This window comes from Leifsonia sp. EB41 (genome assembly GCF_041262565.1).
In the GTDB taxonomy this organism is placed as follows: Bacteria; Actinomycetota; Actinomycetes; order Actinomycetales; family Microbacteriaceae; genus Leifsonia.
Genome location: NZ_JBGCCJ010000001.1, coordinates 2186975 through 2241762 on the forward strand (window position 1 = coordinate 2186975; position 54788 = coordinate 2241762).

Genomic DNA, 54788 nt, shown 5'->3' on the forward strand with positions numbered 1-54788 from the left:
GGCTTCGGTTCGTCCACCTCGTGCGAGACGCTCTGCGCGGCGTCGGCCTCGGCCTCCTCGACCTCGCCGACCGGCTCGGCCGGAGCGGCGGGCGCGGACTCGCTGCCGGTGACGGTGATGATCGGCGTTCCGACCTCCACGGTCTGGCCCTCGGACACGAGCAGCTCGGCGACGGTCCCCTCGAACGGCGACGGCAGCTCCACGAGCGACTTCGCCGTCTCGATCTCCACGATCACCTGGTTGACCGCGACAGGCTCACCGGGCGCGACCTTCCACGAGACGATCTCCGCCTCGGTCAGACCCTCGCCGACGTCGGGCAGCAGGAACTGGGACTCGCTCATGTACGGCTTCTTTCGTTCGGCGGAGCTCAGTACGCGAGCGCGCGGTCGACGGCTTCGAGGATCCGGTCGGCGTCGGGCAGGTAGACGCCCTCCAGCTTGGCCGGCGGGAAGGGGGTGTCGAAGCCGGCGACGCGGAGCACGGGCGACTCCAGCGAGTAGAAGGCCTTCTCGGCGACCACCGCGGCGACCTCCGAGGCGACGGACACGGTGCCGGGCGCCTCCTGCGCCACGATGAGCCGGCCGGTCTTCTGCACGGACTGCAGCACGGGTGCGTAGTCGATGGGCGCGAGCGAGCGCAGGTCGACGACCTCCAGGCTGCGACCCTCCTCGGCGGCGACCTCGGCGGCGCGCAGCGCGACCGGGACCATGCCCGCCCACGCCACGATCGTCGCGTCTGTGCCGGTGCGCACGACGCGGCTGGAGTGCAGCGGCACCGGGTTCTCCTCGGTGTCGACGTCGCCCTTCGGCCAGTAGCGGCTCATCGGCTCGAAGAAGATCACCGGGTCGTCGGAGGCGATGGCCTCCTGGATCATCCAGTACGCGTCGTTCGGCGTCGACGGCGCGACGATCCGCAGGCCGGCGGTGTGCGCGAAGTACGCTTCCGGCGACTCCTGGTGGTGCTCGACCGCGCCGATGTGGCCACCGTGCGGGATGCGGATGACGACGGGCATCGAGACCGCACCGCTGTGCCGGTTGGTCAGCTTGGCGAGCTGCGTCGTGATCTGGTCGAAGCCGGGGAACACGAAGCCGTTGAACTGGATCTCCACCACCGGGCGGTAGCCGCGCATCGCCAGGCCGATAGCCGAGCCGATGATGCCCGCCTCCGCGAGCGGGGTGTCGAGAACTCGCTTCGCGCCGAACTCGGCCTGCAGGCCCTCGGTGACGCGGAACACGCCGCCGAGCGGACCGATGTCCTCGCCCATGAGCAGGACCTTCGGGTCCTCGGCGAGCGCGCGCCGGAGGCCGGCGTTGAGCGCCTTCACCATCGGCATCGACTGGATGCGCGGGCCGGCCGGCTCGGCGGGGGCCTCTGCCTCGGCCGCCGCGGTCTCCTGCGGCTCACCGACCTCCGACTCCGTGTCGATCGCTTCAGCCTGCTCCGGCACCTTCTCGTTCTCGACCACGAACTCGCGCGTCCACTCCTGCTCGGCCACGTGCTCCTCGAGCACGAGCGAACCGGGCTCGCTCTCCACGATCTCCACCACGTCGATGGCCTGCGTGTCGTCGAACGGCTCGTCGCGCTGCGGCGTCTCGTCCTCCACCAGCTCGGCCTCCACGTATCCGGTCTCGCCTCTCAGGTCGCTCATGCGTCACCTCCGAACGACGCTTCGTACTCCTGCAGCCAGCGTCGCTGCTCGTCCATCACGGGATGCGGCTCACTGTAGACGTTGTCGAACATGCTCTCGATGGGCGGAACCTCGAGGGCGAGCGTGCGCCGGCGGACGTCGGCGGCCAGGTCGGCCGCCTCCTCCTGCGCCGTGTCGAAGAACGCCTGGCCGACGCCCTGGTTCTCCAGGAACGCCCTGAACCGCAGGATCGGGTCGCGCTCCGCCCAGTACGCCACCTCTTCGTCGGTGCGGTACTTGGTCGGGTCGTCACTCGACGTGTGCGCGCCCATCCGGTAGGTGAGCGCCTCGATCATGCTCGGGCCCTCGCCGTTGCGGGCGTCGTCGAGGTGCTTCGCGGTCACCGCGTAGGCGGCGAGCACGTCGTTGCCGTCGAGCTGCACGCCCGGGATGCCGAAGCCGCTCGAGCGCAGGTAGAGCGGGGTGCGCGACTGTGTCTTCACCGGCACCGAGATGGCCCAGTGGTTGTTCTGCAGGAAGAACACCTGGGGCGTCTGGTAGCTGGCCGCGAAGACGAACGCCTCGCTGACGTCGCCCTGGCTGGTCGCGCCGTCGCCGAAGTAGGCGATCACCGCCTCGTCCACGCCCGGGTCGCCGGTGCCGACCTTGCCGTCGAGCTTGACGCCCATCGCGTAGCCGGTGGCGTGCAACGTGTGCGAGCCGATCACGAGCGTGTAGAGGTGGAAGCCGTGGATCGCCGGGTCCGTCGGGTCCCAGCCGCCGTGGGTGGTGCCGCGCAGCAGGCCCATGATGCCGACCGGGTCGATGCCGCGGATCATGCCGACAACGTGCTCCCGGTACGACGGGAAGAGGTTGTCCTGCGGCTTGGCCGCGCGGGCGGAGCCCACCTGGGCGCCCTCCTGGCCGCGGCTCGGCACCCACAGGCCGAGCTGGCCCTGGCGCTGGAGGTTGGCACCTTCGTTGTCGACCGCCCGGACGCGGACCATGTCGCGGTAGAAGGTGCGGTAGTCCTCCTCCCCGAGTCGCTCGAGGTAGGGGAGGTACTCTCCGGCCGGGTCGCTCGGCTGGAACCGGCCGTCTGCGGTCAGCAGCTGGACGGTGTTCGCCGGGCGCGGGGTATCGTTCGTCGCAGCCACCGTTCTAACCTAACCGCTTGCCGGGGTGCCCATTTGGTAGGTTCCGCACAAGATCGGCGGTGACCTGCAGGAGTTTCTCCACAGATTCCTGCTCGCCGATGCTGATCCGGATGCCCTCCGGCGGGAACGCCCGCACGGTGAGCCCCGCGTCGAAGAACGCGTCGTTGGCAGCGGCGGTCTCCTCGCCGGTGACCAGCCAGACGAAGTTGCCGTTGGCCTCCGGGACGTTCCAGCCCTGGTCGATCAGGGCGTTGCGCAGCTTGTCGCGGCGCATCGCGATGCGCGCCACACGCTCCATGAGCTCGTCCTCCGCCTCGATCGAGGCGAGCGCCGCGACCCGGGACGCATCGGTCACGGACAGCGGGATGGCCGCCGACCGCGCCGCGTTCAGCACCGCCGCCGGGCCGACCGCATAGCCGATCCGCAGCGCGGCGAGACCGTAGGCCTTCGAGAACGTGCGCAGCACCACGAGGTTCGGGTAGCGGGGGAGCAGCGGGATGCCGTCCACGGAGGCGTCGTCGGTGACGAACTCGTAGTAGGCCTCGTCGAGCAGCACCAGGAGGTCGCGCGGCACGGAGGCCATGAACGCCTCGAACTCGGCGGCCGAGACGACCGGGCCTGTCGGGTTGTTGGGCGTGCAGACGATGACGACGCGCGTGCGGTCCGTGATCGCCGCGGCCATCGCCGGGAGGTCGTGCCCGCCGTCCGCCCGGTTCGGTACCTGGACGCTGGTCGCGCCCGCGACGGTGACCAGGCCCGGGTAGGCCTCGAACGACCGCCACGAGTAGACGACCTCGTCGCCCGTGCCCGCGGCGGCGGAGATGAGCTGCGCGAGCAGCGCGACCGACCCGCTGCCGAGGTGGACCTGGTCGACCTCCACGCCGTGCCGCTCGGCAAGCCGCTCCCGGAGGTCGGCGCCGCCCGCGTTCGGGTATCGGTTGAGCTCGGCCAGGGTGCCGGCCACGGCCTCCACGACGGAGGGGAGCGGGGGGTAGGGGTTCTCGTTGCTGGACAGCTTGAACCCGTCCGCCGGCGCGGGCCGCCCCTGCTTGTAGGCGGGGACCGCCACGATCTCGGGCCGCAGCCGAACGCCAAGCGCGTCTTCGTCAGTCACAGACCCAACTTAGTCGCGGGCGCATACCCGCGGGAGCATTCCTCTTTATTGGAGGCGACGACGCAGGATGGTGAGGCGGATGGAGGAGTTGAGGAAAGCGGCGCCGAGGAACAGCCCGCAGACCACACTGACCGCCGTCACGAGGTAGTGATCGACGCGCACCGGGAGGAAGAATGCCCAGAGTTCCCCGAGGACATAGAAGCCGCCGATGAACCACCCGATCCTCGGTCGGGCGGTCAAGCGCCACCACGGTCTCGGTGGCTGCACGGGCTCGCCGTCACCACGGAACGAGCGTGCAAGCGCGATGACCGCGACCGGCCAGACGATGTCGTTGACCACCGTGATCGCCGTCTGCGGGATCCCGAGCGCAGTGAGTTGAGAAACCGCCCTCACCGCCGCCTCCAGCACCACGATGAACGCGAACTTGTGCCACGGATTCATCACCCGCAGCGGCCACCACTGCAGCGGCGGGTACACCTTCTTCTCGCGTTGAGCCGGGAAAGGCTCCGGCACCGCAAGGCCATCTCTACTGGGCACGCTCGCGACTCTAGCGGCGAGCCCCTGTCCCCCGCGCCTCCCGTTTGGGAGGATGTGCCCATGCGATTCCTGCTCAAGGTGATCATCAACGCGGTGGCCCTGTGGCTGACGACTCTCATCGTCAGCGGCATCACCGTCGTCCCCTACGCCCCCGGCACCACGGCGACCGTCCTGACCTACCTGCTCGTCGCGCTCATCTTCGGCGTGGTCAACGCGATCGTCGGCACGGCGATCCGCATCGTGGCCTTCCCGATCTACATCCTCACGCTGGGGCTCATCTCGTTCATCGTGAACGGACTGCTGCTGCTCCTGGTGTCGTGGATCAGCGGCCTGATGGGGTTCGGCCTCCACGTCGCCGGCTTCTGGTGGGGCGTCCTCGGCGCCCTGGTGCTCGGGATCATCTCCTGGCTGATCGGCCTGATCTTCCGGCCATTCACTCGCGAGCGCTGAGCCCCTCGCGAGTGCGGGAGAATAGAGGCGATCCCACCACGCCGATTCCGCGAGGAGCCTCATGACCGCCCTGCCTCCCCAGCCGCTCAGCCCCCTGGACGGCCGCTACCGGTCCGCGGTGCTCGGCCTCGGCGACCACCTGTCGGAGGCGGGCCTCAACCGGGCGCGCGTGCAGGTCGAGGTGGAGTGGCTCATCTACCTGACGGGCCACCGGATGTTCGGCTCCTCCCCGCTCACCGACGAGCAGGTCGGCCAGCTGCGCGCCCTCGCCGACGAGTTCGGCCAGCCCGAGATCGACCGGCTCGCCGAGCTGGAGGCCACCACCAAGCACGACGTGAAGGCCGTCGAGTACCTGGTGCGCGAGCGCCTGCACGCCCTCGGCCTCGACCACATCGCCGAGCTCACGCACTTCGCCGCGACCAGCGAGGACATCAACAACCTCTCCTACGCGCTCACGGTCAGCGCCGCCGTCGCCCAGGTGTGGTTGCCCGCGTTCCGCGCCGTCATCGGCGAGCTGCGCGCGCAGGCGGTGCAGTACCGCGACGACGCCATGCTCGCCCGCACGCACGGCCAGCCCGCGACGCCGACGACGATGGGCAAGGAGCTCGCCGTCTTCGTGCACCGCCTCGACCGTATCCGCACGCAGGTGGAGGCCACCGAGTACCTGGGCAAGTTCAGCGGCGCGACCGGCACCTTCGCGGCGCACCTCGTCGCGGACCCCGACGCCGACTGGCCCCGCATCTCGCAGGAGTTCGTGGAGAGCCTCGGCCTCGACTGGAACCCGCTCACCACGCAGATCGAGTCGCACGACTGGCAGGCGGAGCTGTACTCCCGCATCTCGCACGCCAACCGCGTCCTGCACAACCTGTGCACGGACGTCTGGACGTACATCTCGCTCGGCTACTTCCGGCAGACCCCGGAGCCCGGCGCGACCGGCTCCTCGACCATGCCGCACAAGGTCAACCCGATCCGCTTCGAGAACGCGGAGGCCAACCTCGAGCTCTCCAGCGCCGTCCTCGACTCGCTCGCCTCGACGCTGGTGACCAGCCGCCTCCAGCGCGACCTCACCGACTCGACCACGCAGCGCAACATCGGCGTGGGCCTCGGCCACTCGCTTCTGGCGCTCGACAACATCCAGCGCGGCCTCGCCCAGATCTCGCTCGACCGCGCAGCGCTGGCGACCGACCTCGACCTCAACTGGGAGGTGCTGGCGGAGGCCATCCAGACCGTGATCCGAGCGGAGGTCACCGCCGGCCGCTCCACGATCTCCGACCCGTACGCGCTGCTCAAGGAGCTGACCCGCGGCAAGCGCGTCGACCACGAGGCGCTCACGGCATTCGTCGACGGGCTCGAGATCGGCCAGGCGGCGAAGAACCGCCTGCTGGCGCTCACGCCCGCCGGGTATGTGGGGCTGGCGTCGGAGCTGGTCGACCGGCTCTGACGCCGCAGGCGCCGGGCGCCGCGGAGCTCAGTGCCCGCGGGGCTCCCGGTCGTCGCCGTCGTTCGGGGTGCCCGGCTTCGCGGCGTCGCCGTGGCCAGCGGCCTTCTCCTCGGCCTCCACGTCCTGCTCGTGGATGTCCTCCACCTCGGCCGCGGTCGGCTTGAACGCGAGGGCGAACAGCGCCATCAGCACGAGCGACAGGATGAACGCGATCCCGAGCGCGACGGCGGCGAGGATGAACTCGCGCGTCGCGATCAGGACGATGAGTCCGACGAAGACGCCGAGTCCCGCGGAGATGCCGAGCAGCTCGGCGGGCAGGAAGCGGTCGCGGCGGGTCGGCTGGAGGCTGTTGGTCACGCTGGGGTCTTTCTTGTCGCGCTTGGTCACGTTCCGCTCTCCGTCCGGCGGGCAGCCGCGGCGGAGCGGGCCGCCGATCGCAGGGAGGCCGCGCCGATGCCCTGGAAGACGCCGACGATCACCGCCCAGGCCCCGAACAGGCCGATGGCGAGCACGGCGTCGGCCGGCACGAAGACGAGCACCAGGGCCAGGATCGCGGTGAGCGCTCCGGTGATGAGCCAGTCACGCGCGGCCGCGTCGTTCCGGCGCTCGCGCACGCCGCTGTAGAGCTCGAGGATGCCGGTGAGCGCCGCCCACACGGTCACGACGTAGAGGTAGAGGCCCATCCCGCTGGTGTTGAGGGCGATGGCGAACACTCCGGCGAGGATGCCGATGCAGCCCTGCACGGCGAAGAGGGTCCTGCTGAGGCCCTTCGGGGCGAACAGGAGGCTGAGGACGCTCGTCGCGAGTCCGTCGGCCACCGCGAAGACGCCGAAGACGATGAGTCCGAACTGCGGAGTGTGCGCGTCGCGGGTGAAGGTGATGACGGCGGCCGCGGCGAGCGCGACGATCGCGCGCACGGCGGGGACGACCCAATAACGGCTCGAGTTCGGATCGCCCTGATTCTGGGGAACGGCGGGTGCCACTCGGCGACCTCTCTCAGTCAGGATTCGGTCTCAGTCTAGTCGCGGGCTACCTGCGCGTTTGCCGCGCGACAGCCTCCCGTCGCCGCTACGATCGCGGGATGCGGATCGGTTTCGGGGTGCTCCGCGCGCTCGTCGCGCTGCTCGTGCTCGCAGCGATCGTCGCCCAGTTCGCGACCAGTGTCCGGCTGATCGCGGACAAGGGCGGGAACGTCGCCGGCTTCGTCGTGAACTTCTTCAGCTTCTTCACCATCGAGTCCAACGTCGCCTCGGTCGTCGTCCTCGGGATCGGCGCTGTCCTGCTGCTGACCGGTCGCGCCGACGATCCCTTCTGGTTCGCCGGGCTGCGCGCCGCCGTCGTCACCTACATGCTGACCACCGGGGTCGTCTACAACCTCCTGCTGCGGAACATCCCGCTCCCGCAGGGCACGACCGTCCCCTGGTCGAACGAGGTGCTGCATGTCGTGGCGCCGCTGTATCTGGTGCTGGACTGGCTGCTCGCGCCCGGCCGGATCCCGCTGCGCCGCCGCACGGTGTGGGGGATAGCGGCGTTCCCGATCGTCTGGGCCGGCTACACGCTGCTGCGCGGCCCGTTCGCGGCCGACCCCGTCACCGGGAAGCAGCCGTGGTATCCGTATCCCTTCCTGAACCCTCAGACATCGCCGAACGGTTACCTGTCTGTCGCGTTCTACGTCGTGCTGATCGCCTCCGTGATCCTGTGCGCGGGCTACGGCGTGGTCTGGGTGTCCCGGCGCTGGCGGGCCGGCCGAACCCTCCCGGGCGACTCCGCGACGGCCTGACCGCGTGACGCGGCGGGTCGGGAGCTAGGCGACGACGGGGAGGTCGTCACCGTCCGGTCGGGCCCAGGCGACGATCCCGGCGATGGCTCCGACGACGAGGACGAACGCTCCGGTCGGCAGGACGGTGGAGCTGATCGGGTGGTGCCAGCTCAGCGCGATGAGCACGCCGGCCGCGGCCCCGAAGACGGTCACGATCGAGAACGTCGCCGAGACGACGCGCGCAATACCGGTCTGGAAGAGCGAGCGGAAGCCGAGCGCCGCGGCCAGGATGATCCAGGTGACGGCGAGCGGCGCCACCACGACCGCGCCGAAGTCGTCGCTCAGCAGGACGCCGGGCACGACGTAGACGATGCTCGCCGCGAGCAGGAGCAGGGCGCCGACCGCGGCGAAGCCGGCCAGCCGCCCGCGCTCGGACCGCAACCGCACGATCGGTTCGATCAGGGAGGGCCAGGTGAACGCGAGCGCGAACGACACCACCGCGAGGGCGACGGCGCCTGCGCCCTGCAGCAACGGGATGAGGATGGTGTTCACTCTCCCATTCGACTCCGCCGGGCGGGGCCGCGCGTCCTCCCTGAGGATGATCCGCGCTCGGAGAACGCTATGCGTCCGCTTTCGAGTGGCCCAGCGCCGGCGAGCCGGTCACGCCTGCTCGGCCAGCTTGCCCTTGGCGTAGCCGACGAGGGCGTTGGCGTGCCCGTGCCCCATCCCGTACTCGGACTTCAGCCAGCCGACGGCCTCCATGTGCGTGGCCCCGCCATCCAGTCGCTCGACCACGAGGTCCAGCCACTCCTGGACCGGCCGCCCGTAGTTCTTCTCGATGCTCGGGAAGTACGACGGCGGCCCCATGACCTTCTCGCCGGGTGCGATCACGGGAGCGACGACGCGGTGCTGGGACATGCGGGGAGTCTAGCGCTGGGAGTGCGGTCTCGACCGGGTGCCTCCCGCCCCAATAGGTTCGAGGCATGTCCGAACACGAGACGTCCTCACCCTGGCGGCGCTTCTGGGAGAAAGGCGGCTGGTGGCGCTCGCTGCTCGTCGTCGTCGCCTACTTCGTCGTCTACCAGGGCGTCCCGCTGCTGTTCGCTCCGCTCTTCCCGGCCAGGCCCGGGCCCGCGGCCACGATCTGGCTCTTCACGGTCATCCCGATCGCCTTCGGCGGTCTCGTGCTGGTCGCCTTCGCCTGGTCGCTCGGCTGGTTGCGCGAGCTGTTCGGCCCTCAACCGATCCGCGGTCGTGGCTGGATGTGGATCGCGGTCGCCGTCGTCCTGCTCTTCAACATCCTGCGTTTCGCCGCCGTGGACTACGCCAAGGCCGGAGCGGGCGTGGTCGTCGCCTGGCTGGTCGCCGGACTGTGCATCGGTTTCGCCGAAGAGACGTTGACCCGTGGCTTCGTCGTGACCCTGATGCGCAAGCACGGCTACCGCGAGATCGCCGTGGCCTCCGTCTCGGCCGCCCTCTTCGCCGCCCTCCACGCGGGCAACCTCCTGACGGGCCAGTCGGTGTTCGCCACCGCGCTCCAGCTGGTCTACACCTTCGCGTTCGGCGTCCTCATGTACCTGGCGCTGCGCGTCACCGGCAACCTGGTCTGGCCGATCCTCCTGCACGCGTCGACCGACCCGTCGATCTTCCTCTCCACCCTCTATCCGACCCACGGCGCGGTAGCGGCCTTCGCCGGGCTCGGGAACCCGGCTGTCATCGTCACGGGGCTCATCCTGCTCATCTTCATCCGCGGCGGAGTCGCTCAGAGCACCACGCGTCGGATCAGCTCGGCGTCGAGGAGCGTGCGGCGAGCGTCCGCACGAAGCGGGTCACATCCTCCGGCTTCTCCTCCGCCATGAAATGGCCCGCCGCGATCGGTTCGTAGGTCAGGTCGGACGACCACGCGCCCCAGATGGCGATCGGGTCGAAGCCGAGTTGTGAGCCCCAGTCCTGGGAGATCACCCCGACCGGCATCGCGAGCTTTCGTCCGCCCTCCCGGTCGACGCGATCCTGCTCCACATCGATTCCCGCGCTGGCGCGGTAGTCCGCGACGATCGAGTCGACCGCCCGCATGGAGCTCTCGATGTAGTGGCGGCGGACGTCCGGACTGAAGGTCGACCCGTCGGCGTCCCAGGCGTCGAGGAACGAGGCGAAGAATTCCTCGGCCACGGCCGCGATCATCCGCTCGGGGAGTCCGGCGGGCTGCGCCATCAGGTACAGGTGCCAGGCGACCTTCGCGTCGACGCCGTGCAGCACCTCCCAGGTGTCCAGCGTGGGGAGCACGTCCAGGATCCCGAGGTACTCCACCGCGTCCGGGTGATCGAGCGCGGCGCGCACCCCGACGAGAGCGCCCCTGTCGTGGCCGATCAACCCGAACCGCTCGTGCCCGAGGCCCGCCGCGATGCGAGCGACGTCCTCACCCATCGTCCGCTTCGAGTAGGTGTCCGGTCCCGTCTCGGCGGGTTTGTCGCTCGCGCCGTACCCTCGCAGGTCCGGGACGATGACGGTGTGGGTGCTCGCCAGGCGCGTCGCGACCTCCCGCCACATGTAGTGAGTCTGCGGGAAGCCGTGCAGGAGCACGACGGCCGGTCCATTGCCGCCGATCGCGACGTTCAGACGCACGCCGCCGGCGGCGGCCAGACGCTCGTACGAGAAGCCGCGGATGGTGAACGGGTCGGTCGAGGTCATCATGCGTGTGGTCCTTCGTCTTCGGTGGTGCGCTGCGCGGGCTGGGCGCGGTTCGAGAAGATGCCCGGTTCGCGCAGCGCGGACAGGGAGGCGCTGGACTGAAGCGCGGGGATCAGGATCGCGTCGACCAGCTGCTCGAGGTAGTCGTCGATCGTTGTGAGTCCAGTGAGCCGGCGAAGGAGGAGCACCGATCCGGTGACCTCCTCGTACGCGAAGGGGTCGGCGCCGTCGGCGAGCTCACCGCGGGAGACGGCCGCCTGGATGACCTCGTGCGGAAGCCGGCCGCCCGTCGGCCCGATGGTCTCCTCGATCGCATCCCCGAGCGTCGGGTCCTCGAACCCCGATTGCAACAAAGCGAGCGCCGCGTGCCCATCGGTCGACTCGATCGTCGTGCGCAGCCGCCGGGTCAGCGCCAGCAGGTCGCCGCGCAGGCTCCCGGTGTCGATCGGACCGGCGTCGTCGCGCCGCGCGGGGCCGGCCTTCAATGCGGCCACGACCAGCTCGCGCTTGCTCTTCCACCGCCGGTACAGCGTGGGTTTGGAGGCCCGCGCCCGGCGGGCGACCTCCTCGAAGGTCACACCCTCGTACCCGCGTTCGAGCAGCACGTCGTACGCGATAGCGAGCAGCTCCGCCTCGCGGGCATGATCGCGGGGGCGTCCGGTCGGGCGCGGAAGGTCACTGATTGGATACGACACGTCCCGTATCGTAACAGAACCATGTGCTCTGACGTGTCGATTTTGGCCGCGCTCTCACGTCGTACTGCTGAGTCGACATCTAAGGTCGACCAGAATTCAGAAGGAGCCCATCATGTCTGCTTTCATTTTTGCTTTCCGCAACGACCCCGCCGTGAACGCCACCGAGGAGGAGGTCGCTGCTTGGGGCGCTTGGTTCCAGAAGCTCGACTCGGCGGTGACCGACATGGGTAGCCGCGTCGGGGCGACCACGCTGCTCGGAACGTCCGCCGGAGCCAACGCCCTGTCCGGCTACGCGCTTGTCGACGCAGCCGACCTGACTGCGGCGACCGCACTGGCCGAAGGATGCCCCGGCCTCTCCTACGGGGGCAGCGTCGAGGTGGGCGAAGTCATCGAGATGTAGACCAGCACCACCACGGCGGAACCACCACCTGTCGGCACCGCCGGCAGGTTGTCCCAATCAGTGACCCTCAAGCGGCTTTCGCCAACAGGCTGTCCGAGATCGCCGCCAAATAGATTGTCCGCGCGCCGCAACGTGCAAGCCGGCCCTCTAGAGGATCCCCTAGTGGACCGCGTGAAGGCTGACGGGGCTTAGTTGAGGTGGTCACGCCGAGTTGTCTGCGGCAGTGTGAAACGCGGTTCGCTCCGTGCCGGCTACGACGGGCGCTCGTCGGCTCGGCGCCCGTCGTCTTCCCGATATGGCGCAAGCGAACCCCGGAGCGTAAACCTGGTTAGTCACGGGAGGCGCACGATGAAGATCAGGGATCGCGAGCGGATGCTGGAAGCGGTGAAGCGGTCGCAGTTCGAAGCAAGAACCAACTACGTGGACGCGGTGCGAGTGCTCGCCCGTTCGAACGCGCGCACCGGGATGGAACTCGACGCGGTCCTGAACGAGGAGGACAAGCCAGCGAAGCTCGCCGGTAGGAAAGATGGCTTGCGGGCCGCCCTCTCCGTCATCCGTTCCAAAGAGTTCTTAGAGCAGCCAATGTCGAGGTTCCGCAACGAGCACGGTTGGACCTACTCCCTTTCAGTGGACGACCCCGGATGGGACTTCTGGGTGGGCAGCGACGCGGATGGCTTCTCATGCGGCCTAGTCGAGCCAGTCAGACACGCAACGAATTACCTCGTGGAGGCGATGATCCCCGAATGGAACGCGGAACGGACCCCCGTTCTGTGGGCGCTCGACTTCGGCGATCTCTCGTCGGACACCGTCTACTTCGCGATGAACGACCGCGGCTACGCGTACATCGCTCTCGGGGCGGCTGAACCGGTTGCGAAGAAAGGGTGGGAGCCGCGGCTCAGTGATTTCACCGTCGAACTGGATCGGACCCGGCGAGCGTTGACCGAGGCGATCGCGGCGGTGACTCCGATGCTGGATGCGCCTGCTCTTGCGGGCGTGTGCTGGCAGTACTTCACCGGGGCGCACGGCCTTCGAGGTGATGGGACCGACCCGCGGTGGGACGCAATCCGGGATCGGCTTGCGGGCAAAACCTAGACCGGCGTTACCCCATCCCGGCCCAGCTCGAACAATCTACGCGGCGGAAAGACAATCTATGTTGGCGGTCGACACGCCGATCACATCGGCGCCATGTCCGCGAACCGCGAGTACATGCCCTGGAACGCCACCGTGACGGTCTTCGTCGGCCCGTTGCGGTGCTTGGCGACGATCAGGTCGGCCTCGCCCGCGCGGGGGTTGTCCTTCTCGTAGGCGGATTCGCGGTGGAGGAGGATGACGACGTCCGCGTCCTGCTCGATCGAGCCCGACTCGCGGAGGTCGCTGAGGGCGGGGAGCTTGTCGGCGCGCTGCTCCGGGCCACGGTTCAGCTGGGACAGCGCGATCACGGGGACCTGCAGCTCCTTGGCGAGCAGCTTCAGCGCACGGGAGAACTCGCTGACCTCCTGCTGGCGGCTCTCGACGCGCTTGCCGCTCGTCATGAGCTGGAGGTAGTCGATGATCACCATCTTGAGGCCGACGCGCTGTTTGAGGCGACGGCACTTGGCGCGGATCTCGACCAGCGTCATGTTCGGGCTGTCGTCGATGTAGAGCGGGGCGTCGTTGATGCGGCCGCGTGTGGAGGCGATGGTCGTCCAGTCGCGGTTGTCGACGGTGCCCTTGCGCATGTGCTGCAGCGGGACCGTGGCCTCGGCGGAGAGGAGGCGCATCGCGATCTCGCTTCGACCCATCTCGAGCGAGAAGAAGATGGTCGGCATGTCGTGCTTGATGGCGGCGGCGCGCGCGAAGTCGAGCGCGAGCGTCGACTTTCCGAGGGCGGGTCGGGCGGCGACGATGACCATCTGGCCGGGGTGGAGGCCGTTGGTCAGCTCGTCGAGCTCGGCGAAGCCGGTCGGCACGCCGGTCATCGAGCCGTCCTTGTGCTTGGCCGCCTCGATCTCGTCGATGGCGACCGTCACGGCCTCGGTGAGCGGGACGTAGTCCTCGACCTCCTGGTGGCCGGTGACCGAGTAGATCTCGGCCTGCGCGTTGTTGACGAGGTCGAGGACCTCGCCCTCCGCCTTGTAGCCCATCTGCGTGATGCGCGTGCCGGCCTCCACGAGGCGGCGCAGCAGCGCCTTCTCGGTGACGATGTTGGCGTAGTAGCCGGCGTTCGCGGCCGTGGGGACGAGGCTCGTGAGCGTGTGGAGGTACTCGGCGCCGCCGGCCCGGGACAGCTCGCCCAGCTTGGTCAGCTCGTCGGTGACGGTGATGACGTCGGTCGGCTCGCCGTGCGAGTACAGCGAGAGGATCGCGTCGTAGATGATCTCGTGCTTCGGGATGTAGAAGTCCGTGCCGCGCACGACCTCGACGACGTCGGCGACGGCGTCCTTGCTGAGCAGCATGCCGCCGAGGGCGCTCTGCTCGGCGAGGAGGTCGTGAGGAGGGGTGCGCTCGGGGGAGCGGGCCTCGCCCGGCTCGCGGCTGTCGGCGAGACCGATATGGGCGATCGACACGTGCTCTCCTCAGTTCTCCTGCATCGGGCGCGCACCGGTCGATGCTCCCCCCTCAAGCCTGCGCCGCCCACGTCCGGACGGCACGCGGGCACGCCGAGCACGGCCGCCCCCGCACAGCCGTCGCGACCGTGCCGGAGTGGCCGCGCCGAAGCGCGTCCGCTCGCAGACTACGGACGGCCACCGACAACGTCCCGCAGCCTTCTGCGAGCCGATCCTCGGCGGTCTTCCGTCGACGTCGTTCCACCCTACGAACCGCTCGACGCGCCCACAACTCCACCTGTGGATAACTCTGGGGATAATCTGGGCGAAACGCCGACGCGGCTGTGCAGAAGGTGTGGGATACGCTGTGGAAAACCAAAAATCTTTGCGATGAAACGCGGGTTTGATCAGGGGTTTTTGTTTCCACAGGCTGTGTGTAAAAAGTTCCCTGCGGCCTGTGGTCGACGCTGTCCGGCGAGGCCTGTGCACTGTGGATGGAGCCGGGGAAAACTCCGCTTAACGAGGTGTAGCGGCGGGCTCTCGCCCGCCGCTACACTATGAGGTTTCGTCCGCTACTTGGCGGCGACCACCTGCAGTGCGATGACGGCCGAGAGGTCGTCGTGCAGGCGGACGGTGGCCTCGTGGTCACCGGTCACCTTGATGGGGTTGGGGAGCTCGATCTTGCGCTTGTCGAGCTCGCCGATGCCCGCGGCCTTGACCGCGTCGGCGACGTCGCCCGTCTTCACGGAGCCGAACAGACGGCCCTCGCGGCCGGCCTTGACGACCAGCTTGACGCGGGTCGCCTCGAGCTTCGCCTTGAGGTCCTGGGCGGCCTCGATCGTGTGCAGCTCGCGAGCGGCGCGGGCCGCCTTGATCTGATCGACCTGCTTCTCGCCACCACGGCTCCACACGATGGCGAAGCCCTGGGGGACGAGGTAGTTGCGTGCGTAGCCGTTCTTGACGTCGACGACGTCACCGGCGGAGCCGAGGCCGGTGACCTCGTGCGTGAGAATAACCTTCGACATTCTGTCCCTACTCCTTAACGGCCAGAGCCGGCGTAGGGGAGGAGTGCCATCTCGCGCGCGTTCTTGACTGCGCGGGCGATGAGGCGCTGCTCCTGCACGGAGACACCGGTGATGCGGCGGGCGCGGATCTTTCCACGCTCGGAGATGAACTTCCGCAGGGTGGCGACGTCCTTGTAGTCAATGACGCCAACGCGGACGGACTTCGCCGGTGCGGCGTTCTTCCCGTCCTTGCCCTTGCGGATCGGCTTGCGGCGGTCGCCGCTCGACTTTCCAGCCATGATTTCCTTTGCTTTCTCGCCTGACGTGACCGTGGCCGGTCAGGCAAACTCAGTTGGAGGGACCCTTTAGAACGGGGTCTCGTCGTTGTAGGAGCCCGGAGTGTTCCAGACGTCGGCGCCCGCGGACGGGTCAGCCGGCGCGGAAGCGGCCCACGGCTCCTCGACGGCGGGAGCACCGCCACCGAAGCCACCAGCGGCGCCACGACCGGACGACTGCGCGCGGGTCACCTGAGCGGTGGCGTAGCGCAGCGACGGCCCGATCTCATCGATCTCGAGCTCGATGGAGGTACGCTTCTCGCCCTCTTTCGTCTCGTAGGAGCGCTGCTTGAGCCGCCCCTGAGCGATGACACGGGACCCCTTGGTCAGCGACCCTGCGACGTGCTCGGCGAACTCACGCCAGACGCTCGCGCGCAGGAAGAGAGCCTCACCGTCCTTCCAGTCGTTCGCCTGACGGTCGAACGTACGGGGAGTGGATGCGATGGTGAAGTTGGCGACAGCCAGCCCGTTCTGCGTGTAGCGCAGCTCGGGGTCGGCCGTGAGGTTGCCCACCACGGTGATGACGGTCTCGCCGGCCATGGGACTAGGCGCCGGCCTTCTCGGGGGCGGCAGCCTTCTCGGCGGCAGCGGCCTTGTCGGCGGAGGTGGACGCCTTGCGGGCGGCCTTCTCGTCGGCACGCTTCTGAGCGGCCGCGACCTGCGCGATGGCCTCTTCGGCACGGAGCACCTTGGTGCGCATGACGGCCTCGCTGAGCTTCAGCTGGCGGTCGAGCTCCTTCGTGGTGTCACCGGTCGCGGTGAGCTGCACGACGGCGTAGATGCCCTCGGACTTCTTGTTGATCTCGTACGCCAGGCGACGACGACCCCAGATGTCGATGTTGTCGACAGATCCGCCGTCGTTACGAACGACGTTGAGGAACTTGTCGAGGCTCGGAGCTACGGTGCGCTCATCGATCTCGGGATCGAGGATGACCATCAACTCGTACTGATGCATGACTAACCCACCTCCTCTGGTCTCAGCGGCTGCAGACGTTCTGCAGCAGGAGGGTTTGACATCGGTTGCGTAGGCAGGACTCTGCCAGGGCAACTTATCTAGGGTAGCGGATGCGCTGGTCCCGCGCCAACCGGGGCGCTGGGTGGTGGTGTCTGCGACGGTCTCTGCGATGCTCATGCGTCCAGCCTCGCGATGACGGGAGGCCTTCGGGGCCGGGTTCGCTGATCTGTGGACAACTCGCCCGGGTGCCGACTCTGTGGAGGACCGAAGCTGCGGCGACCTACCGCGCCTCCCACCACGCGAGCAGCCGCCGCGTGGCCTCCTCCTCGCCGAGCGGTCCTTCATCGAGCCGCAGCTCCAGGAGGAATGAGAGCGCCTGACCGACGTCGCGTCCGGGCCTCAGCCCCAGCAGCCGCATCACCTGCTCGCCGTCGAGGTCGGGCCGGACGGCGTCCAACTCCTCCTGCGCCTTCAGCTCGGCGATGCGCTGCTCAAGGTCGTCGTACGCGAAGCCGAGCCGGTCGGCCTTGCGCCGGTTGCGCGTCGTCACGTCGGCGCGGGTCAGCATGTGTAGGCGCTCCAGCTCGCCGCCGGCGTCGCGCACGTACCGGCGGACGGCCGAGTCGGTCCAGTGGGCGTCGGAGTACCCGAAGAAGCGGAGGTGCAGCTCGATGAGGCGCGCGACCGAGTCGATCGTGGCCTTGTCGAAGCGCAGGGCGGTCAGCCGCTTCTTGGCGAGCTTCGCCCCGACGACGTCGTGGTGATAGAAGGAGACGGCGCCACCTGGCTCGAACCGCCGCGTCGCGGGCTTGCCGATGTCGTGCAGGAGCGCGGCGATCCGCAGCACCAGGTCGGGCGCCGTGCCGGGGTGGCGGTCCTTCTCGTAGCCGATCGCCTGGTCGAGCACGGTCAGGCTGTGCTGGTACACGTCCTTGTGGTGGTGGTGCTCGTCCACCTCCAGCCGCAGCGCAGGCAGCTCCGGGAGCACCTGGTCGGCGAGTCCGGAGTCCACGAGGAGCTCGATGCCGGGCCGCGGGTCGTCGGACGCCAGCAGCTTCGTGAGCTCGTCGCGCACGCGCTCGGCGCTGACGATGCCGATGCGCTCGGCCATGTCCGCCATCGCCTCACGTGTCTGCTCGTCGACGGCGAAACCGAGCTGGGAGGCGAACCGGGCGGCGCGCATCATCCGCAGTGGATCGTCGCCGAACGACACCTCGGGGCTCGACGGCGTGGTGATGCGCCGGGCCAGGAGGTCCTCCACGCCGCCGGACGGGTCCACCAGCCGCACCTCCGGGATGCGCAGGGCGAGCGCGTTGACGGTGAAGTCCCGGCGCAGGAGGTCGCCTTCGAGCGTGTCCCCGAACTCCACCTCCGGCTTGCGCGTCGCGCCGTCGTAGCTGTCGCTGCGGTAGGTCGTGATCTCGACCGTGTCGTCGCCGAAGCGTGCCCCGATCGTCCCGAACGCGCGGCCGATGTCCCACACGGCGTCGGCGATCGGCCGGACGACGCCCAGGATGTCGTCCGGACGCGCGTCGGTGGTGAAGTCCAGATCGTGCACCGCGCGGCCCAGGAGGGCGTCGCGCACGGGGCCTCCCACGAGCGAGAGCTCGAAGCCGGCCGCGGCGAACGCCTGGGCGAGCCGATCGACCGTCGGGGTCGCCGCCAGGGCGCCGAGGCGGTCGAGGGATTCGGCGACGGACTGCATGGTCACTCAGTTTAATGGGAGGCCGGATGCGCCGCTCGCGTCGGCGCGAGGCCGCGTGCTCGCCGGGCTCTCCCAGGGGGCGGCCCCTAGAATCGTCGACATGGAGGCGGAACCGGTATCGTGCGTCGGCGCATGAGCGTATCCGGCTTCACCTTCCGGGGTGCGCGACTGCCTGCTGCCCTGATCGGCGCGGGAGTCGCCGTCGTCGCCCTGCTCGCGGGCCCCGCCGCGGGACCGGCGGCAGCGTCCTCCGGCCCCTCGTCCGTCGCCGCGGCCTCCGTCCGCACGGCGACGAACGCCTCGATCGGCGCCTCATTGACCGCCGACAACGGCGGGGTGCTCGCGCCGGGGCAGGAGCTGGTCGCATCCGTCACAGTGACCAACCCGACGGACACCGCCTACACGGCCGGCGCGGTCGGGCTCTGGCTCGATCCGCAGCCGCAGAAGACGCGAGCGGATCTCGCCTCCTGGCTCACCTCGACGGATGCGGTCTCGAACCGCGTCGACCTCGGCAAGGCGACCCTCCCCATCCTCGAGCCCGGCTCCAGCGTCGTGGTTCGCGTGAACGTGCCGGCGACGGCCGTCCCGTTCGCCACGAGGACCACCTCGGCCGTCTACGGGCTCGGCGCGACGGTCGACATCGGCCCGGCCGTCGCGAACGCCCGGGGATCGGTCGTCTGGAGCCCCGGGGATGCCGCGACCCGCTCCACGGTCGGCGTCGTGATGCCGATAGTGAGCCCGTCGACCGGTGACGGCCTCATCGCCGCGCAGGACCTGGCGACCTACACGGCGCCGAACGGAGTGCTGACCCGCGACCTCGATGGCCTCCAGAACCACGCGACAGTCGCGATCGGCATCGATCCGATGATCCTCGCGTCGATCCGCGCGCTCGGGAACTCCGCGCCCGCCAGCGCGACGGCCTGGCTCGACCGGCTGAGCGCCCTCCCGAACGACACCTTCTCACTCGGTTACGGCGACGCGGACGTGGCCGGTCAGATCCAGGCCGGCCTTCCCGCGCCGCTGCAGCCGACGGCGCTCGGCTACGCGCTCGACCCCAAGAACTTCTCGCCGACCCCGACAGCGATCGGGGAGCCGCAGAACCCGACCTCCACTCCCGCGGCGACGCCCAGCCCGACGCCCACGCCCGGCACCGGGACGGCGCTCCCCACCCTCGACCGGCTGCTGGCCTGGAACTACAGCCTCCGCGGCGTCGCGTGGCCCGGCGACGACACCCTCCGCTCGGCCGACCTCGCCCCCCTCGCGGCGGCAGGCCTCGGGACCGTCGTCGTGTCGGGCAGCAACACCAACGCCGACAAGCTCGACTCGACCCCGAACGCGCCGCAGCACAGCGGATCGTCGACGCTCGCGGTCTCCGACCAGCGGCTCTCCGAGGCGCTCCGCCAGGCCGTCTCGGCGCCGAGCGACCTCGCCTGGAACGCCGCGATGTCGAAGCTGAACGCCCAGCTCCAGCTCATCAGCGCGGAGGGCACGACGCCCCGCCACCTCCTCCTCGCCCTCGACCGCTCCTGGCCGTCGAGCGGGACGCAGCTCCAGCGCACGCTGGACGCCCTGTTCACCAGCCCGTTCGCGGCGCCGTCGACGTTCCCCGCCCTGCTGTCGTCCGCCCCGTCGTCCGAGCTCGCGATGACCGACGCCCCCGAGTCGCAGACCCGGATCGACAGCATCCACCTGCTCCTGCAGGACGAGAAGTCGATCGACGCCTTCGCGACCATCCTCAGCGACCCGACGACACTCACCGGGCAGACCAGGGCGCAGTTGCTCACGCTCCTCGCTGTCTCCTGGCAGAACCCGCGCACGCAGTGGAGCACGGCGGTCAACTCGAGCAGACAGGCGACCGTGAAGACCCTTCATTCGGTCCACGTCCTGCCCACCGAGAACGTGAATCTGGTGAGCGCGCAGGGTTCCATCCCGTTCACGGTCAGCAACGAGCTGAGCACGGAGGCCGTCACGGTCGTGCTCAGCGCGTCGCCGTCGAACAGCCGTCTGGAGATCGACGCGCCGACCACGAAGACCATCCCGCAGGACTCCCGGGCGACGATGCTCGTGCCGGTGAAGGCCAAGGTCGGAAACGGCCAGGTCATCCTGTCGCTGCAGCTCTACAGCCCGACGGGAGTGCCGATCGGCGAGCCCAGCTCGGTCACGGTGGATGTGCACGCCGATTGGGAGGGCATCGGGGCGCTGATCTTCGGCGGCCTGCTGGTGCTGCTGTTCGGCTTCGGGATCGTGCGGAACATCCTGCGCCGGCGTGACCAGCGTCGGAGGGACGAGGACGAGGCTGCGACGGAGGACGGGAATGGCTCAGACGCCGCCGCCGGTGAGGCCTCCGGTGACACAGCGGAAGCGGACACCCGCCCCACCCCGGGAGGCGCCGATGGCTAGCGTGGGCCGGGCGAGCGCGATGCTCGCGTCCGGCACCTTCGTGTCACGCCTCCTCGGCTTCGGCAGGGCGTGGCTGCTCGTCCAGGCGATCGGCCTGTCGAGCATCGCCGCGAACGCGTACAACACCGCCACGATCGTGCCGAACAGCGTGTACGCCATCATCGCCCAGGGCATCCTCAACGCGATCCTGGTGCCGCAGATCGTTCGCGCCTCCGTCAACCCCGATGGCGGACGCGCCTACATCAACAAGCTCATCACGCTCGGGATGGTGGTGTTCGCGGGTGTGGCCGCCGTCGCCACTGTGCTCTCCCCGGTCCTGATGTCCCTCTACGGCCTGCGCGGGGCCCAGGCGGAGCTCGCGACCGCGTTCGCGTACTGGTCGCTGCCGCAGATCTTCTTCCTCGGGCTGTACACGCTGCTCGGGGAGGTCTTGAACGCGCGCAAGTCGTTCGGCCCGTTCACCTGGGCGCCGGTGGTCAACAACCTCGTCGGCGTCGTCATGCTCGGCGTGTTCGTGCTCGCCTTCGGCGCCTACGCCACCGGGAACAGCCATGCGGTGTGGTCGCCGGGGATGGTGGCGCTGCTCGCCGGCGGGGCGACGCTGGGGCTGGCGGCGCAGGCGCTCGTGCTCTTCCTGTTCTGGCGACGGATCGGCCTACGTTTCCGCTTCGACTTCGGTTGGCGCGGGGTGAACCTCGGCTCGGCCGGCAAGGCAGCGGGCTGGACCTTCGCCATGCTCATCGCCACGCAGGTCGCGGGACTCGTGGAGACCAACGTCGCCAACTCGGTCGGCGAGGGGCACGCCGGCTCGTTCGCGATGACGAACGCCTGGCTCGTCTTCATGCTCCCGCACGGCATCATCGCCGTGTCGATCGTGACCGCCTTCTACACGCGGATGGCGGAGCACGCCCACCGCGGAGCCGTCGACTCGTTCCGCGACGACTTCTCGAGCGCCGCACGGTCGATCATGTTCCTGATCGTGCTGGCGTCGGCCGTGCTGATCGTCCTCGCCTATCCGGTCGCCCGGGTCTTCACCTCGTCGTACCAGTCGATGGGCAACGTGCTCATCGCCTACCTCATCGGTCTGGTCCCGTTCTCTCTCGTGTTCATGGCCCAGCGCGCCTTCTACTCCCTCGGGGACACCCGAACGCCGTTCATGTTCACCCTCGTGCAGACGGTGGTCATCATCGTGGGCGTGCTCGCGTGCTTCTCGGTGCCCGCGGACTTCCGCGCCGCCGCGATCGCCTTCGTGGTCTCCGGCGCGAGCGTCGTGCAGGCGGGCCTGGCGTTCGCCTTGCTACGCCGCCGCACCGGGGGAGTGGACGGCCGGCGCATCCTGGACGGGATGTGGCGCTTCATCGTGGCAGGACTCGCGGCGATGGTGGCGGGCGGCGGGTTCCTCGTCATCCTCGGCGGAGTGGGCCACGGATCCTTCCCTGTGAGCGGTCCCGTCGCCGCCGTCGTCTCGTCGGCGATCGTCGGCGTGATCATGCTCGTCGTCTACGTCGGCTTCCTCGCCATCCTGCGTTCGAGCGATCTGGAGGCCGGTCTCGCACCCATTCTGGAGCGCGCCGCGGCCCGATCCTCCGCTCGCAGGTGACACGGAATAGCATCCGCCTAGGATGTGTTCTACAGGGCGGTGTCTCCGGACGGAGCACCGCAGACCATCAAGGAGTTCCTCCGTGCGGCAGATCATCATCATCGGTTCCGGCCCAGCCGGTTACACGGCGGCCATCTACGCCGCTCGCGCCAACCTCAAGCCGCTGCTGATCGCCTCCTCTGTCGAGGCCGGCGGCGAGCTGATGAACACCACGGAGGTCGAGAACTTCCCCGGCTTCCCCGACGGTGTCATGGGCCCCGACCTCATGTTCAAGATGCAGGCGCAGGCCGAGAAGTTCGGCACCGACATCGTCCTCGACGACGTCGTGTCCGTCGACCTCTCCGGCGACGTCAAGACGGTCACACTCGGCTCCGGCGCCGTCCACGAGGCGCTGTCGGTCATCTTCGCCACAGGCTCCGCGTACCGCAAGCTCGGGCTGGAGGACGAGGAGCGCCTGTCCGGTCACGGCGTCTCCTGGTGCGCCACCTGCGACGGGTTCTTCTTCCGTGAGCGCACGATCGCCGTCGTCGGCGGCGGCGACTCCGCGATGGAGGAGGCGACCTTCCTGACCCGCTTCGCGGACAAGGTGTACGTCATCCACCGCCGCGACTCGCTGCGCGCCTCCAAGATCATGCAGGAGCGCGCGTTCGCCAACGAGAAGATCGAGTTCGTCTGGAACTCGGAGGTCGTCGGCATCAGCGGCGACGAGCAGGTGCGCGCGGTGACGCTGCGCAACCTGGAGACCGGCGAGCAGAGCGAGCTGGAGCTGCAGGGCCTGTTCATCGCGATCGGCAACGACCCGCGGGTCCACCTGGTCCACGGCCAGCTCGACCTCACTCCGGAGGGGACCATCGCGGTCGCCGGCCGGAGCTCCAAGACGAAGGTCGCGGGCGTGTTCGCCGCGGGCGACGTGATCGACCCCACCTACCGCCAGGCGGTCACCGCCGCCGCGTCGGGTACGGTCGCCGCGCTCGACGCCGAGCACTACCTCACGACCCTCCCCAAGGACCTGCTGGAGCGCGCGGCGGAGGGCGCGTCCGGCGATCTCGAACTCACCACCACCGCATAAGGAGAATCAGCAACTATGTCAGCAGCACGTTCCGTCACGGACGCCACTTTCGAGCAGGACGTCCTCAGCAGCGGAAAGACCGTCCTCGTCGACTTCTGGGCCGAGTGGTGCGGTCCGTGTCGCGCCGTGGGCCCGATCCTCGACCAGATCGCCGCCGAGCACGCGGACAAGATCGAGATCGTCAAGCTCAACGTGGACGAGAACCCGCAGACCGCGGCGAAGTACCAGATCACGTCGATCCCGGCGATGAAGGTCTACCAGGGTGGAGAGGTCGTCAAGACCGTCATCGGCGCCAAGCCGAAGCCCGCCCTCGAGGCCGACCTGGCCGCCTACCTCGCGTAGCGCGACAGCCAGGCAGCTTCCACACACTGTCAGACCCGTCCGGCGCTCATCTGCCGGGCGGGTCTTTCGTGTACCCGGGAGTCGGCTCGATTTCCAGCGGGATGCGTGCCGCCCCTAGCATGAATGAACGACACGAGAAACGGACGATTCGTGACAGAACAGGGCAGCCCTCGTCAGCAGGGCAACAATCTGGACCCGTGGTATCACCACTACGCGCAGCGCACCAGCGGCCTGGCCGCCAGTGAGGTCCGAGCCCTGTTCGCCGTCGCCAGCCGCCCCGAGGTGGTCTCGCTGGCCGGCGGCATGCCGTACGTCGCGGCGCTCCCCGAGGATCTCGTCGTGGGGGCGATGGACCGGGTGATGCGCGAGCAGGGTGCGGTCGCCCTCCAGTACGGGTCCGGCCAGGGCGTTCCCGCGCTGCGGGAGCAGATCCTGGACGTGATGGCCCTCGAGGGGATCAGCGGCAGCGCCGATGACGTCATCGTGACGACCGGCTCGCAGCACGCGCTCGAACTGTTCAGCAAGCTGTTCATCGACCCGGGCGACGTCGTGCTCGCCGAAGGCCCCAGCTACGTGACCGCGATGGTCATCTTCCGCTCGTACCAGGCGGAGGTCGACCACATCCCGATGGACGAGCACGGGCTCATTCCGGAGGCCCTGCGAGAGCACATCGCGCGGCTGAAGGCAGCGGGCCGGCGGGTGAAGTTCCTCTACACGGTGCCGACCTTCCACAATCCGGCCGGAGTCACCCTGTCGTGGGAGCGGCGGCTCGAGATCCTCGAGATCGCCCGCCAGAACGACATCCTGGTGCTGGAGGACAACCCGTACGGACTGCTCTACTTCGGTGAGAAGCCTCCTGCCGCGATGCGGTCGGTCGAGCGCGAGGGCGTCGTCTACCTGGGCACCTTCTCGAAGACCCTCGCACCCGGGTTCCGGGTCGGCTGGGCGCTCGCACCCCACGCGATTAGGGAGAAGCTCATCCTCGCCAACGAGGCGGCTGTGTTGAGCCCGAGCTCGTTCAGTCAGCTCGTCATCTCCGAGTATCTGCGCGACGCCGACTGGCGCGGCCAGATCGACACGTTCCGCGGTGTGTACCGGGAGCGCAAGGAGGCCATGATCTCCGCGCTCGAGGAGTACCTCCCCGAGCTGTCCTGGACCAACCCGAACGGCGGCTTCTACGTGTGGCTCACGCTGCCGTCGCACCTCGACTCCAAGGCCATGCTGCCGCGCGCCGTGACCGAGCTCGTCGCGTACACGCCGGGCACAGCGTTCTATGGGGACGGGTCGGGCGCGCAGAACATCCGGCTGTCGTTCTGCTATCCCACGCCGGAGAGCATCAAGGTCGGGGTCCGCCGGCTCGCCAACGTCATCAACGGCGAGCAGGACCTCCTGGACACCTTCGCCGGCACCGGCCCGCTCACGGCGTCGCGCGCCAGCCGCACCAGCCCGAACCCGCCGACGGATCTGCGCTGATCCTCTCGTCCGCGCATCCATTTGCCGAAGAAAGAGCAGATCATGGCCGAAAAAGAAGCACTTGACATCGTCGTTCTCGCCGGCGGAATCTCGCACGAGCGAGACATCTCACTGCGGAGCGGACGACGTGTCGCCGACGGCCTCCAGTCGTTCGGACACCACGTCACCGTGCGCGAGCCGGACGGCGAGTTGCTCGGTTACCTCAGCGAGAGCGGCCCGGATGTCGTCTGGCCGGCGCTCCACGGATCGAGTGGTGAGGACGGCGCCCTCCGCGCGCTGCTGGAACTCGCCGGCGTGCCGTTCGTCGGGTCGACGACGGACGCCGCCCGACTCGCCTGGTCGAAGCCGACCGCCAAGACCGTCGTGTCCCGTGCCGGCGTCGCCACGCCCGCGTCGGTCACGCTTCCGAAGGAGACCTTCCGCGAGCTCGGTGCCAACAGTGTGCTGGCGACGGTGCTCGGCGCGTTCGATGTCCCGCTCGTAGTGAAGCCGGCCCACGGCGGTTCGGCGCAGGGCGTCACCATCGTCACGGCTGCTGAGGAGCTCCCGCGCGCGATGGTCGACGCGTACACCTACGCCGACGTCGCCCTCATCGAGCGGAAGATCGCCGGCGTGGAGGTCTCCGTCGCCGTGCTCGACACGGGAGACGGCCCGATCGCGCTTCCGCCGGTGGAAATCGAGCCGGTCGAGGGCACCTACACGTTCGATGCTCGGTACAACGCGGGGGAGACCCGGTTCTATGTGCCGGCGCGGCTGGACGGGGCGACCACCGAGGCGGTCTCGGCCGCGGCGACCGCAGCACATGCAGCGCTCGGCCTCCGGCACCTGTCCCGGGTCGACCTGATCGTCGACGCGGCGGGCGTCCCGTGGTTCCTGGAGGCGAATGTGCTGCCGGGTCTCACGGAGACGTCGATCATGCCCCAGGCGATCGCGGCGTCCGGTCGGGACCTTGGTGACGTCTACGCGTCGCTCGCGGCAGCGGCGATCGCGGATGCGGGGGAGTAGTAGGGGGTTTCACGTGAAACGGGAGGGAGGCTGAATCAGCCTCCCTCCCGTTTATTGATGGAGGGGTTTCACGTGAAACGGACCGGCGAACTGTAGGTCGGCTGGCCGATCTCGTCCAGAATCCGGTTCAGGTCCTGAATCGTGGCGAAATCGACCACGATCTGGCCTTTTCGAGCGCCCAGGCTGATCTTGACACGGGTATTCAGCCGATCTCCGAGACGCTCTGCGACCTCATCCAGGTGTCCGCGGTGCTTGCCGGGGGAGGCCTTGGTCCGGACCGGCTTCGGCGACCTGCTTGCGACAGCCTCCGCCGCGCGAACCGAGAGGTCCTCGTTGACGATCTTGTCTGCCAGCCGCACCATCGCGTCCTCGTCGTCACCGACCGAGAGGATCGCGCGAGCGTGTCCTGCGCTGAGGACGCCGGCCGCCACGCGCGACTGCACCGGCGCCGGGAGCTTCAGCAAGCGGATCGTGTTGGTGATCTGCGGCCGCGACCGGCCGATCCGGGTCGCGAGCTGCTCTTGGGTGATCCCGAAGTCCGCGAGGAGCTGCTGGTAGGCCGACGCCTCCTCGAGCGGGTTGAGCTGCGACCGGTGCAAGTTCTCCAGGAGGGCGTCCCGCAGCATGTCCTCGTCGGCGGTGTCCTTGATGACCGCCGGGATGCTGTCGAAGCCGAGCTCCTTGGTCGCCCGCAGTCGCCGCTCGCCCATGATGAGCTCGTACTTGTCCACCTGGCCGGCAATCGGACGGACGACCACCGGCTGGAGCACTCCGACCTCGCGGATGCTCGCGACGAGCTCGTCCAGCGCATCGCGATCGAACTCGACGCGCGGCTGCGCCGCGTTGGGCACGATGTCAGCGGGGGAGAGGTTCGCGAGCCGGGCGCCGGGCACCGCGACGAGCTCCGCCGTCGCCACTGCGGACGTCTCCGGGAAGAAGACATCCACCGGTCGCGCCGACTGATCACTCGTGGGGATCAGTGCGCCGATACCGCGTCCCAAACCAGTGCGCTTCGCTGCCATTAGCGGGGTACTCCTCTTCGTGCGATTTCAGCGGCCGCCTCGAGGTACGAGAGCGAGCCGGACGAGTTCGCGTCATAGCTGATGACGCTCTGCCCGTAGCTCGGTGCCTCCGAGATCCGCACGGAGCGCGGAATGATCGTCTCGAGGACCTCGTCGGGGAAGTGTTGCCGGACATCATCCGCCACCTGATGGGCGAGGTTGGTCCTGGAGTCGTACATGGTCAGCAGGATCGTCGACACCTGCAGCTTCGGATTGAGGTGTCGCTCGATGAGCTGGATGTTCTTCAGGAGCTGGCTCAGGCCCTCGAGCGCGTAGTACTCGCACTGAATCGGGATGAGCACCTCGGTGGCAGCGACGAAGGCGTTGATGGTGAGCAGCCCGAGTGAGGGCGGGCAGTCGATGAGGACGTAATCGATGTCGAACTCGTCCAGGAAACGACTGAGTGCGCGGGAAAGACGCTGCTCACGGGCGACCATCGAGACAAGCTCGATCTCAGCGCCGGCGAGGTCGATGGTCGCGGGAATCACGAAGAGACCATCGAATTCCGGGCTCTTCTGGATGACCTCCTCGAGCTCCTTGTCGTTGACGATCACATCGTAGACGCTCGGAGTGCCCTCCCGATGCTCCACGCTCAGTGCAGTGGAGGCGTTCCCCTGCGGGTCGAGGTCGATCGCAAGGACCCGCGCGCCTGATTTTGCCAGGGCGGCTGCGAGGTTCACGACAGTGGTCGTCTTACCGACGCCACCTTTCTGATTGGAGATCGTGAAGATCCGAGTTCGTGATGGCAACGGCAACGTCGCTGAAGCGATGGCTTGTCTCCTCCTGGCCAGATCCTGCATTTCCCGGGCAAGCGGCGTCGACGCATCGAAGGTGATTTCACCCACCTCAGCGGGAGCATCCTGGTCGGGTTGTTTCACGTGAAACCTCGTTGCTTGGTACGGTCTACGGCCTCGCCGCGGGGAGATGCTGGAACGCAGTGCGAACCACTCGTCAACTCTAGCTTGACTGTTCGGCGACACCCTTCAGCATCGCGGAAGCTGTGGAGAACGCAGTTATCCTCAGCGAACCTGTGCCCGAATGACGCGGGTGACATCGTCGAGGACGCCATCACCGAGCGTCAGTACCTCGACGTCATGCACACCGTACTTGCGCATCTCTTTGGAGGCCGCTTCGACCTCCGCGGGCGCACCGGCGCCCTTCATCAGCACCAGTTCGCCACCAGCTCGGAGCAGGGGAGCGGTCAGCGGGATGAGTTTGCGGAAGGCACTCACGGCCCGGGCGGTGACCTGGTCCAACGGCTCCGTCAACCGTGCATCCTCGGCCCGATCGCGCACGACGGTCACGTTGGCGAGTCCGAGCTCAGCCACCTGCTCATTCAGCCACGCGACGCGGCGCTCCATCGGCTCGATGAGCACGAAATCAACGTCGGGCCGGGCAATCGCGAGCACGAGCCCAGGCAAGCCGGCGCCGCTTCCGACATCCCCAACGCGTCCCGGCTTGAGCAGCGGCGCGACGATCGCGCAGTTCAGGATGTGACGCGACCAGATCCGGGGGAGCTCAAGGGGTCCGATCAACCCACGCTCCTCGCCCTGGGCAACGAGGTTGGCCGTAAATGCGCGAGCGACATCGATTCGCTCACCGAAGAGAGTTCCAGCGACCGCGGGTTCGGTCTCGACGGAATCAGTCACCGTTTCACGTGAAACTACGCGGGGGTGATGACCGTGTGGCGGTCACGACCCTCGCCGCGGGAGTTGGAGACGTATCCCCGCTCGGACACGATGTCGTGCACGAGCTTGCGCTCGTACGAGGACATCGCGGGCAGCGAAGCCTCGGCCGAACCTTCCTCCAGTCGCGCGATCGCCCGGTCCACCAGAGTGGCGAGCTCCGCCTGGCGCGCGTCACGCGAGCCGGCGATGTCGAGGATCAGCCGGGAGAATCCACCCGTCTGGTTCTGAACCGCAAGGCGGGTCAGCTCCTGCAGTGCCGCGACCGTATCGGGCTTCGACAGCAGGCGAAGGTTGGTGCCCTCTTCAGCGTTCACTGAGATGTACGCGCGGCCGTTGCGGGTGTCGATGTCAATGTCGCCATCGATATCGGCGATGTCCAGCAGCTCCTCGATGTAGTCCGCGGCGATGTCGCCCTCACGGTCGAGGTCAGCAGGGGGCGTCGACTCGGCGTCGCCGTCCACGTCTGCGGTGATGGGGGAGTGGACGGCTTCCTCCTCGGAAGGCGTGAACTCGGTCTGCACGTCGGTCATATCCCTACTTCTTTCCGGCCTGCTTCTTCGCGCGGTTCTTGTTCACCGGCTGCACGCGTTGCGTGGTCACCGGCTTCTGCGGCACTTCGTCCACCTGGAGGACGATGGCGCCGTCCTGCACCAGCTTGCCCTTTCGGGCCAGGCGGGCCTCGCGGGCCTTGGCCGCGTCGGACCCCGGCGTCGGCAGGTTCCGGATCACGAGGAACTGCTGACCCATCGTCCAGAGGTTCGAGGTCAGCCAGTAGAACATGACGCCGAGCGGGAACGCGTAGCCGGAGAACAGGAACACGAAGGGGAGCAGGTAGAGCAGGATGCGCTGCTGCTTGAACTGCGGGCTCGCCTTGGTCTCCGGCGACATGTTCTTGGAGACGATCTGGAGCTGGGTGAGGAACTGCGATCCCGTCATCAGCACGACCATGATCGCGGCGATCACCATGACGGCGACCTGCGGCGGGTTGGCGTGCTGGGCGCCCGAGAAGCTCTGGTGCAGCGGGGCTACGCCGAACAGGGTCGCGCTGCCGAACTGCTCGGCGAGCGTCGCGTTCAGCGGGCCGACGCCGGCCTTGCCGCTCTGGGCTCCGTTGAGCACCTGGAACAGCGCGAAGAACACCGGCATCTGCAGCAGCAGCGGGAGGCACGAGCTCAGCGGGTTGGTGCCCGTCTTCTTGTAGAGCTCCATCGTCTCGCGTGACATCGCCTCGCGGGAGAACTGGTCCTTCTTGCCCTTGTACTTGTCCTGGATCTTCTTGAGTTGCGGCGCGATCTCCAGCATTCGTCGCTGGTTCTTGATCTGCCGGACGAAGATCGGGATGAGGGCCGCGCGCACGACGACGGTCAGGCCGACGATGGACAGCACCCAGGTGATACCTGCCGCCGGGTCCATACCGATGTTGCTGAACACCCAGTGCCAGGCGACGAGGATGAGCTCCACGACCCATTTGATGGGCCAGAGGATGGTACCGAAAATGTCAGGCATGTTGAGGTGCTAGGCCTTTCCCTGGCTGATGGCGACGACGAATCCGAACGGAGTGACCCGGTAGCGGTGCTTCTTCTTGAGGGGGACGTCATCGACCCCTCCGGCTGCCCACGGGTGACAGCGCGCGATCCGGCGGATGCCGAGCGCGCTCCCGATGATCACTCCATGCTCCTGAATCGCCTGCAGAGCATAGGCGGAGCAAGAGGGGTAGTACCGGCAGACATCGCCGTACAGCGGGGAGATCACCGCTCGGTACGCCCGAAGCACCAGCACGGCAGCGTTCCTCGGAGCGAGGAGCACAGCTGCAATCGCGGTGTTCATGGACGGACGTTGCCTTCGGTGGTGTCCCGTGGACGGTTGTCGCGCGGACTGGTGGTGTGACGGCTGAGGAAACGGTCGGTGGCCCGCGAGACCTCACCGTGCAGATTAGCCCACGTCAGTTGGGCGGACGCTGGCAATGCCCGGATCACCACATCGATGCCGGCACCCTCGGAGACCGCCGGCGACAGGCGGGGGAGGAGGTCGTACGCCGCGGCTTTGAGCCGGCGCCGCACGCGATTGCGGACGACCGCGTTCCCGACCGCCTTGCTCACGATGAAACCGAATCGCACCACGTCGGAGTCGCGGTTGAAGCGGACGTACGCGATCGTGCTCGCTTCGTTGAAGCGAGCACCTCGTCGCACGGTCGCCCGGTACTCCGCGCCCCGCGTGATGCGATGGTTCTTCGCGAGCACGCGCCGCGACCTACGCCGGAAGGGGCTCTGACCCGGAAGGGGTCAGGCCGAAAGCTTCTCGCGGCCCTTGGAGCGGCGCGCCGACAGGATGGCGCGGCCGGCACGCGTGCGCATGCGGAGGCGGAAGCCGTGGGTCTTCGCGCGCTTGCGGTTGTTCGGCTGGAACGTTCTCTTGCTCATATCAATCTCCGTGGTGGTCTCTTCACAGGCCGGTGCTGAAAGGATTTCGGCCAGCACGGGGAGGCCAGGAAAGTTTCTGGGCAGCCGAAACGGCTGAAGTCAACTTATTAAAACTACGTCCTGAGGCAACCGAGGTCAAACTGATCGCCCCGAAACCCTTGATTATGCACGGGATTGGCAGGAAGCGCGTGAGCGACGCGCCGGAGTATTCCGGGAACCGAATTTGATCCACACCTGTGGACAAGTTAGCGTGAACTCCAAAGTTATCCCCAGGCCATCCCAAAAACGGCTGGAGATCGCTACGGTATTGCACACACAGCGGTGGATAACTCTGTGAATACCCCACGGCGGCATCCTTGCCGCCAGCCCAGCGCGAGTCACACGGGGGACGACTCGTCTCGCGCCGGGCCGACGGCATCCACGAAATTCGAAGACGGGGAACGATGGCAGGCGGCGAAGAGTCCATTTCTGCGGCATGGCAGAGCGTGCTCGACAATCTCGAGACGGACGACCGCATCACCCCGCAGTTGCACGGCTTCCTCAGCCTGGTCGAGCCCAAGGGCATCATGGCCGGCACCTTCTACCTGGAGGTGCCCAACGAGTTCACGCGCGGAATGATCGAGCAGCGCAGCCGGGTCCCGCTCCTCAACGCGATCGGCTCCCTCGACCAGGCGCTCGAGGTGAACACCTTCGCGATCGTGGTGAACCCGGAGATCCAGCAGGAGTCGATGGTCGGCCCCTCCGAGCCGGAGCCGGCGCCGTATCTGGACGCCGTGGCGCCGATGGTGGCGCCGCCGACCGAGATCACCGCACCCCCGCGCAACGGCGACACCCGGCTCAACTCGAAGTACAGCTTCGACAACTTCGTCATCGGCCAGTCCAACCGGTTCGCGCACGCTGCGGCGGTCGCCGTCGCGGAGGCGCCGGCCAAGGCCTACAACCCGCTCTTCATCTACGGCGACTCCGGTCTGGGCAAGACCCACCTCCTGCACGCCATCGGCCACTACGCGATGAGCCTCTACCCGGGGATCCGCGTGCGGTACGTGTCGAGTGAGGAGTTCACGAACGACTTCATCAACTCGATCGCGAACAACCGCGGCTCGTCGTTCCAGGCGCGCTACCGGAACATCGACATCCTGCTGATCGACGACATCCAGTTCCTCCAGCGGGCGGTCGAGACGCAGGAGGCGTTCTTCCACACGTTCAACACCCTCCACGACCACAACAAGCAGGTGGTCATCACCAGCGACCTCCCGCCGAAGCACCTGACCGGCTTCGAGGACCGGATGCGGTCGCGCTTCGAGTGGGGCCTGATCACCGACGTCCAGGTGCCCGACCTCGAGACCCGCATCGCGATCCTGCGCAAGAAGGCGCAGAGCGAGAAGATCCTCGTCCCGGACGACATCCTCGAGTTCATGGCGTCGAAGGTGTCGAGCAACATCCGCGAGCTGGAGGGGACGCTCATCCGCGTCACCGCGTTCGCGAGCCTGAACCGCACGCCGGTCGACATGCCGCTGGTGCAGACGGTGCTGAAGGACCTGATCACGCTCGACGACGACAACGTGATCGCGCCGACGGACATCATCACCAACACCGCGGAGTACTTCAAGCTCAGCGTCGACGACCTGTACGGGTCGAGCCGCTCACAGGCCGTCGCGACCGCCCGCCAGATCGCGATGTACCTCTGCCGCGAGCTGACGAACCTCTCCCTGCCGAAGATCGGACAGCTCTTCGGCGGCCGCGACCACACGACCGTGATGTACGCGAACAAGAAGATCAGCGAGCTCATGAAGGAGCGGCGCTCGATCTACAACCAGGTGACGGAGCTCACCAGCCGGATCAAGCAGAACCACCGCTACGGCAAGTAGGCCGGCGGACGGTCCCGGAGCACGCCACGCCGCGGCGCTCGAGAAAGTTATCCACAGATCGATCCCCAGAGTGGGGAGAGTTCGTTATTAACACCTGGGGATAACTTGTGGAGAAGTTCCGGAAAGTCGCTCGATTAATGGGGACGACGGACGCTGGGCTGTGAAAAGCCGTCGCTCGGCCGATCGCTCGACATCCCTGTCAACAGCGGGATTCCACCGGTCATCAACAAGTCACGAGGCTGTAGTTCCCACTGATTGCAAGGTATCCACCGAGTTATCCACAGTTTCCACAGCGGTTAACACCATTAATGATTAATCCTTCTCAGTTAAGGCCGGCCGACAACCTCAAGCGCTGGCTCGAATGACAACTTCTGCGCCGGAGGCCAAGCGCTAGGATCGGTGACGTTCGTATCCGAGCGCCGACCAGGGGAGACTTCGTGAAGTTCCAAGCCAATCGGGATGTCTTCAGTGAGGCCGTCTCCTTCGCCGTGAAGCTTCTTCCGCAGAGGACCACCCTTCCCATCCTGAGCGGCGTGTTGATCGAGACGACCGACACCGGACTGCAGCTCTCGTCCTTCGACTACGAGGTCTCGGCGCAGACCCAGATCGCGGCCGAGGTCGAGGAGCCGGGCCGCGTGCTCGTCTCCGGCCGGCTCCTGGCGGAGATCGCAGCCAAGCTCCCGAACGCGCCCGTCCAGTTCTCGACCGAGGAATCGAAGATCGTCGTCCGGGCCGGGTCGGCGAACTTCACGCTGCTGTCCATGCCGGTCGAGGAATACCCGAGCATCCCGCAGGTCGACGGGGAGGCCGGGCTCGTTCCTGCCGAGGAATTCGCCGAGGCCGTCGCCCAGGTCGGTGTCGCCGCGTCGCGCGACGATGTCACCCCGGTGATCACCGGAGTGCAGCTCGAGGTCGGCAACAACACGCTCGGTCTGGTCGCCACCGACCGCTACCGCGTCGCCGTCCGAGAGATCGACTGGGACAACGGGACCACCTCCGGCGAGGCGCAGACCGCACTCGTCCCCGCTCGCACCCTGACCGAGATCGGCAAGACGTTCGGCCACTCCGGGACGGTGTCCATCTCGATCACCAACCGCGACGACCGCGAGCTCATCGCGTTCACGGCGGACAAGAAGACGGTGACGTCGTTGCTGATCAAGGGCAATTTCCCGCCGGTCCGCCGGCTCTTTCCCGAGCAGGTCGACAACTACGCGGTGATCAACACCGCCGAGCTCATCGAGGCGACCAGGCGCGTCTCCCTCGTCCTGGAACGCGAGGCCGCGCTCCGCTACACCTTCACCGCCGACGGGCTGACGCTGGAAGCGATCGGCTCGGAGCAGGCGCAAGCATCCGAGAGCATCGACGCTCTCCTCACTGGCCAGGAGACGGTGGTTTCATTGAAGCCGCAGTTCCTGCTCGATGGTCTCGGTGCCGTGCACTCGGAATTCGTGCGCATCTCCTTCACCAAGACCGAGAACCCCAACAAGCCGGGTCCGGTGCTCATCACGAGTCAGACCTCGAAGGATCAGTCCGGTTCGGACTCTTACAAGTACCTGCTGCAGCCCAACCTGCTGCTTCGCTAGGACCCGGTCCCGCTCCACGAGAGAAGAAGGACAATCATGCACATCGGCCTCATCGGTCTCGGACGCATGGGCAACAACATGCGTGCTCGCCTGGAGAAGAAGGGCATCGAGGTCACCGGCTACGACACCAACCGCGATGTGTCGGATGTGGCGACGCTCGCGGACCTCGTCGCGGCCCTCCCCGCTCCGCGCACCGTGTGGGTCATGGTGCCGGCCGGCCAGGTCACGGACTCGGTCATCACCGACCTCGAGCCGCTGCTCGAGAAGGGCGACCTCGTCATCGACGGTGGCAACTCGAAGTTCACCGAGGACTTCAAGCACGCCGAGCAGCTCGCGCCGAAGGGCGTCGACTTCATGGACGCCGGTGTCTCCGGCGGCATCTGGGGTCTCGACAACGGCTACGGCCTGATGGTCGGCGGCTCCAAGGAGCAGGTCGAGCGCGTCATGCCCGTGTTCGACGCGCTGCGTCCGGAGGGTCCGCGCGACGAGGGCTTTGTCCACGTCGGCGAGGTGGGCGCCGGCCACTACGCGAAGATGGTGCACAACGGCATCGAGTACGCGCTGATGCAGGCATACGCCGAGGGTTATGAGCTGCTCGACACCCGCAAGGACATCATCAAGGACGTCACCGGCACCTTCAAGGCGTGGCAGCGCGGCACGGTCGTGCGCTCCTGGCTGCTCGACCTGCTGGTGCGCGCTCTGGAGCAGGACCCGGAGTTCGAGCACATCGAGGGCTTCGTGGATGATTCGGGCGAGGGCCGCTGGACCGTCGAGGAGGCGCTCAACAACGCCGTCCCCGTCCCCACGATCAGCGCCTCGATCTTCGCGCGCTTCGTCTCCCGCCAGAAGGACTCGCCCGCGATGAAGGCGGTCGCCGCCCTCCGCAACCAGTTCGGCGGCCACGCCGTGAAGGCCGTGGACTAACCCTCATTGAGAGTTACACATCTTTCCCTGACTGATTTCCGCAACTATCGCACCGCGGATGTCCCGTTCGCGGCCGGCGCCAATCTGTTCGTCGGCCGCAACGGTCAGGGCAAGACCAACCTCGTCGAATCGCTCGCCTACCTGAGCACCCTCGGGTCGCATCGGGTGTCGAGCGATCAGGCGATGATCCGCAAGGACGCCGACTCGGCGATCGTCCGGGCGCGAATCGAGCACGACAGCCGCGAGCTCCTCGTGGAGGTGCAGCTCAACCGCTCCTCGCCGAACCGAGCGCAGGTGAACCGCGGCGCGATCAAGCCGCGCGAGCTGCCGCGCTACTTCTCCAGCGTGCTGTTCGCCCCGGAGGACCTCGCGCTGGTCCGCGGCGAGCCCGGCATCCGGCGCCGGTTCCTGGATCAGCTCCTGATCCAGCGGAACCCGCGCTTCTCTGCGGTGATCGCCGACTACGAGCGCGTGCTCAAGCAGCGGAACACCCTGCTGAAGTCGGCCCGCGCCTCCCGGGTGAAGGCCGACCAGCTCGGGACCCTCGACATCTGGGACGAGCGACTGGTCGCCCTCGGCACCGAGCTGGTGGATGCCCGGCTGGACCTGGTCGCACGACTCAGCGACCCGCTCGTCGCCGCGTACCGTTCGGTCGCAGGCGACGACCACCATCCCCGGCTGATCCCGCAGCTCACGATCAGGGGCGCGCACGTGGACGAGGAGGACGACGACGCCGACACGACGGTAACCAGCTCAGCCGGTGACACGGCGGACGTGTTCCGCGGCGCTTTGGCCGCGGTGCGCGCGAAAGAGTTGGAGCGCGGGCTCACGCTGGTCGGCCCGCACCGCGATGACCTGCTGTTCGAGCTCAACGGTCTCCCGGCCAAGGGCTACGCCAGCCACGGCGAGTCCTGGTCGTTCGCCCTCGCGCTGAAGCTGGCCTCCGCCGAGCTGCTGCGCCGGGAGTCCTCGACCGGCGACCCCGTGCTGATCCTCGACGACGTCTTCGCGGAGCTGGACCAGGCCCGCCGGCGTATGCTCGCAACCGCCGTAGCCGGTTACGAGCAGGTCCTCATCACTGCTGCGGTCTACGACGACGTCCCGGAGACCCTCACCGCCCACACCGTGCGGATCGAGGCCGGGACTATCGTGGGATCGTGAGCGAGGCATCGGCCGTCTACCTGCGGATGAAGGAGCTCTTTACGGGCACCCCCTCCCGTAGCCGGCGCGCGAAACGCGGCGCGGACGACCCGTCGGCGTCCAAGCCGTTCGGGTCGGGGCGCGACCCGCGCGGACTCGGCGACGTGGTCGACGCCCTCGCGCAGCAGCTCGGCTGGACCGCCCCGCTCGCGAAGTCCGACCTCCTGGAGGGCTGGGAGCAGCTCGCCGGCGAGGAGACCGCCAAGCACGCCGTGCCCGACCAGATCACCGACGGCGTCCTGGTCGTGCGCTGCGAGTCGACGGCCTGGGCGACGCAGCTCCGGATGATGCGCTCCGAGCTCCTGGTGCGCATCGGCGAGCGGTTCCCGGACGCGGACATCCAGTCGATCCGTTTTCAAGGCCCGGACGCCCCCTCCTGGAAACGCGGTCCCAGGTCGATTCCAGGGCGCGGTCCGCGCGATACTTACGGCTGACAGCACAAAAGAGGTCGCCCGTCCAAAGAAAACGCCTCAGAGGGGCGATTTCGGGCATTCTGGCTCCCTGCCCTTGGTAGAATGGAGAGTCACTGTCAGGTGCGGTCAGGAGCCAAATTTCATATGACGATGGAACCGAACAGGGCCGAGGCGGAACACGACTACGGCGCGAATGAGATCCAGATCCTCGAAGGTCTCGAAGCCGTCCGCAAACGACCCGGAATGTACATCGGCTCCACCGGCCCCCGCGGCCTCCACCACCTGGTGTACGAGATCGTCGACAACTCCGTCGACGAGGCGCTCGCCGGTCACGCCGACAACATCGAGGTGACGATCCTCCCCGACGGCGCTGTGCGGGTGGACGACAACGGCCGCGGCATCCCCGTGGACGAGCACCCGACCGAGAAGAAGTCCACGGTGGAGGTCGTCCTCACGATCCTGCACGCCGGTGGAAAGTTCGGCGGTGGCGGCTACGCGGTCTCCGGCGGTCTCCACGGCGTCGGCAGCTCGGTCGTGAACGCGCTCTCCTCTCGGCTCGACGTCGAGGTCCACCGGCAGGAGCATGTGTGGCGGCAGAGCTACCGCAACGGCGTTCCGCAGGCTCCGCTCGAGAAGGGCGAGGCGTCCGACCGTCAGGGCACGATCATCACGTTCTGGCCGAGCCCCGACACCTTCGAGACGGTCGTGTTCGACTACGACACGCTCCGCACACGCTTCCAGCAGATGGCCTTCCTCAACAAGGGACTGCGCATCGCGATCACCGACGAGCGCGCGCCCGAGGTCGAGCCCGTGGAGGGCGAGGTCGAGGAGGACGCGACGGTGTTCGCCGCGCGCTCGGAGGTCTTCCTCTACGAGCGCGGCCTGATGGACTACGTGCACTACCTCAACTCCGCCAAGAAGGCCGATGTGGTCCACGACGAGATCATCTCGTTCGAGTCGGAGGACACCGAGCGCAAGATCGCGCTCGAGGTCGCGATGCAGTGGACCACGAGCTACAACGAGTCCGTCTTCACCTACGCGAACACCATCAACACCCACGAGGGCGGCACACACGAGGAAGGCTTCCGCGCTGCGCTGACCACGCTGGTCAACAAGTACGCGCGCGAGAAGAACATCCTCAAGGAGAAGGACGACAACCTCTCCGGCGAGGACGTGCGCGAGGGCCTCACCGCCGTCATCTCGGTCAAGCTGTCAGAGCCGCAGTTCGAGGGCCAGACCAAGACCAAGCTCGGCAACACGGAGGCCAAGGCGTTCGTGCAGAAGGTCGTCGGCGACCAGCTCGGCGACTGGTTCGACCGCAACCCGAACCAGGCCAGGGAGATCATCCGCAAGTCGCTCCAGGCCGCGACCGCCCGCCTCGCCGCCCGCAAGGCCCGCGAGACGGCCCGACGCAAGGGCCTGCTCGAGAGCGGCGGGATGCCGGGCAAGCTCAAGGACTGCGCCTCGAAGGACCCGACGCTGTCGGAGATCTTCATCGTGGAGGGCGACTCGGCAGGCGGCTCGGCCGTTCAGGGCCGCAACCCCGAGACGCAGGCGATCCTCCCGCTGCGCGGCAAGATCCTCAACGTCGAGAAGGCACGGCTCGACCGCGCCCTCGCGAACAACGAGGTCCAGGCCATGATCACGGCGTTCGGCGCCGGCATCGGCGAGGACTTCAACCCGGAGAAGGCGCGGTACCACAAGATCGTGCTGATGGCCGACGCCGATGTGGACGGCCAGCACATCACGACCCTGCTGCTGACGCTGCTGTTCCGCTATATGCGGCCGCTCATCGAGCTCGGCTACGTGTACCTCGCGCAGCCGCCGCTCTACCGGCTCAAGTGGTCGAACTCCGAGCACGAGTACGTCTACTCCGACCGTGAGCGCGACGCGTTCCTCGCGGAGGGCCTGGCCGCCGGCAAGCGCATCCCGAAGGACAACGGCGTGCAGCGCTACAAGGGTCTGGGCGAGATGGACTACAAGGAGCTGTGGGAGACCACGATGAACCCGGAGACGCGCACGCTGCTCCAGGTGACGCTCGACGACGCGGCCGCCGCCGACGAGATCTTCGCCACCCTCATGGGCGAGGACGTCGAGTCGCGCCGTTCGTTCATCCAGAAGAACGCAAAGGACGTGCGGTTCCTCGACATCTGAGGTTCCGCGACGAAGAGACCCCACGGTCTGAGAAGAGAGCACTGTGACGGACGAGACCCCCACCGGCGAGAGCTTCGGCATCCACGGCAGGATCGACCAGGTCGACCTGCAGTCGGAGATGCAGCGGTCGTACCTCGACTACGCGATGAGCGTCATCGTCGGGCGCGCGCTGCCCGAGGTACGCGACGGCCTGAAGCCGGTCCACCGGCGCGTGATCTACGCGATGTTCGACGGCGGCTACCGGCCTGACAAGGCGTTCTCCAAGTGCGCCCGCGTCGTCGGCGACGTGATGGGGCAGTTCCACCCGCACGGTGACTCCGCCATCTACGACGCGCTCGTGCGTCTCGTGCAGCCGTGGAGCCTCCGCTACCCGCTCGCGCTCGGCCAGGGCAACTTCGGCTCTCCCGGCAACGACGGCGCCGCGGCCCCGCGGTACACCGAGACCAAGATGGCCCCGCTGGCGCTGGAGATGGTCAGGGACATCGACGAGGAGACCGTCGACTTCCAGGACAACTACGACGGCCGTACGCAGGAGCCGGCCGTCCTCCCCGCCCGCTTCCCGAACCTCCTCGTCAACGGGTCGGTCGGAATCGCGGTCGGCATGGCCACGAACATCCCGCCGCACAACCTCCGGGAGGTCGCCGACGGCGCCCTCTGGCACCTCGCACACCCGGAGGCCCCGCGCGAGGAGCTGCTGGAAGAGCTCATCAAGCGGATCAAGGGCCCCGACTTCCCGACCGGCGCGCAGATCCTCGGCATCAAGGGCATCCAGGACACCTACCGCACCGGCCGCGGCTCGATCACGATGCGCGCGGTCGTCAGCATCGAGGAGCTCCAGGGTCGCGTCTGCCTGGTCGTCACGGAGTTGCCGTACCAGGTGAACCCGGACAACCTCGCGATCAAGATCGCGGAGCTGGTGAAGGACGGCCGCGTCGGCGGCATCGCCGACATCCGTGACGAGACCTCGGGCCGCACCGGTCAGCGTCTCGTGATCGTCCTCAAGCGCGACGCGGTCGCGAAGGTCGTGCTGAACAACCTCTACAAGCACACCCAGCTTCAGGAGAACTTCGGCGCCAACATGCTGGCGATCGTGGACAACGTCCCGCGCACGCTCGCGCTCGACGGCTTCATCACGGCGTGGGTCGAGCACCAGATCGAAGTCATCGTCCGCCGCACCCGTTTCCGCCTGCGTAAGAAAGAGGAGCGGGCGCACATCCTGCGCGGCTACCTCAAGGCGCTCGACGCGCTGGACGAGGTCATCGCGCTCATCCGCCGGTCGCCGACCGTTGAGGACGCGCGAGAGGGCCTGAAGGGGCTCCTCGACGTCGACGACACCCAGGCCGACGCCATCCTCGCCATGCAGCTCCGCCGCCTCGCCGCGCTGGAGCGCCAGAAGATCATCGAGGAGCACGACCAGATCGAGCTCGAGATCCTCGACCTCAAGGCGATCCTCGCGGACCCGGTCCGACAGCGAACGATCGTGAGCGAGGAGCTCACCGAGATCGTCGACCGCTTCGGCGACGACCGCCGCACCGAGATCATGTTCGGCTTCGACGGCGACATGAGCATGGAGGACCTCATCCCCGAAGAGGAGATGGTGGTCACGGTCACGCGCGGCGGCTACATCAAGCGCACCCGCAGCGACAACTACCGCAGCCAGCACCGCGGCGGCAAGGGCGTCAAGGGCGCCCAGCTCCGCGGCGAGGACGTGGTCGACCACTTCTTCGTCACGACGACGCACCACTGGCTCCTCTTCTTCACGAACAAGGGCCGCGTCTACCGCGCCAAGGCGTACGAGCTGCAGGAGGCCGGCCGCGACGCGAAGGGCCAGCACGTCGCGAACCTGCTCGCCATGCAGCCGGACGAGGAGATCGCGGAGATCCTGGACATCCGCGACTACAAGGCCGCGCAGTACCTGGTGCTCGCCACCCGCGACGGGCTCATCAAGAAGACCGCGCTGGAGGAGTACGACACCAACCGCTCCGGCGGCATCATCGCGATCAAGCTCCGCGAGGACGACGAGCTCGTCTCCGCGCTGCTGGTCGAGGAGGACTCCGACCTCCTGCTCGTCTCCCGCAAGGGCATGTCGATCCGCTTCACGGCCAGCGACGAGGCGCTGCGTCCGATGGGCCGCTCCACGTCCGGCGTCATCGGGATGCACTTCCGCGGCGAGGACCGGTTGCTCGACGCGGCCGTGGTCTCCGACGAGGGCTACGTCTTCGTGGTCACCGAGGGAGGCTATGCCAAGCGCACCTCGGCCGACCAGTACCGCCTGCAGAACCGCGGCGGACTGGGCATCAAGGTCGCCAAACTGAGCGACGACCGAGGGGATCTGGTGGGTTCTCTCATCGTCGACGAGGACGACGAGGTCCTGGTGGTTCTTGCCAGCGGCAAGGTGGTACGCTCCTCCGTGGCCGAGGTACCCGCCAAGGGCCGAGACACTATGGGTGTCGTTTTTGCACGTTTCGCCGAGACAGACAAGATCATCGCTCTGGCGAAGAACACCGAGCGCAACCTGGATTCCCAGGAAGCCGATGCAGAATCGGTAGCCGACGATGAAACCGGTCGTGCCGGGAAGGATGAAGCCGTAGATGAGCAGTAGCGTCGCCGAGAAACTCGCGAGGAAGTCGACCCGACGACCCACGTCCGCCAAGCAGGTGCGACTGAAGCTCGTCTACGTCGACTTCTGGTCGACCGTCAAGCTCTCGTTCCTCGCAGGCATCTGCCTGGCGATCATCGCGATCGTCGGCACGTTCCTGATCTGGACCGTCCTCGACCGTACGGGCATCTTCGACCAGCTCAACGGCCTGGTCAAGGACGTCTCCGGCGCCAGCGGCGGCGACCTCCGCTCCGTGCTCGGCCTCGGCCAGGTCATGGGCTTCTCGCTGGTCGTGGGCATCCTCGACATCGTCGTGGTGACCGCTCTCGGAGCCGTGTTCGCGCTGCTCTACAACCTGTCGGTCAAGATCACGGGCGGCCTGCTCGTGGGCTTCACCAACAACTGAGCGGCGGCCTCCACTCGATTTCACCATCCGGGCTCAGATCAGGTACCCTCTTATCTGTTGCCCATTCGGGGATATAGCTCAGGCGGTTAGAGCGCTTCGCTGATAACGAAGAGGTCCGAGGTTCAAGTCCTCGTATCCCCACCATGTGTCGTGACGGACACCATCCTCGCGGGGCCTTAGCTCAGTTGGTAGAGCGCCTGCTTTGCAAGCAGGATGTCAGGAGTTCGAATCTCCTAGGCTCCACAGTTTTATTTTCGTCGCCATCAGGCGTATTTCGTCGCCATCAGGCGCGCTCAGCCGCCGGAGGCGCTATCGGCCGAGCCGGCACGGTGCTCGAGTACGCGATGCTCGTCGTCACACTGCCGAGCGTCCCGATCGTGCCCGACACCTGTTCGAGGTGGCGCATCGAGGTCGCGACGACCTTCAGGATGAAGCAGTCGTCTCCCGTGACGTGGTGGGCCTCCACGACCTCCGGGGTGATCGCGAGCAGGTCGTGCAGCGGCTTGTACTGGCTGCTCGGGTAGCGCAGCCGCAGGAACGCGAGGATCCCGTACCCCAGGCGCTCGGGGTCCACGACGGCGCGGTAACCCGAGACGACGCCCGCTTCCTCCAACCTCCGAACGCGTTCGGCGACCGCGCTGTTCGACATGTGGACGGTACGGGCGAGCTCCGCTATCGACTGCCGGCCGTCGCGCTGCAGCTCGGCGAGGAGCGCGCGATCGACTCCGTCGGCGGTGAATGGCGGATTCACGGTCATGACGGGATTCTGGCACGGAATTCACGGCTGGTGAGGTCGGATGGCGTGGATCGTCTGTTCAAATCACGCTTCGACCTCCCTACTGTGGTGTCCATGACGACGACCACGACGACAGCCTCCACCTCGGAGGCCGCGGAGCACTTCGCGGCCAAGCTCCGCTTCGAGACCGACCCCTCCGACGTGCGCGCGGCGCAGGTGGCGGGGGAGCACTTCACACTGATCGACAGCCGCGGCGACGCCGCCTGGGCGCAGGGTCGCATCGTGGGCGCCGTCCACCTCCCGACGGCGGAGATCGCCGCGCGCGCCGTCGCGCTCGTGCCGCGCGACCTGCCGGTGGTGGTCTACTGCTGGGGCCCCGGCTGCAACGGGTCCACCCGTGCCGCCCTCGCATTCAGCCTCCTGGGCTACGAGGTGCGCGAGCTGATCGGCGGCTTCGAGTACTGGGCTCGCGAAGGCCTCCCGGTCGAAGACGACAACGGGCCGGTGGAGCGCGCGGCGGACCCGCTGACCGCGCCGGTGGGCGCGGTGAGTTGCGCGTGTTGAGGGTGATGGACACCGTCGGCCTGCTGGGATAAGATATTTACCGCAGGACTCCGAAAGGCCTCCCGCACCTGCCAACGCCCCGCCCACGCGGGGCGTTGTGTTTTCACGGGCGCCAGATGTATTCGTCGACGGTGATCGATCGCACATTGGCGACGATCTTGTCGACAGCACGCCGCGATCGTGGATCGCGTTCTTCGATCGTTCGAGCGCGGTTGACGAAGAACGTCGCCACGTCGGCCGCCTGGAGGAGCCTGCTTTCGTGGGATGGCCCGAAGTAGATCGTGTCCGCAATGCAGTGGAGGGCGTCGGTTGTGTAGCCGGGCGCTGCAGCGTATTTGAAGTCGCGGAGACTGCGACGAGCACCTGTGCCAGCGTGATGCTCATCAGCCAGTACCAATCCCAACGCATCCTGATCGTGACGCCCGAGCTGACGCTGAACCTCCGAGAGCGTGTGCGCGAGTGTGAGGAGATGGGGTGGATGCGGTCGACGATATCGGGCGTGCAGTGCGATGAGGTCGACGCCGCGGAACACAAACGTCGCGGTTGACCGTGCGAGAACCTTGGCGACGAGGTCGCACGCCTTCACCCTCCACGCCAGTGGAACAGTCCGCCAGTCGCGACGCCCGTGAAACATGTCGACCGCATGAAATTCGGAGCGAGTATCAAATGACGGGACATGCGTGGAGACGAGACCAGCGATGTCGTTCAAGCCGGCTTCGATCGAACGGACGGCGTTCGGGTCCGCGATCAGCGCACCGATGAAGTAGAAACGGTCGCTTCGAGCGGATTCATCGACATAGACCAGACGCACGCCAACAGATTACTGAAATCCCGAACTGAAACTCTACTTGAGCAACCGTGACAGCACCCGATCCGCCAGCGGCTTCCCGCCTGTCTGGCACGTCGGGCAGTACTGCAGCGTGGAGTCCGCGAAGATCACCTGCCGGATCGTGTCGCCGCAGACCGGGCACGGCTGGCCCGTGCGGCCGTGGACGCGCATCCCCGACTTCTTCTCGCTCTTCAGTTCCGACGCGGCCAGGCCCTCCGAGCGGGCGAGGGCCTCGTGGAGCGTCTCCTCGAGCGCGGCGTAGAGGCGGTCGACCTCGTCGGCGCTCATCGAGGCGGGTTTGAAGGGGGACATCTTCGCGACGTGCAGGATCTCGTCGGAGTAGGCGTTGCCGATTCCGGCGATCAGAGCCTGGTTGCGCAGCACACCCTTGATCTGCGCGCGGCCCTGGCCGGCGAGGATGGCGGCGAACGCGTCCCGTGTGAACGCCGCGTCGAGCGGGTCGGGGCCGAGGCGGGCGACGCCGGGCACCTCCGCCGGGTCGCGGACGATGGAGATGGCGAGGCTCTTCTTCGTGCCGGCCTCGGTGATGTCCAGGCCGGAGCCGCCGTCGAGCACCAGGCGTGCCGCCAGCGGACCCCTGCTCGGGCGCCCGGTCGGCGGGGGCGGGGGAGTCTCACGCCAGCGGATCCAGCCGGCCCGCGCGAGATGGATGACGACATGGAGGTCGCCGGCCGCGATGTCGAGGAACTTGCCGTGCCGGCTGACCCCGGTGATCGTCAGCCCTTTCAGGGCCTCGGGCGGGGGATCGAAGGTCTTCAGCGCGGAGAACGCGACGATGCTCAGCCGGTCGATGACGCGACCGGTCAGCCGCTCGCCCAGGTCGGCGGCGAGGGCGGTGACTTCCGGCAGTTCGGGCACCACCCCATACTGCCGCTCTCCACCGGCGAGCGGCAGTAGGGTGACGGAATGGACATCAGGGTCGCCGCCTACGGCGTCATCGTGGACGGGCCGCGCATCCTGCTCGCGCACTGGAACGAGGGCGGCCGCTCCGGATGGACGCTGCCCGGCGGAGGGATCGAGCCCGGCGAGGACCCGCTCGACGCGGTCGTGCGCGAGATCGAGGAGGAGACCGGCTTCGAGGCGCGGGCGGACGAGCTGCTCGGCATCGACTCGAAGATCGTCCCTGCCGAGGCGCGCTTCGTCCCGGAGGCTGGGCCGCTTCACGCGCTGCGCATCGTCTATCGCGCGACCGTCACCGGCGGGAGCCTGAGGAACGAGCTGGACGGGACGACGGACGAGGCCGCCTGGTTCGCGCTCGCGAGCATCCCGAACCGGCGGGTCGACCTGGTCGACGTCGCGCTGCGCATGGCCGGTCTCGGCGACCTGGCCCGCCCGCAGCGCTGAACGGCGGTCAGGCCACCCGGGTGACCGGACGCTGCTCGGACGGGATGATGATCCACATCGCGATGTAGGCGATGAACTGCGGGCCGGGCAGCAGCAGAGACAGCAGGAAGAGCAGCCGCACCGTCAGCGGCTTCACACCGAAACGGTTGGCCAGTCCGGCGCAGACGCCGCCGAGGATGCGGCCGTCGAGGGGTCGTTGCAGAGTGTTCATGCCTCCAGCCTCGCCGTCACGAGACCGGAGCACCATCCGGGAAACCCCCGATTCGACCCTGGGGTGGACCGACGGCTGTACTACGAAGGACTACTCCGTAGCGGGAGTCATCGGCTCCTCGTCGGCGACCCAGAGCTCGTCGTCCGCCCGGAAGGTCTGCCAGACGGCGTAGAGCAGCCCGGCAGCCGCGATGACCCCGAGGCCGACCGCGATGACCGTGCCGGCGCCGGGACCCGAGTTGCGGGAGGCCGCGGAGGCCTTCTTCGTGATCTCCTTGCGCGCCTTGGTGAAATCACCGGCGAAGGCGGCGCTGCGTGCGGCCCGCGCGTGGTCGACGACCGAGAGCGCGGTGCCGACGGCGGTGCCGACGGCCGGGATCACGTCGCCGACGAGGCGATCGCGTGCGACGCCCGCGTAACGGCCGGCCGAGTCCTTGGCCGACTGGGCCGCGGGACGGACGTACGAGTCGTAGCCCTCGCGCACTCGCGGCGCGAGCTCCTCACGGGAGTAGTGGGCAGCCTGCTTGCGGGCAGCGGCAGCCAGAGCGTTGGCGTTCGCGATCACTTCCTGCTGCTGCCCCCACAGCTCCTGCGCGTCACTCCGCAGACGGTCGAGCTCCTTCTGGCGCTTCCGTGTCAGGCTCATTCTGGACCTCCATTGCGTCGGCTGGGCGAACTGACTCCATCTTGCCACCGAAAGCCCTGAGGATGGCCCGAGAGCCGAAGTGCGCTCCCGAAACCCAACTGGGCCCTGTGCAAGAATTAGTGGCATGTCTAAGCACACCGCTGTCGCCACGCTCCACACTAACTACGGAGACATCAAGGTCAACCTCTTCGGCAACCACGCTCCGAAGACGGTCCGTAACTTCGTGGGCCTCGCGACCGGTGAGATCGAGTGGACGCACCCCGCCACCGGCGAGAAGACGAACAAGCCGCTCTACGACGGCGTGGTCTTCCACCGCATCATCCCCGGCTTCATGATCCAGGGCGGCGACCCGCTCGGTCAGGGCATCGGCGGCCCGGGCTACCAGTTCGACGACGAGATCAACCCCGAGCTCGACTTCACCCAGCCGTACATCCTCGCGATGGCCAACGCCGGCATCCAGGGCGGCCGCGGAACGAACGGCTCGCAGTTCTTCATCACCGTCGCACCCACCACGTGGCTGCAGGGCAAGCACACGATCTTCGGCGAGATCGCGGACGACGCGTCCCGCAAGATCGTCGACAAGCTCGCGGAGCTGCCGACCGACGCCCGTGACCGTCCCCTCGACGACGTCGTGATCGAGTCGGTCGAGATCGACCAGGCCTGAGTTCTGCTGGAGGGCGGAGAGGGAACCATGTCTCAGCCCGTCGACGCTCCGGCGACCGTCTGCTACCGGCACCCCGATCGCGTCAGCCATGTGCGCTGCCAGCGCTGCGGCCGGCCGATCTGCGGTGAGTGCCAGACTCCCGCCGCGGTGGGGGTGATCTGCCCGGAGTGCATGGCGCAGCAGCGCGCCACAGCACCGCGCACCCGCTCGCCGTGGGTGTCCCGGCTCACCGGGCCGGGCGCGCCGGTCGTCACGTACGCGATCATCGGCGTCTGCATCGTGGTGTTCATCCTGCAGAACCTGCCCGTGATCGGAAGTCAGGTCACGAACTCGCTGCTCTACGCCGGCGCCTACTCCTACCCGTCCGGCTCGCTGTCGCCGGCGCTCGGGTTCGAGCCGTGGCGGATGCTGACCTCGGTCTTCCTGCACGCGAACATCATCCACATCGCGCTCAACATGTACACGCTGTGGATCTTCGGGATGGCGCTGGAGCCCGTGCTCGGCCGGGCGCGCTTCCTCACCCTGTTCCTGATCAGCGGGTTCGCCGGGTCGCTCGGCGTGCTGCTGCTCTCCCCGGCCAACCAGCCGGTGATCGGCGCGTCCGGCGCGATCTTCGGCATGCTGGGCGCTTTCTTCATCATCCAGCGCCGGCTCGGCGGCAACGGGATGCAGATCCTCGTGCTGGTCGGCCTCAACCTGGCGATCGGCTTCCTGCCCGGCATGAACATCGCCTGGCAGGCGCACGTCGGCGGTCTGGTCGGCGGGGCCCTGGCCGGGCTGATCTACGTCGAGACGCGCATGCCGTCTCGCCGTCGCTGGCAGACACCGCTCATCGTGGTGCTCTGCGTGGTGCTCGTCGGCGCGAGCCTGCTGCATTTCGTCTGACGCCGGGCACTTCCCCACAACGCGTGGATAAGTTATCCACAGCCTTATTAACAGTGGGGATAATTACACCGGTGTAACTCTCCACAGGCTTATTAACACTGGGGAGAAGCCGACTGCGGGGCTGTGGGCGGTGGGGAGAACTGCTGTGGATAAGTGGAGGACTGCGGCTGGAGCGAGGTCAGCGCCAGCGGGTGGTCATCAGGAAGCCGATGAAGGCGATCCCGAAGCCGACCAGGATGTTCCACGCGCCGAGGGCGGGGATCGGGTACTGGTTCTGGCTGACGTAGAAGACGATGATCCAGATGAGCCCGAGCAGCATGAAGCCGAACATGACGGGCTTGAACCAGACGGGGTTGGGGGCGTCCTCGCCGGTTGCGGCCGAGCTGCGCTCGGGACGGGCGGAGCGCTCGAGCTTGGTCTTGGACTTGGTGCGTGCCATAGCACACAAGTGTAGCGGGAGCGGTCTGAACGTTCGTGGCGATGGAGGCGTGCAGTTCCCGGGAAACACCCGGTTTGGCGGGGCTGCGTCCCGCTTAGATTGTGTCATATGACCGACCCCGCAGAGCCAGAGCGCCATCGCGCCGGCTCGCGACGCGCGGCCCGGCCCCGCCGCACGCGCAGCGCGGGCGAGGTGGTCCTCACCGTCATCGGCGAGCTGCTCATCACGGCCGGAGTGCTGGTCGGCCTCTTCCTCGGCTGGCAGGTGTGGTGGAACAACCTCGTCCTGTCGGGTCAGCAGACCTCGGCGGCGCAAGAGCAGAGCAAGAAGTGGATCGACGACGCGATCAAGGCCCCGCGGCCCACGCCGACGGACCCGTCGTCTCCCGAGGCGGTCGATCCTCCCGTGATGGCGCAGCCCGGGGACTACGAGCCGTTCGCCGTCATCTACATCCCCCGCCTCGGGCCGGACTGGAAGCGCACGATCCGCGAGACGGTCGACGTCGACAAGGTGCTCAACAGCTACACCGCGGGCGTCGGCCACTATGCCGGCACGGCGATGCCGGGGGAGGTCGGCAACTTCGCCGTCGCGGGCCACGACTCGGGCTGGGGCAACACCTTCATCGACCTGTCCAAGCTGCACATCGGCGACCGCATCTACGTGCAGACCAAGGACGGCTGGTACACCTACCTCTTCCGCAACTTCGAGTACGTGCAACCCACGCAGGTGCAGGTGATCGCGTCGGTGCCGCACCATCCCGACGTGCAGCCCATCGACAGGCTCATGACGATCACGACGTGCAACCCGCCGTTCCACGCGGGCGAGCGGCTGATCGCCTACAACGTCTATGCGGGCTACCAGCCGACACAGGACGTTCCGAATGAGATCCGCGCCGCGGTGACGGGAGGCTGAACCATGTACGGAGCACTGTGGCGCATCCTCCCCGGGCCGGTCTGGCTGCGCATCGTCATCCTGGTGGTCCTGTTCGCGGTCGTGCTGTGGGCGCTGGTGACCTGGGTCTTCCCCTGGGTGGATTCGCTCCTCGGACCCCAGGAAGGTACCGTTGGGCCGTGACCCGCGTACTCGTCATCGACAACTACGACAGCTTCGTCTACACGCTCAACGGCTACCTGCGTGAGCTCGGCGCCGAGACCGAGGTCGTGCGCAACGACGACATCGCGATCGAGGACCTGCAGGCACGCGTGTCCGAGTTCGACGCGGTGCTGGTGTCGCCAGGGCCGGGCAAGCCGGCCGACGCCGGGGTGTCCATCCCGGTCGTCGAGCTCGCGCTGAAGGCCGGGATGCCGCTGCTCGGGGTCTGCCTCGGCCACCAGGCGATCGCTGAGGCGTTCGGCGGCGTGGTGACCAACGCCGAGGAGCTGATGCACGGCAAGACCTCGCAGGTCGAGCACGACGACAGCCTGCTGTTCGACGGCGTGCCTCAGCCGTTCACGGCGACGCGCTACCACTCGCTGGCGGTCGTGGACGGTACCCTCCCCGATGAGCTCGTGGTCACGGCGCGCACGGCCGGCGGCGTCATCATGGCGCTGCAGCACACGACCGCGCCCATCTACGGTGTGCAGTTCCACCCGGAGTCGGTGCTCACCGAGGGCGGCTACCGGATGCTCGGCAACTGGCTCGAGAAGTGCGGTCTCGCCGGCGCCGCGGAGGCGTCCCGTTCGCTCAACCCGCTCGTGAAGCTGGGCTGAGCCGAGCCTCCCGGTCGGTCAGCCCGAGCAGTAGGTGAGGCCGACAGTGCTCCCCTGGGGCACGTCGCCCGGCGCGACCGTCTGCGTGTGCACCAGCGGCGCGCCGGCGTTCTGCTTGCACGTGGTGTCGGCCTTCGGATCGGCTGTCAGCCCGAGCTGCTGGAGCAGTGAGGTCGCAGCGGGCAGGGATTGGCCGGTGAGGTCGGTCAGCGTGACCTTGCCGCTGGAGACCGTGAGACCGATCGCGTCGCCTTCGTGCGCGTTGCTGCCGGCGGCGGGCGAGGTCTGGATGACGACGTTGGCAGGCACCGTCGGCGAGTTCTGCGTCGTGACCGGGCCGAGGGTGAGCCCTGCCGTCGTCAGCGCCTGTTTCGCGGCGTCCTGCGTCATGTTGGTGAGGTCGGGGACGGCCACGGACTTCTTGCCCGTCGACACGAAGACGTTGATGGTGTCGCCGGTGGCCACGACGATCCCGGCGGCGGGATCGGTGCGGATGACCTGACCATTGCCGTAAGTCGAGCTGGCCTCCGTGGACTGCGTCCACTTGAGCTTGAGGTCCTCGAGCTGCTTCGTCGCTTTGTCGAGCGTCTGGCCGGACAGGTTGGGGACCTCGCGGGAGGTGTCCGGCATGGTCGTGCCCGGTGCGATCCGCAGCACCCAGGCGAGGACGGCGACGATCACGACCGCCATCACCGCGATGCCGGCCCAGATCCAGATGACCGGTGGGCGGCGCTGCGTGCGGACCATCGTCTGGTCCTCCGCGAGCTGACGGAACGCGGCCTCCGGGCCCGAGACCGAGCTCGGCGGCGCCCCGAAGAGCGTCTCGGAGAACTCGTCGGGATGCTTGTGGACGGGCACGCGCCCGGCAGCGGCCTCCTCCAGGTCGTGACGGAAGTCGGCGACGGTCTGGTAGCGCTCGAAGCGGTCCTTGGTGAGGGCATGGGCGACCACGGTGTCCATCGCCGGGGAGACCTTGGGGTTCACGGTGCTCGGCGCGACGGCCGTCTCGCTGACGTGCTGGTAGGCGACCGCGACCGGGGTGTCGCCGCGGAACGGCGGCCGGCCGGTCAGCATCTCGAACAGGACGACGCCGGTCGAGTAGAGGTCGGTGCGAGCGTCGACCGTCTCGCCCTTGGCCTGCTCGGGCGAGAAGTAGCTGGCGGTGCCGAGCACCGCGGTCGTCTGCGCGACCGTGGCGGAGGAGTCGCTGATGGCGCGGGCGATGCCGAAGTCCATCACCTTGACCTGGCCGGTCGTCGTGATCATGACGTTGCCCGGCTTGATGTCACGGTGCACCACGCCCGCGCGGTGCGAGTACTCGAGGGCCGTCAGGATTCCCTCGGTGATCCGGACCGCCTCGGCGACCTCCAGCGGGCCGCGCTTGATGAGATCTTTCAGAAGAACGCCGTCGACGTACTCCATCACGATGAAGGGGAGCTGCGCCTCGTGACCGTTCGGCTCGCGGACGGTCTCCTCGCCCGCGTCGAACACGCGCACGATGGTCGGGTGCGTCATCCGCGCCGCGGCCTGGGCCTCCTGACGGAAGCGCGTGCGGAACGCCGGATCGGTCGCCAGGGACGGCTTGAGCAGCTTGATGGCGACCGTGCGGCCCAGCCGGGTGTCCGTCCCGCGGTGCACGTCGGACATGCCGCCGCGACCGACGAGCTCGCCCACCTGATATCGGCCTGCGAGCAGGCGGCTATCTGGGCTCAAGACGGGCTCCTTTTCGGGTGGTGGCTGGTGGCTCCGGATAGTGTAGCGGGCCGACTCTGGATGTCTCCCCCGGGTGGGGGCAGACCGGTCGTCGTCAGCGCGGCGCGGCTCCCATCACGGCGTCGGCAGGGAGGTCGAGCCGCTGGCGGCCACGACCGTGTACGGGGTCGTGGGCGACTGGGCGGACTCCACGGACTCGCCCTGGTTGCAGAAGATCGAGTAGCTGAGCGTGTAGTTGCCCGCTGCCGTCGGCGACCAGGTGAACTTGGAGTCGTTGACGGGGGCCTGCGGCTGCCCGTTGACGAACAGCCGGCGCCCGGTGAGGTTCTGGCCCGCCGGGCAGGTCGCGGAGCCGAATGACACCGTGATCTGCGAGTTGGCCGCTCCCTGGCCGGACGGCGGGTTGGCCGAGACCGTGTCGCTCGGCGTCGGGATCGGCGTCACCGGTCCGTAGACCTTGATGGTGATCGTCGTGCCCTTCTGCACCGGTCCGGTCGGGTTGACCGAGTAGACCGTGTTGACCTGGCCGGAGGAGGAGGCCGCCGAGCCGGTCTGCACGTCGGCGACCATCCCGACGCCCTGGAGCTTCTGCCTGGCCTGGTCGCCGGTCAGACCGAGGTAGTCGCCCTCGTTGATCTGCACCGTCGTGCTGGTGGGGGTGGCCGAGGGGGTCGGTGACGGGGGCGGCGGGGTCGTGTGGACGACGGGGGGCGTCGTCGAGGTCGCGACCGGGGTCTTGGGCTGCGCGAGCAGCGCGATGATCGTCCCGATGAGGACCAGGGCCAGGAGTGCGATGAGGGCGATGAGCGGCCAGGTCCACGGACTGCGCTTCTTCTCCTCGACCGGCTCCTCGGTCTCCGTCTCCTCGACGGCCGCACCGGCGGCCGCGGCGGGCAGCACCGTGGTGGCCTGCGTCGGGGCGGCGTTCGGGGAGGTCATCAGCACGGTCGCGGCGTCGGCGGCGACAGCGGCGCCGAGCACCGCGGGCACCGACGCGGCCGCGGCACGGATGTCGCCGCGGCGCAGCGCCTGCGCCGCACGCGCCAGGTGCGCCGCCGAGGCGGGGCGGTCGGCGGGGTTCTTGGCGATGCAGGCGAAGACGAGGTTGCGGACCGGCTCGGCGACCGTGGCCGGCAGCTCCGGCGGCGCCTCGTTGATCTGCGCCATCGCGATGGCGACCTGCGACTCGCCGGTGAACGGCCGCCGGCCCGCGAGGCACTCGTAGGCGACGATGCCGAGCGAATAGATGTCGGTGGTCGGCGACGCCGGGTGGCCGGACGCCTGCTCGGGCGACAGGTACTGCACCGTCCCCATGACCTGGCCGGTGGCGGTGAGTGGGACCTGGTCCGCGATGCGGGCGATGCCGAAGTCGGTGATCTTGACCCGGCCGTCCGGCGTGATCAGGAGGTTTCCCGGCTTGATGTCGCGGTGGACCAGCCCGGCGGCGTGCGCGGCGTGCAGGGCGGCGGCGGTCTGCGCGACGATGTCGAGGGTGCGGTCGGTGCTGAGCACGTGCTCGCGCTCGAGGACGGTGGAGAGCGCCTCACCGGGCACCAGCTCCATCACGAGGAAGGCGCTGCCCTCCTCCTCGCCGTAGTCGTAGACGTTCGCGATGCCTTCGTGGTTGACGAGCGCGGCGTGCCTGGCCTCAGCGCGGAAGCGCTCGAGGAAGCCGGGGTCGCCGAGGTACTCGTCCTTGAGGATCTTGATCGCGACGGTACGGCCGATGACCAGATCGGTCGCCTGCCAGACCTCGCCCATGCCGCCGATCGCGATGCGCGACTGCAGCTCGTAACGTCCTCCGAAGGTGAGCCCTGCTGTGGGTCTCATTTATTCAGCACCGCCTCTAGTACTTTTTTCGCGATCGGCGCGGCGATGGAGTTACCCGTGCCGCTCTGACCGCGTCCACCGCCATTTTCAACGACTACCGCAACAGCGAACTGAGGGTCGTTCGCCGGCGCGAATCCTGTGAACCACAGGGTGTACGGGTCGGTCGACCCGTTCTGCGCCGTCCCCGTCTTACCGCCGACCTCGACCCCGTCTATTCTTGCATTGCTCGCAACGCCGTGATCGACGCCGTCGACCATCATCTGCTTGATGGTGTCGGCGTTCTGCTGGGTCATCGGCTGCGAGAACTGCTGGGGCTGGAACGTCTCGATCGGCTGCAGATCCGACGAGCGGATGGAGTCGACCAGGTTCGGCGTCATCAGCTTGCCGCCGTTGGCGACCGCTGCCGACACCATCGCCATCTGCAGCGGGGTCGCGCGGTCGTCCTTCTGCCCGAAGGAGCCGAGCGCCCGCTCCGCGGGGTCGGTGTAGAGCGGGTAGACGCTCTTCTCGACCGGGATCGGGATGCTCAGCGACTGGTTGAAGCCGAACTTGTCGGCCTGGTCCTTGATCACCTGCGGCTGCAGCTGCATCCCGAGCTCCG

61 protein-coding genes and 2 tRNA genes (2 of these 63 running past the window's edge) are annotated in these 54788 nt (G+C 67.9%); 29 read left to right on the forward strand and 34 right to left on the reverse strand.

Going from position 1 to position 54788, the window contains the following annotated elements:
• The 5 genes from ABH923_RS10795 to ABH923_RS10815 all read right to left on the reverse strand — a co-directional run.
• Positions 1 to 341: the start of a dihydrolipoamide acetyltransferase family protein gene (locus ABH923_RS10795; RefSeq protein WP_370055371.1), read on the reverse strand. Its footprint begins 1054 nt before the window's first position; only the first 341 of its 1395 coding nucleotides appear in the window; it begins with the start codon at positions 339 to 341; its stop codon lies off the left edge, out of view.
• 26 nt (positions 342 to 367) lie between these two features.
• Complete coding sequence (locus ABH923_RS10800; RefSeq protein ID WP_370057340.1) at positions 368 to 1333, reverse strand: alpha-ketoacid dehydrogenase subunit beta; 966 nt, start codon at positions 1331 to 1333, stop codon at positions 368 to 370.
• 311 nt (positions 1334 to 1644) lie between these two features.
• Positions 1645 to 2784 (reverse strand): thiamine pyrophosphate-dependent dehydrogenase E1 component subunit alpha, encoded by a 1140-nt coding sequence (locus ABH923_RS10805; protein ID WP_370055372.1) that lies wholly within the window; start codon positions 2782 to 2784, stop codon positions 1645 to 1647.
• A gap of 4 nt (positions 2785 to 2788) precedes the next feature.
• Positions 2789 to 3898, reverse strand: a complete 1110-nt coding sequence (locus ABH923_RS10810; RefSeq protein ID WP_370055373.1) for a histidinol-phosphate transaminase — start codon at positions 3896 to 3898, stop codon at positions 2789 to 2791.
• A 45-nt stretch (positions 3899 to 3943) separates the two neighbouring features.
• Positions 3944 to 4435: a hypothetical protein gene (locus tag ABH923_RS10815; RefSeq protein ID WP_370055374.1), complete on the reverse strand. Its 492-nt coding sequence runs from the start codon at positions 4433 to 4435 to the stop codon at positions 3944 to 3946.
• A 60-nt stretch (positions 4436 to 4495) separates the two neighbouring features.
• On the opposite strand from ABH923_RS10815, the gene ABH923_RS10820 reads away from it, so the two are divergent.
• On the forward strand, positions 4496 to 4885 hold the full coding sequence (locus tag ABH923_RS10820; protein WP_370055375.1) for a phage holin family protein: 390 nt from the start codon (positions 4496 to 4498) through the stop codon (positions 4883 to 4885).
• Positions 4886 to 4946: 61 nt separating this feature from the next.
• Positions 4947 to 6326, forward strand: a complete 1380-nt coding sequence (purB, locus tag ABH923_RS10825; protein WP_370055376.1) for an adenylosuccinate lyase — start codon at positions 4947 to 4949, stop codon at positions 6324 to 6326.
• A 27-nt stretch (positions 6327 to 6353) separates the two neighbouring features.
• Here the strand turns inward: purB and ABH923_RS10830 are convergent, their stop codons facing one another.
• Together ABH923_RS10830 and ABH923_RS10835 are read right to left on the reverse strand one after the other, a co-directional pair.
• A complete protein-coding gene (locus ABH923_RS10830) occupies positions 6354 to 6713 on the reverse strand; it encodes a hypothetical protein (protein ID WP_370055378.1) in 360 nt (119 codons plus the stop codon).
• Positions 6710 to 7243: a DUF308 domain-containing protein gene (locus ABH923_RS10835; RefSeq protein ID WP_370055379.1), complete on the reverse strand. Its 534-nt coding sequence runs from the start codon at positions 7241 to 7243 to the stop codon at positions 6710 to 6712. The genes ABH923_RS10830 and ABH923_RS10835 overlap by 4 nt, the downstream gene beginning before the upstream one ends.
• Positions 7244 to 7407: 164 nt before the next feature.
• On the opposite strand from ABH923_RS10835, the gene ABH923_RS10840 reads away from it, so the two are divergent.
• Positions 7408 to 8106 (forward strand): Pr6Pr family membrane protein, encoded by a 699-nt coding sequence (locus ABH923_RS10840; RefSeq protein WP_370055380.1) that lies wholly within the window; start codon positions 7408 to 7410, stop codon positions 8104 to 8106.
• 24 nt (positions 8107 to 8130) lie between these two features.
• Here ABH923_RS10840 and ABH923_RS10845 read toward each other — a convergent pair whose 3' ends face one another.
• Together ABH923_RS10845 and ABH923_RS10850 are read right to left on the reverse strand one after the other, a co-directional pair.
• Positions 8131 to 8637 (reverse strand): hypothetical protein, encoded by a 507-nt coding sequence (locus ABH923_RS10845; RefSeq protein ID WP_370055381.1) that lies wholly within the window; start codon positions 8635 to 8637, stop codon positions 8131 to 8133.
• A gap of 108 nt (positions 8638 to 8745) precedes the next feature.
• Positions 8746 to 9003: a DUF4287 domain-containing protein gene (locus ABH923_RS10850; protein WP_370055382.1), complete on the reverse strand. Its 258-nt coding sequence runs from the start codon at positions 9001 to 9003 to the stop codon at positions 8746 to 8748.
• Positions 9004 to 9068: 65 nt separating this feature from the next.
• Here ABH923_RS10850 and ABH923_RS10855 point away from each other — a divergent pair, with 65 nt between their 5' ends.
• Complete coding sequence (locus tag ABH923_RS10855) at positions 9069 to 9944, forward strand: type II CAAX prenyl endopeptidase Rce1 family protein (protein ID WP_370055383.1); 876 nt, start codon at positions 9069 to 9071, stop codon at positions 9942 to 9944.
• Here the strand turns inward: ABH923_RS10855 and ABH923_RS10860 are convergent.
• The gene (locus tag ABH923_RS10860) at positions 9868 to 10776 is read right to left on the reverse strand and encodes an alpha/beta fold hydrolase (RefSeq protein WP_370055384.1); all 909 of its coding nucleotides are present in this window, start codon (positions 10774 to 10776) and stop codon (positions 9868 to 9870) included. The genes ABH923_RS10855 and ABH923_RS10860 overlap by 77 nt on opposite strands.
• Positions 10773 to 11468, reverse strand: coding sequence for a TetR/AcrR family transcriptional regulator (locus ABH923_RS10865; protein WP_370055385.1), 696 nt, complete (start codon positions 11466 to 11468; stop codon positions 10773 to 10775). The genes ABH923_RS10860 and ABH923_RS10865 overlap by 4 nt, the downstream gene beginning before the upstream one ends.
• Positions 11469 to 11580: 112 nt before the next feature.
• Between ABH923_RS10865 and ABH923_RS10870 the strand changes: the two genes are divergently transcribed.
• Together ABH923_RS10870 and ABH923_RS10875 are read left to right on the forward strand one after the other, a co-directional pair.
• A complete protein-coding gene (locus tag ABH923_RS10870) occupies positions 11581 to 11868 on the forward strand; it encodes a hypothetical protein (RefSeq protein ID WP_370055386.1) in 288 nt (95 codons plus the stop codon).
• A gap of 348 nt (positions 11869 to 12216) precedes the next feature.
• Positions 12217 to 12960, forward strand: coding sequence for a hypothetical protein (locus tag ABH923_RS10875; protein ID WP_370055387.1), 744 nt, complete (start codon positions 12217 to 12219; stop codon positions 12958 to 12960).
• Between the two features lie 80 nt (positions 12961 to 13040).
• Here the strand turns inward: ABH923_RS10875 and dnaB are convergent, their stop codons facing one another.
• The 6 genes from dnaB to ABH923_RS10905 form a co-directional block, all read right to left on the reverse strand.
• Positions 13041 to 14414 carry a replicative DNA helicase gene (gene dnaB / locus ABH923_RS10880; protein ID WP_370055388.1) on the reverse strand — a complete coding sequence of 458 codons (1374 nt, stop codon included), beginning with the start codon at positions 14412 to 14414 and terminating at the stop codon, positions 13041 to 13043.
• 551 nt (positions 14415 to 14965) lie between these two features.
• Positions 14966 to 15418: a 50S ribosomal protein L9 gene (rplI, locus tag ABH923_RS10885; RefSeq protein WP_370055389.1), complete on the reverse strand. Its 453-nt coding sequence runs from the start codon at positions 15416 to 15418 to the stop codon at positions 14966 to 14968.
• A 14-nt stretch (positions 15419 to 15432) separates the two neighbouring features.
• Positions 15433 to 15696 carry a 30S ribosomal protein S18 gene (gene rpsR, locus ABH923_RS10890; RefSeq protein ID WP_018189012.1) on the reverse strand — a complete coding sequence of 88 codons (264 nt, stop codon included), beginning with the start codon at positions 15694 to 15696 and terminating at the stop codon, positions 15433 to 15435.
• Between the two features lie 66 nt (positions 15697 to 15762).
• A complete protein-coding gene (locus ABH923_RS10895) occupies positions 15763 to 16272 on the reverse strand; it encodes a single-stranded DNA-binding protein (protein ID WP_370055390.1) in 510 nt (169 codons plus the stop codon).
• 4 nt (positions 16273 to 16276) lie between these two features.
• The gene (rpsF, locus tag ABH923_RS10900; protein WP_370055391.1) at positions 16277 to 16687 is read right to left on the reverse strand and encodes a 30S ribosomal protein S6; all 411 of its coding nucleotides are present in this window, start codon (positions 16685 to 16687) and stop codon (positions 16277 to 16279) included.
• A gap of 280 nt (positions 16688 to 16967) precedes the next feature.
• The gene (locus ABH923_RS10905; RefSeq protein WP_370057342.1) at positions 16968 to 18392 is read right to left on the reverse strand and encodes a CCA tRNA nucleotidyltransferase; all 1425 of its coding nucleotides are present in this window, start codon (positions 18390 to 18392) and stop codon (positions 16968 to 16970) included.
• 132 nt (positions 18393 to 18524) lie between these two features.
• On the opposite strand from ABH923_RS10905, the gene ABH923_RS10910 reads away from it, so the two are divergent.
• The 6 genes from ABH923_RS10910 to ABH923_RS10935 all read left to right on the forward strand — a co-directional run bounded on the left by ABH923_RS10910 (position 18525) and on the right by ABH923_RS10935 (position 26281).
• Positions 18525 to 20792 (forward strand): DUF6049 family protein, encoded by a 2268-nt coding sequence (locus ABH923_RS10910; RefSeq protein ID WP_370055392.1) that lies wholly within the window; start codon positions 18525 to 18527, stop codon positions 20790 to 20792.
• Positions 20785 to 22392, forward strand: coding sequence for a murein biosynthesis integral membrane protein MurJ (gene murJ / locus ABH923_RS10915; RefSeq protein WP_370055393.1), 1608 nt, complete (start codon positions 20785 to 20787; stop codon positions 22390 to 22392). Before ABH923_RS10910 ends, murJ begins: the two co-directional genes overlap by 8 nt.
• Before the next feature lie 82 nt (positions 22393 to 22474).
• Positions 22475 to 23461, forward strand: coding sequence for a thioredoxin-disulfide reductase (gene trxB, locus ABH923_RS10920; RefSeq protein ID WP_370055394.1), 987 nt, complete (start codon positions 22475 to 22477; stop codon positions 23459 to 23461).
• A 15-nt stretch (positions 23462 to 23476) separates the two neighbouring features.
• Entirely contained in the window at positions 23477 to 23803 is a 327-nt protein-coding gene (trxA, locus tag ABH923_RS10925) for a thioredoxin (protein ID WP_179604159.1), read from the forward strand.
• 150 nt (positions 23804 to 23953) lie between these two features.
• A complete protein-coding gene (locus tag ABH923_RS10930; protein ID WP_370057343.1) occupies positions 23954 to 25276 on the forward strand; it encodes a PLP-dependent aminotransferase family protein in 1323 nt (440 codons plus the stop codon).
• 42 nt (positions 25277 to 25318) lie between these two features.
• Positions 25319 to 26281, forward strand: coding sequence for a D-alanine--D-alanine ligase (locus ABH923_RS10935; protein ID WP_370055395.1), 963 nt, complete (start codon positions 25319 to 25321; stop codon positions 26279 to 26281).
• 68 nt (positions 26282 to 26349) lie between these two features.
• Here the strand turns inward: ABH923_RS10935 and ABH923_RS10940 are convergent, their stop codons facing one another.
• The 8 genes from ABH923_RS10940 to rpmH form a co-directional block, all read right to left on the reverse strand.
• Positions 26350 to 27303 (reverse strand): ParB/RepB/Spo0J family partition protein, encoded by a 954-nt coding sequence (locus ABH923_RS10940; protein WP_370055396.1) that lies wholly within the window; start codon positions 27301 to 27303, stop codon positions 26350 to 26352.
• Positions 27303 to 28142: a ParA family protein gene (locus ABH923_RS10945; RefSeq protein WP_370057344.1), complete on the reverse strand. Its 840-nt coding sequence runs from the start codon at positions 28140 to 28142 to the stop codon at positions 27303 to 27305. The genes ABH923_RS10940 and ABH923_RS10945 overlap by 1 nt, the downstream gene beginning before the upstream one ends.
• A 219-nt stretch (positions 28143 to 28361) precedes the next feature.
• A complete protein-coding gene (rsmG, locus tag ABH923_RS10950) occupies positions 28362 to 28991 on the reverse strand; it encodes a 16S rRNA (guanine(527)-N(7))-methyltransferase RsmG (RefSeq protein ID WP_370055397.1) in 630 nt (209 codons plus the stop codon).
• Between the two features lie 14 nt (positions 28992 to 29005).
• Positions 29006 to 29560, reverse strand: coding sequence for a protein jag (locus ABH923_RS10955; RefSeq protein WP_370055398.1), 555 nt, complete (start codon positions 29558 to 29560; stop codon positions 29006 to 29008).
• Between the two features lie 4 nt (positions 29561 to 29564).
• The gene (gene yidC / locus ABH923_RS10960) at positions 29565 to 30536 is read right to left on the reverse strand and encodes a membrane protein insertase YidC (protein ID WP_370055399.1); all 972 of its coding nucleotides are present in this window, start codon (positions 30534 to 30536) and stop codon (positions 29565 to 29567) included.
• Between the two features lie 9 nt (positions 30537 to 30545).
• Entirely contained in the window at positions 30546 to 30857 is a 312-nt protein-coding gene (yidD, locus tag ABH923_RS10965; protein ID WP_370055400.1) for a membrane protein insertion efficiency factor YidD, read from the reverse strand.
• Positions 30854 to 31270, reverse strand: coding sequence for a ribonuclease P protein component (gene rnpA, locus ABH923_RS10970; RefSeq protein WP_370055401.1), 417 nt, complete (start codon positions 31268 to 31270; stop codon positions 30854 to 30856). Before rnpA ends, yidD begins: the two co-directional genes overlap by 4 nt.
• 42 nt (positions 31271 to 31312) lie before the next feature.
• Positions 31313 to 31450: a 50S ribosomal protein L34 gene (gene rpmH, locus ABH923_RS10975; RefSeq protein WP_021763546.1), complete on the reverse strand. Its 138-nt coding sequence runs from the start codon at positions 31448 to 31450 to the stop codon at positions 31313 to 31315.
• A gap of 443 nt (positions 31451 to 31893) precedes the next feature.
• Between rpmH and dnaA the strand changes: the two genes are divergently transcribed.
• The 10 genes from dnaA (at position 31894) to ABH923_RS11025 (ending at position 42840) form a co-directional block, all read left to right on the forward strand.
• A complete protein-coding gene (dnaA, locus tag ABH923_RS10980; RefSeq protein WP_370055402.1) occupies positions 31894 to 33318 on the forward strand; it encodes a chromosomal replication initiator protein DnaA in 1425 nt (474 codons plus the stop codon).
• Positions 33319 to 33755: 437 nt separating this feature from the next.
• Positions 33756 to 34901, forward strand: a complete 1146-nt coding sequence (gene dnaN / locus ABH923_RS10985) for a DNA polymerase III subunit beta (protein WP_370055403.1) — start codon at positions 33756 to 33758, stop codon at positions 34899 to 34901.
• 36 nt (positions 34902 to 34937) lie between these two features.
• Positions 34938 to 35825 carry a phosphogluconate dehydrogenase (NAD(+)-dependent, decarboxylating) gene (gnd, locus tag ABH923_RS10990; protein WP_370055404.1) on the forward strand — a complete coding sequence of 296 codons (888 nt, stop codon included), beginning with the start codon at positions 34938 to 34940 and terminating at the stop codon, positions 35823 to 35825.
• A gap of 6 nt (positions 35826 to 35831) precedes the next feature.
• Positions 35832 to 36986: a DNA replication/repair protein RecF gene (recF, locus tag ABH923_RS10995; protein ID WP_370055405.1), complete on the forward strand. Its 1155-nt coding sequence runs from the start codon at positions 35832 to 35834 to the stop codon at positions 36984 to 36986.
• Positions 36987 to 37012: 26 nt separating this feature from the next.
• Complete coding sequence (locus ABH923_RS11000; RefSeq protein WP_370057345.1) at positions 37013 to 37459, forward strand: DUF721 domain-containing protein; 447 nt, start codon at positions 37013 to 37015, stop codon at positions 37457 to 37459.
• Between the two features lie 123 nt (positions 37460 to 37582).
• The gene (gyrB, locus tag ABH923_RS11005) at positions 37583 to 39592 is read left to right on the forward strand and encodes a DNA topoisomerase (ATP-hydrolyzing) subunit B (RefSeq protein WP_370055406.1); all 2010 of its coding nucleotides are present in this window, start codon (positions 37583 to 37585) and stop codon (positions 39590 to 39592) included.
• A 43-nt stretch (positions 39593 to 39635) separates the two neighbouring features.
• Entirely contained in the window at positions 39636 to 42194 is a 2559-nt protein-coding gene (gyrA, locus tag ABH923_RS11010; RefSeq protein ID WP_370055407.1) for a DNA gyrase subunit A, read from the forward strand.
• Positions 42184 to 42597, forward strand: a complete 414-nt coding sequence (locus ABH923_RS11015) for a DUF3566 domain-containing protein (RefSeq protein ID WP_369961733.1) — start codon at positions 42184 to 42186, stop codon at positions 42595 to 42597. Before gyrA ends, ABH923_RS11015 begins: the two co-directional genes overlap by 11 nt.
• Before the next feature lie 67 nt (positions 42598 to 42664).
• Positions 42665 to 42741: transfer RNA gene (locus tag ABH923_RS11020), tRNA-Ile, on the forward strand.
• Positions 42742 to 42767: 26 nt separating this feature from the next.
• Positions 42768 to 42840, forward strand: a tRNA-Ala gene (locus ABH923_RS11025).
• Positions 42841 to 42880: 40 nt separating this feature from the next.
• Here the strand turns inward: ABH923_RS11025 and ABH923_RS11030 are convergent.
• The gene (locus tag ABH923_RS11030; protein ID WP_370055408.1) at positions 42881 to 43354 is read right to left on the reverse strand and encodes an Lrp/AsnC family transcriptional regulator; all 474 of its coding nucleotides are present in this window, start codon (positions 43352 to 43354) and stop codon (positions 42881 to 42883) included.
• A gap of 93 nt (positions 43355 to 43447) precedes the next feature.
• On the opposite strand from ABH923_RS11030, the gene ABH923_RS11035 reads away from it, so the two are divergent.
• Positions 43448 to 43897, forward strand: a complete 450-nt coding sequence (locus tag ABH923_RS11035; protein WP_370055409.1) for a rhodanese-like domain-containing protein — start codon at positions 43448 to 43450, stop codon at positions 43895 to 43897.
• Positions 43898 to 44000: 103 nt separating this feature from the next.
• On the opposite strand, the gene ABH923_RS11040 is transcribed toward ABH923_RS11035, so the two are convergent.
• Positions 44001 to 44708 carry a DUF3800 domain-containing protein gene (locus tag ABH923_RS11040; RefSeq protein ID WP_370055411.1) on the reverse strand — a complete coding sequence of 236 codons (708 nt, stop codon included), beginning with the start codon at positions 44706 to 44708 and terminating at the stop codon, positions 44001 to 44003.
• Between the two features lie 33 nt (positions 44709 to 44741).
• Positions 44742 to 45605 carry an Fpg/Nei family DNA glycosylase gene (locus tag ABH923_RS11045; protein WP_370055412.1) on the reverse strand — a complete coding sequence of 288 codons (864 nt, stop codon included), beginning with the start codon at positions 45603 to 45605 and terminating at the stop codon, positions 44742 to 44744.
• Between the two features lie 48 nt (positions 45606 to 45653).
• Between ABH923_RS11045 and ABH923_RS11050 the strand changes: the two genes are divergently transcribed.
• Entirely contained in the window at positions 45654 to 46091 is a 438-nt protein-coding gene (locus tag ABH923_RS11050; RefSeq protein ID WP_345838756.1) for an NUDIX hydrolase, read from the forward strand.
• Positions 46092 to 46098: 7 nt separating this feature from the next.
• Here the strand turns inward: ABH923_RS11050 and ABH923_RS11055 are convergent, their stop codons facing one another.
• Both ABH923_RS11055 and ABH923_RS11060 read right to left on the reverse strand, forming a co-directional pair.
• Positions 46099 to 46302 carry a PspC domain-containing protein gene (locus ABH923_RS11055; RefSeq protein WP_370055413.1) on the reverse strand — a complete coding sequence of 68 codons (204 nt, stop codon included), beginning with the start codon at positions 46300 to 46302 and terminating at the stop codon, positions 46099 to 46101.
• A 90-nt stretch (positions 46303 to 46392) separates the two neighbouring features.
• Positions 46393 to 46947, reverse strand: a complete 555-nt coding sequence (locus ABH923_RS11060; RefSeq protein WP_370055414.1) for a hypothetical protein — start codon at positions 46945 to 46947, stop codon at positions 46393 to 46395.
• Positions 46948 to 47071: 124 nt separating this feature from the next.
• Here ABH923_RS11060 and ABH923_RS11065 point away from each other — a divergent pair, with 124 nt between their 5' ends.
• Positions 47072 to 47611: a peptidylprolyl isomerase gene (locus tag ABH923_RS11065; RefSeq protein WP_370055415.1), complete on the forward strand. Its 540-nt coding sequence runs from the start codon at positions 47072 to 47074 to the stop codon at positions 47609 to 47611.
• A 27-nt stretch (positions 47612 to 47638) separates the two neighbouring features.
• On the forward strand, positions 47639 to 48496 hold the full coding sequence (locus ABH923_RS11070; protein WP_370055416.1) for a rhomboid family intramembrane serine protease: 858 nt from the start codon (positions 47639 to 47641) through the stop codon (positions 48494 to 48496).
• A gap of 178 nt (positions 48497 to 48674) precedes the next feature.
• On the opposite strand, the gene ABH923_RS11075 is transcribed toward ABH923_RS11070, so the two are convergent.
• Complete coding sequence (locus ABH923_RS11075) at positions 48675 to 48935, reverse strand: cell division protein CrgA (protein ID WP_179604135.1); 261 nt, start codon at positions 48933 to 48935, stop codon at positions 48675 to 48677.
• A 108-nt stretch (positions 48936 to 49043) separates the two neighbouring features.
• Between ABH923_RS11075 and ABH923_RS11080 the strand changes: the two genes are divergently transcribed.
• Genes ABH923_RS11080 through ABH923_RS11090 form a run of 3 tightly spaced genes read left to right on the forward strand, consistent with a single transcriptional unit; the run spans position 49044 to position 50644 of the window.
• Positions 49044 to 49847 carry a class E sortase gene (locus ABH923_RS11080; RefSeq protein ID WP_370055417.1) on the forward strand — a complete coding sequence of 268 codons (804 nt, stop codon included), beginning with the start codon at positions 49044 to 49046 and terminating at the stop codon, positions 49845 to 49847.
• Between the two features lie 3 nt (positions 49848 to 49850).
• Positions 49851 to 50009, forward strand: a complete 159-nt coding sequence (locus ABH923_RS11085; RefSeq protein ID WP_345838750.1) for a hypothetical protein — start codon at positions 49851 to 49853, stop codon at positions 50007 to 50009.
• The gene (locus ABH923_RS11090) at positions 50006 to 50644 is read left to right on the forward strand and encodes an aminodeoxychorismate/anthranilate synthase component II (RefSeq protein WP_370055418.1); all 639 of its coding nucleotides are present in this window, start codon (positions 50006 to 50008) and stop codon (positions 50642 to 50644) included. Before ABH923_RS11085 ends, ABH923_RS11090 begins: the two co-directional genes overlap by 4 nt.
• 18 nt (positions 50645 to 50662) lie before the next feature.
• On the opposite strand, the gene pknB is transcribed toward ABH923_RS11090, so the two are convergent.
• The 3 genes from pknB to ABH923_RS11105 all read right to left on the reverse strand — a co-directional run.
• The gene (gene pknB, locus ABH923_RS11095) at positions 50663 to 52357 is read right to left on the reverse strand and encodes a Stk1 family PASTA domain-containing Ser/Thr kinase (RefSeq protein ID WP_370055419.1); all 1695 of its coding nucleotides are present in this window, start codon (positions 52355 to 52357) and stop codon (positions 50663 to 50665) included.
• Positions 52358 to 52471: 114 nt separating this feature from the next.
• On the reverse strand, positions 52472 to 54187 hold the full coding sequence (locus ABH923_RS11100; protein ID WP_370055420.1) for a serine/threonine protein kinase: 1716 nt from the start codon (positions 54185 to 54187) through the stop codon (positions 52472 to 52474).
• Positions 54184 to 54788 carry the 3' portion of a peptidoglycan D,D-transpeptidase FtsI family protein gene (locus tag ABH923_RS11105; RefSeq protein ID WP_370055421.1) on the reverse strand. It continues 850 nt past the right edge of the window, so only the last 605 of its 1455 coding nucleotides appear in the window; its start codon lies off the right edge, out of view — the gene reads right to left on this strand; its stop codon occupies positions 54184 to 54186. Before ABH923_RS11105 ends, ABH923_RS11100 begins: the two co-directional genes overlap by 4 nt.

What these genes read in the sequence shown, in the direction of transcription:
- ABH923_RS10955 (WP_370055398.1), bottom strand. Translation starts at nt 29,560, where the DNA reads ATGACCGACGTGCAGACCGAGTTCACGCCTTCCGAGGAGGAAGCCGTC.
- ABH923_RS10940 (WP_370055396.1), bottom strand. Translation starts at nt 27,303, where the DNA reads ATGGCAGCGAAGCGCACTGGTTTGGGACGCGGTATCGGCGCACTGATC.
- ABH923_RS10855 (WP_370055383.1), top strand. Translation starts at nt 9,069, where the DNA reads ATGTCCGAACACGAGACGTCCTCACCCTGGCGGCGCTTCTGGGAGAAA.
- ABH923_RS11030 (WP_370055408.1), bottom strand. Translation starts at nt 43,354, where the DNA reads ATGACCGTGAATCCGCCATTCACCGCCGACGGAGTCGATCGCGCGCTC.
- ABH923_RS10910 (WP_370055392.1), top strand. Translation starts at nt 18,525, where the DNA reads ATGAGCGTATCCGGCTTCACCTTCCGGGGTGCGCGACTGCCTGCTGCC.
- rpsF (WP_370055391.1), bottom strand. Translation starts at nt 16,687, where the DNA reads ATGCATCAGTACGAGTTGATGGTCATCCTCGATCCCGAGATCGATGAG.
- ABH923_RS10850 (WP_370055382.1), bottom strand. Translation starts at nt 9,003, where the DNA reads ATGTCCCAGCACCGCGTCGTCGCTCCCGTGATCGCACCCGGCGAGAAG.
- ABH923_RS10875 (WP_370055387.1), top strand. Translation starts at nt 12,217, where the DNA reads ATGAAGATCAGGGATCGCGAGCGGATGCTGGAAGCGGTGAAGCGGTCG.
- rplI (WP_370055389.1), bottom strand. Translation starts at nt 15,418, where the DNA reads ATGTCGAAGGTTATTCTCACGCACGAGGTCACCGGCCTCGGCTCCGCC.
- ABH923_RS11075 (WP_179604135.1), bottom strand. Translation starts at nt 48,935, where the DNA reads ATGGCACGCACCAAGTCCAAGACCAAGCTCGAGCGCTCCGCCCGTCCC.
- ABH923_RS11000 (WP_370057345.1), top strand. Translation starts at nt 37,013, where the DNA reads ATGAAGGAGCTCTTTACGGGCACCCCCTCCCGTAGCCGGCGCGCGAAA.
- ABH923_RS11080 (WP_370055417.1), top strand. Translation starts at nt 49,044, where the DNA reads ATGACCGACCCCGCAGAGCCAGAGCGCCATCGCGCCGGCTCGCGACGC.
- ABH923_RS10935 (WP_370055395.1), top strand. Translation starts at nt 25,319, where the DNA reads ATGGCCGAAAAAGAAGCACTTGACATCGTCGTTCTCGCCGGCGGAATC.
- yidD (WP_370055400.1), bottom strand. Translation starts at nt 30,857, where the DNA reads ATGAACACCGCGATTGCAGCTGTGCTCCTCGCTCCGAGGAACGCTGCC.
- ABH923_RS11070 (WP_370055416.1), top strand. Translation starts at nt 47,639, where the DNA reads ATGTCTCAGCCCGTCGACGCTCCGGCGACCGTCTGCTACCGGCACCCC.
- ABH923_RS11060 (WP_370055414.1), bottom strand. Translation starts at nt 46,947, where the DNA reads ATGAGCCTGACACGGAAGCGCCAGAAGGAGCTCGACCGTCTGCGGAGT.
- ABH923_RS11055 (WP_370055413.1), bottom strand. Translation starts at nt 46,302, where the DNA reads ATGAACACTCTGCAACGACCCCTCGACGGCCGCATCCTCGGCGGCGTC.
- gyrB (WP_370055406.1), top strand. Translation starts at nt 37,583, where the DNA reads ATGACGATGGAACCGAACAGGGCCGAGGCGGAACACGACTACGGCGCG.
- dnaA (WP_370055402.1), top strand. Translation starts at nt 31,894, where the DNA reads ATGGCAGGCGGCGAAGAGTCCATTTCTGCGGCATGGCAGAGCGTGCTC.
- murJ (WP_370055393.1), top strand. Translation starts at nt 20,785, where the DNA reads ATGGCTAGCGTGGGCCGGGCGAGCGCGATGCTCGCGTCCGGCACCTTC.
- ABH923_RS10820 (WP_370055375.1), top strand. Translation starts at nt 4,496, where the DNA reads ATGCGATTCCTGCTCAAGGTGATCATCAACGCGGTGGCCCTGTGGCTG.
- ABH923_RS11035 (WP_370055409.1), top strand. Translation starts at nt 43,448, where the DNA reads ATGACGACGACCACGACGACAGCCTCCACCTCGGAGGCCGCGGAGCAC.
- ABH923_RS10840 (WP_370055380.1), top strand. Translation starts at nt 7,408, where the DNA reads ATGCGGATCGGTTTCGGGGTGCTCCGCGCGCTCGTCGCGCTGCTCGTG.
- ABH923_RS10895 (WP_370055390.1), bottom strand. Translation starts at nt 16,272, where the DNA reads ATGGCCGGCGAGACCGTCATCACCGTGGTGGGCAACCTCACGGCCGAC.
- rpsR (WP_018189012.1), bottom strand. Translation starts at nt 15,696, where the DNA reads ATGGCTGGAAAGTCGAGCGGCGACCGCCGCAAGCCGATCCGCAAGGGC.
- ABH923_RS11065 (WP_370055415.1), top strand. Translation starts at nt 47,072, where the DNA reads ATGTCTAAGCACACCGCTGTCGCCACGCTCCACACTAACTACGGAGAC.
- ABH923_RS11015 (WP_369961733.1), top strand. Translation starts at nt 42,184, where the DNA reads ATGAGCAGTAGCGTCGCCGAGAAACTCGCGAGGAAGTCGACCCGACGA.
- ABH923_RS11100 (WP_370055420.1), bottom strand. Translation starts at nt 54,187, where the DNA reads ATGAGACCCACAGCAGGGCTCACCTTCGGAGGACGTTACGAGCTGCAG.
- trxA (WP_179604159.1), top strand. Translation starts at nt 23,477, where the DNA reads ATGTCAGCAGCACGTTCCGTCACGGACGCCACTTTCGAGCAGGACGTC.
- yidC (WP_370055399.1), bottom strand. Translation starts at nt 30,536, where the DNA reads ATGCCTGACATTTTCGGTACCATCCTCTGGCCCATCAAATGGGTCGTG.
- ABH923_RS10945 (WP_370057344.1), bottom strand. Translation starts at nt 28,142, where the DNA reads ATGCAGGATCTGGCCAGGAGGAGACAAGCCATCGCTTCAGCGACGTTG.
- purB (WP_370055376.1), top strand. Translation starts at nt 4,947, where the DNA reads ATGACCGCCCTGCCTCCCCAGCCGCTCAGCCCCCTGGACGGCCGCTAC.
- gnd (WP_370055404.1), top strand. Translation starts at nt 34,938, where the DNA reads ATGCACATCGGCCTCATCGGTCTCGGACGCATGGGCAACAACATGCGT.
- ABH923_RS10800 (WP_370057340.1), bottom strand. Translation starts at nt 1,333, where the DNA reads ATGCCGATGGTGAAGGCGCTCAACGCCGGCCTCCGGCGCGCGCTCGCC.
- ABH923_RS10905 (WP_370057342.1), bottom strand. Translation starts at nt 18,392, where the DNA reads ATGCAGTCCGTCGCCGAATCCCTCGACCGCCTCGGCGCCCTGGCGGCG.
- ABH923_RS11050 (WP_345838756.1), top strand. Translation starts at nt 45,654, where the DNA reads ATGGACATCAGGGTCGCCGCCTACGGCGTCATCGTGGACGGGCCGCGC.
- ABH923_RS11085 (WP_345838750.1), top strand. Translation starts at nt 49,851, where the DNA reads ATGTACGGAGCACTGTGGCGCATCCTCCCCGGGCCGGTCTGGCTGCGC.
- rpmH (WP_021763546.1), bottom strand. Translation starts at nt 31,450, where the DNA reads ATGAGCAAGAGAACGTTCCAGCCGAACAACCGCAAGCGCGCGAAGACC.
- ABH923_RS10860 (WP_370055384.1), bottom strand. Translation starts at nt 10,776, where the DNA reads ATGATGACCTCGACCGACCCGTTCACCATCCGCGGCTTCTCGTACGAG.
- ABH923_RS10870 (WP_370055386.1), top strand. Translation starts at nt 11,581, where the DNA reads ATGTCTGCTTTCATTTTTGCTTTCCGCAACGACCCCGCCGTGAACGCC.